The organism is Streptomyces sp. NBC_01214 (assembly GCF_026340975.1).
In the GTDB taxonomy this organism is placed as follows: Bacteria; Actinomycetota; Actinomycetes; order Streptomycetales; family Streptomycetaceae; genus Streptomyces.
The window spans coordinates 4,811,663-4,869,333 of record NZ_JAPEOS010000001.1 but is presented as its reverse complement, the minus strand read 5'-3'; the positions used below and the strand labels follow the sequence as shown (position 1 = coordinate 4,869,333).

Here is a 57,671-nt window from a genome sequence, read left to right as displayed (position 1 = left end):
TGCAGTACCGCTGAAGGGCAGGACTTCCGTCGCTTCTGGATGCGCGAAGCCCGCTTCCTCATGTAGGAACGAGAACGCCACTGCAGCCTCGGTCCGGAACTCTGCCTGCAGATCTATTGCCGGGCTCATGACCCGATCATCCGCCCGCCAGACCACCCCCGGTAGCCCCCGTCCTGGCATGGGTTCCGGTCACAGCACGTCTAGGTGCTTGGTCAGCGCATGGGAAACCGCCCTGGGCCCTTGCGTCTCCTGGCGGTTCGGCGGGCCATGAGAGTGACGGCTGTTGAGGCGATGTAGGTTTCCGGAGTGCTGGACGAGTCGTCCGTAGCGGCGTGCATATCTGCGGGCTCGCAGCATCCAGGACCAGGTCCGCTCGGCGACCCAACGGCGGGGCAGGACGATGAAGCTGGAGGAGCCCCCGGTCTGCTGACTGTCTTGATCGTCAGGTTCAGGTACTTCTTTGCTCAAGTCACAAGCTGGCCCGCGTAAGCGGAGTCGGCCCAGACGATGGTGATCTCGGGGTGCATGAGGCGGAGACGGAAGAGGACCTCCTTGGCCATCGACGGCATCGGGGAATGCGCGGCCGCGTGCACCTTCAGCAGCTCCAGAACGCGGGCACGGTCACCGAGATCGAGCGAGTTCACCCTCTGAGTTGGTGAGCTACTCGACCTTCCGGGCCGCCTCCACCGCCCGCACCCGCACCCGCACCTGCACCCGCACCCGCACCCGCACCCGGCGCACGGACCGTCACCAGTCGCTCCCCCGGAGCCCGTACGTCGTTCTCGGCCGCTGTCACGACGCCAGCCGCGCGGTCCGGCGGTTCTTGCGCGGCGGCCTGCGCCGCCTCCCGGCACTCCGCTTCCGCCCGGGTCTCGGCCGACTCCCCCGCGCCGCCTTCACACCCTCGGGTTGCGCCTGCCCCGGCTTTCGGTATTCACCGACGAGGCCAACGGGGCGATAGCTGTACGCGGTCGGCGCCAACCGGCGTAGCGTGGTGGGGTATGAGCGAGGTTGTGGAAGCCAAGGGTCCGAAGGTTCCGCCGAGTTTTCCTCCGAAGTCACCGCCGCCGCAGAAGAAGCCCGTGGAACCGCCGCGGCCGCAGCCGGCGGCGAAACCGAAGTCGCTCACCGGCGTGCCGCCGCGGCTGATCGTCACCAGCCGGCGGGCGAGGGTGCTGGCCTTCCACGCGGACCAGTGGGCGGCGAAGAAGGCCGCAGGACAAGCCGCGCTCGCCGTCGCCGAGTGGCACTACACGCTGCTGGACGAGCACGACTTCCTGAAAGCCGTTCACGGCCTGGTCCACACGGCCGTGTCAGCCGGCGGGAAACGCGTCAGCGTCCACCTCGCCGATCAGGACGCCAAGATCCTCGTCATGGTCCTCAACCATCAGACCGACGGACAGGACGGCGCCGGAGCCGTTCCGGCGGAGGTGGCGGTACTGCGCACCGTCGACGCCTGCGGCACCCACACCAGCCACGACGGCCACACCTGGTGGGCACTCCTCGACGCCGAACCCCGGCCGAAGAAGCACCTGGCCTAACTGTATTGACGCGGAGCGGCGTTCAGGCGTGCAGCATCCGGACCGATCGCTGACTGACCCCGAGTTCCTCCGCGACGTGCGGTGACGGCCCAGTCCTCCATGCCGTGGACGTGGTTGATGTTGCCCTCGGCGGGGTCGACGAGCCACCACTCGCCGGACGGGAGCACGCCGCCGGCCAGTTCGTCCTCGGCCCCCTGCGATCCCGGCCGGGCCTGCACAGCAGCGGTTCGCGCAGGACGTTCAGTACCGCGTCTTCATTGGCGTGGATCTTGCCCACGACCTCGTCCAAGCTCACGCCCGGGCGTGCAGGGTGTAGCGCTCGCGCAGCGTGGCGCCGGCGGCCCGCTTCGATGCGGGCACATCGGACAGGAGCGTAGCGCCGTACCGGCGTCGGAAGGCATGGCTGCGCCCCCGATCATTAACAACACGTGCATGTATGTCACTTATAGAGTTACTCTCATGCAACTGGATTTGAACCTGCTCACCGCCCTGGACGCCCTGCTGGAAGAGGGCAGCGTCGCCGGCGCCGCCGCCCGACTCCACGTCACCGCACCGGCGATGAGCCGCTCCCTGGGCCGCATCCGCAAGGCCACCGGTGACCAGATCCTCGTACGCACCGGCCGCAGCATGGTCCCCACCACCCGCGCGCTGGCCATGCGCGCCCAGGTCCACGCCCTCGTGCAGCAGGCCCACCAACTCCTGTCCGCGCAGCAGGAACTCGACCTGGCGGCTCTGGATCGGGTGTTCACCGTGCGCTGGCACGACGCCCTGACCGCCGCTTGCGGTACCGCTCTGATCACCGCCATCCACCGTCAGGCCCCCGGCGTCCAACTACGCCTGACCGCCGAACCCGGCACGGACACCCCCGAGCTGCGCCGCGGCGAGGTCGACCTCGAATCAAGCTCCAGTCCGCCGACGCTCCCCGACATCCGCCACCGCCTCGTCGGCAAGGACCGCCTGGTCGTTGCCGTCCGCCCGGGCCACCCGCTCACCGAAGGGCCGCTGAACCTCGAGCGCTACGCGGCCGCCGGACACCTCAGCGTCTCGCGGCGCGGACGCCTGCGCGACCAGATCGACGACGCCCTGACCACGCGAGGCCTCGAACGACGCGTCGTCGCCGCCGGACCCACCGCTGCCTTCGCACTGCAACTCGCCCTCGACACCGACCTGGTCGTCACGCTTCCCGACGCGGTCACCCGCGCGGCCCGGGACCAACTCGGCCTGGTCACCCTGCAACCACCGCTCCCGCTGCCCGACGTCCCCCTGTACCTGCTGTGGCACCAGCGCTACGACGACGACCGCGCCCACACCTGGCTGCGAGACCTCGCCGGCGAAACCGTCCAGGCCCTGTTCGCCCCTCCAGCTGCCCCTCAACAGCCCCTCACCCACCAGAAGTGACGGGTACGCCCGGGAGACGACCTGCTGCAGCTGACTCCGGAACTCGGCAACCAGACTTCTGAGTGCCACCCCCCGGGTGCCTGCATGAGCCGCATGTGGTCGTCCGAATCGCCTCCTCGCCCCTTTCCTGCTCTCACTCCGGGCCGGGGCGGGGCGGGCCGGGCCGGAACAGGGCGGGCCGGAACGGGGCGGGCCGGGCCGGAACGGCCGTACGACGACCCGCTCCGGCCGGCCGCGCGCCGCCCTCCTGCGGGAGAGCTGCTCGTGCGCGTGGCGGGGTGCGGCCGAGTACCCGGGCGCTGCCCGGGGCTCGGCGGGTTGCTCAGGCGCTGTGCTGAGCGAGGAAGGTGGTGATGAGCTCCTGCCATTCCTCGGGGCGTTCCACCATGGGCAGGTGGCCGGTGTGGATCTCCACGAGCTGGGCGCCGGGGATGGTGTCGGCGAGTTGGCGGTGCAAGCGGGTGGAAGTGAACCGGTCCTGGGTGGTGGAGATGACCAGGGTGGGTGCCTTGATGTGCGGCAGGTCGTCGCGGACGTCGGCCCGGGGGGCCAGCTCGGCGTGCTCGGGGGTGCCGTCGGCGACGCTGGCGGCAGTGAACCCGATCGCCTGCTGGAGCTGATCGGCCGGCATTGCCTCCAGTGCGTCGGTGCCCAGGGCCATCATGGTCAGGTACTCGGCCAACACTTCACGGTCGCCCGATTCGGCCAGCTTGCGCCAGATCGGCAGGGCGAGAGCGAGGTGGTTGTCCCGGTAGGGGAAGGTCGCGGTCAGCACGAGGGCGGTGACGCGCTCGGGGTGGCGGGCTGCCGCGCGGATGGCGACGGGCCCGCCGAGGGAGTAGCCGGACAGTGCGAAGGTGTCCAGGCCTTCGGTGACGGCGGCGGCGACGAGCTGGTCGGCCAGGTCGTCCAGCGACAAGGGCGTGGTGGAGCGCGGGGTGTCCCCGCTGCCGGGGTAGTCGATGCCGACGACGGTGTGGCGGGCGGCCAGGTCCTCCAGGATCGGTCCGTAGGTGCCGGCCACGCTGCTGCCGGCGCCGTGGGCGAGCGCGAGACCGGGGCCGGAGCCGAGGACGGTGCGGGCGAAGGTGGACTCGGGCAGGGTGCGTATGGACATGGGCATTCCCATCTGCGGGTGTGGGGATCGGGTCGTACGGTGCTCGGGCCGCCGGCAAAGCGTCTCCGGTGCCGGCGGCAGGGCCCGGCCGTCGGGGTTGAGCGTGTAGTCGGGGTTGAGCGTGTAGGTGTCGGGTCCGGGCAGGAGCCGGTCGTGGGTCAAACCGGGCAGGAGCCGGTCGTAGGTCAAGCCGGGCATCGGGCGGTCCGCTCTGCCGGCCGGCGACCGTAGTGGTGGCTGATGCGGCCCGAGGCGGTGCGCCTTCGGCGAAGCGAATGGATCGGCCCCGGGATGACCGACCACGGCCCCGGGGGCGCGGTCGGTCATCCTCGGGTCGCGCCCCGGGGCCACCTCGCCCGCGCGAGCAGCACGAGGCGGGCGCATGGGGGGTCAGGGCAGCAGGACGGCCTTGCCCCGATTGCGGTGGGCTTCCAGGTCGGCGTGCGCAGTGGCGGCCTCCTCGAGCGGGTAGGTCCGCCAGATGGGCAGGGTGAGCGTGCCGTCGGCGGCCAGCTCGACCAGCTGCGGAAGGGCGTCCTCGGCCTGGTCGGTGCTGCCGGCGCTGAAGCGGACGCCGTGCTGCGCGGCGGCCATGTCGGCAATGGTGATGACGCGTGCGCTGTCGCCGGTCAGGGCGACGGAGTCGGCGAGGACACCGGCGCCGGAGGCGTCGAGGACGAAGTCGACTCCCTGGGGCGCCGCGGTCCTCACCCGCTCCACCCAGCCGTCGCCGTAGCGGACGGCGGTGGCTCCGAGGGCAGTGACCCGCTCGATGTCGTGCTCACCAACCGTCGTGATGACGGTGATGCCGCGGGTGACGGCCAGCTGCGCCGCGATGACGCCGACGCTGCCGCCGGCACCGTGGACGAGCAGGGTCTGCCCCTTGCGCACGCCCAGCTGGGCGAGGACACGGAACGCGGTCCGGCCGACGGTCACCAGCGATGCCGCGACCTCCCAGGACAGCGCTGCGGGCTTGACGACCGGCCGCTCCAGCAGCGCGTACTCGCTGTAGCTGCCGCCCGCGGTGGCGCCGAGGACCTCGTCGCCCACGGCCGCGTCTACTCCCTCGCCGACCGCGTCCACGACGCCGGCCGCGTCCAGTCCGGGGACTACGGGGAAGTGCGCCGGGATGGCCCCGGCCATCAGGCCGGAGCGGATCTTCATGTCGAGTGGGTTCACGGAGGCAGCCCGCACTCGGATCCGGACCTGGCCCGGACCCGGCTCCGGCGCGGTGACCTGCGACAGCCGCAGCACCTCGGGCGTGCCGTACTCGGAGAAGGTGATCGCTTTGGACATCAGGAACTCCCAGGTAAGGGCCCCGCTGACGGAGCCGCCGCTCAAGCGGTGAGGGTGGGGTAGTCGGTGTAGCCGCGGTGGTCGCCGCCGTAGAAGGTGGCCTGGTCCGGGGCGTTGAACGGACCCCGGTCAGCGAGACGCCGGGGCAGGTCGGGGTTGGCGAGGAACAGCGCCCCGTACGACACCATGTCCGCGCTCCCGTCCTCGATCAGCTCGAGCGCGTCGAGGCCGGTGACGTCGGGGTGGGTGAACGGGTTGAGGACGAACGTGCCGGGCCATTCCTTGCGCAGCTGCGAGGTCAGTCCAGAGTCGGGGCCCTCCATCAGGTGCAGATAGGCGAGATCCAGACCCGCGAGCCGGTCCAGCAGGGCCCCGTAGACCTCGCCCGGATTGTCCTCAACGATGTCGTTGTAGCGGTTTCCGGGCGAGATCCGCAGACCGACCCGCCGGCCGCCGATCGCCTCGGCCACGGTCGTGACGACCTCTACGGCGAAGCGGATCCGACCTTCGACCGAGCCGCCCCAGCCGTCAGTGCGGTGGTTGGTGTTGTCCGCGAGGAACTGGTGGATCAGATAGCCGTTGGCGCCGTGGATCTCCACACCGTCGAATCCAGCCTCGACGGCGTGCTGCGCCGCGGTCGCGAAGTCGGCGATGGTCTGCCGGATCTCCGCCTCGCTCAGCTCCTTCGGCGTGACGAAGTCCTGCGGCCCCTGGTGGGTGTAGACCCGCCCCTGGGCGGCAACCGCCGAGGGCCCCACCGGCGTCAGCCCGTCGGGCAGCAGGCTGGGGTGACCGATCCGCCCGGTGTGCATCAGCTGCGCGAAGATCACCCCTCCCTCGCGGTGCACGGCGCTGGTCACCGTCCGCCACGCCCGTACCTGGCCCGGCGTGTGCAGGCCTGGGGTGTCGGGGTAGCCCTGGCCGACGGGCGAGGGCTGGACGCCCTCGGTGACGATCAGCCCGGCGCCGGCCCGCTGCGCGTAGTAGGTCGCCATCAGCTCGGTCGGTTCCGCGCCCGGGCCGTGGGCGCGGCTACGCGTCATCGGCGCCATCACGACTCGGTTCGCGAGGCGTGTGCCGCCCAGGACGATCGGATCGAAAGCAGTGGTCATGGTCGCTCCCTTGGCATGAGTGGTGCTTGGCACTCTGCGGGCCGGGCGCACCGTGGCCCGCGCCAGCCATTTACTGTCCGAACAAGTAAATTACCTGTCTGAACAGTAAACCCGCGTCCCGCGACCTGGCAAGCGAGGTGAGCAGCACCCTCCACCTGTCCCTATGCATCGCTCGACGGGCAGAACCACTCCTGATGAACCTCGATGAAGGTAGAGTTCTCCTGTCCAAACAGGAGAGCGGGGATGAGATGGCCGAGTCCACATCCGAGGCCGGGCAGGGTTCAGGAGCGACGGAAGGAAAAGCCACCGTGCCGGTCCCCGGTGCGGCCGCCGGCGGACCGATCAGTCATGCGATCTTCCGGCTGGCCCGGCTGCACCGCATGTTCGCGGGACAGCTACTGCGCCGCATCGGCCTGCACCCGGGCCAGGAGCTGGTCATGATGCACCTCTGGGAACTCGGCCCCCAGCGCCAGATCGACCTGGTACGCCTGATGGACTCCGACGCCGCCACGATGACCCGCACGGTCCGCCGCCTGGAACAGGCCGGCTTCGTCCGCCGCCGCCCCTCGCCCACCGACAAGCGCGCCTCACTCATCGAACCGACGGCGGCCAGCCACGCCCTGCGCCGGGAGGTGGAGCGGGTCTGGAGCCAGCTCGAGGAGATCTCGGCCACGGGCCTCTCGGACGACGAGCGTGCCGACGCCCTCGCCACCCTGGAACGCCTGGAACAGAACCTCGTACGCGCCGACGTCCAGCCCCCGGAGCCGAACACGGACCACTAGTAGGGCTTGGTCAGGTTGGGGCTGGCGTTGCGTGTCCTAAGGGCTCGGTGTGTCGTTCTAGACGTGTGACGCCGGAGGAAATTGCATCTGTACGTGGCGAGTTGGAGGACTTTGCGGCGGAGGTTTTCGAGCCGTTCGCGCGGAAGGATCAGCGTCGGTGGGGGCGGGTTTACCTGCGGGGCCTGCTCACGGACGGGCAGCGCAAGTCGGTCGAGCCGATGGCCGCCAGGCTGGGCGAGGACGGGAACCGTCAGGCCCTGGCCCACTTCATCACCACCAGCCCGTGGGATCCGGCGCATGTGCGGGCCCGGCTGGCCTGGAAGATGGAAAAGGCGATCCGGCCCACCGTGCTGGTCTTCGATGACACCGGCTTCCTCAAAGACGGCAATGCCTCGGCGTGTGTGTCGCGGCAGTACACCGGCACCGCGGGCAAGGTCACCAACTGCCAGGTGGGAGTCTCGCTGCACCTGGCCTCGGATCACGCCTCGGCGGCGGTCGACTGGCGGCTGTTCCAGCCCGAGACCTGGGACCCCGCCTCGCCGAAGGCAGACCCCGACAAGGTCGCCCGACGCACCGCCTGCCAGATCCCCGACGACATCGGGCACGTGGAGAAATGGCAGCTCGCACTCGACATGCTCGACGAGACCCGTTCCTGGGGCATCGAGGTGCCGGTGGCCATTGCGGACGCCGGTTACGGAGACGCGGCCGCCTTCCGGCACGGCCTGCAGGCCCGGAGCCTGAACTACGTCGTGGGAATCTCCACCACCCTCTCGGCCCAGCCCGGCCACGCGGTGCCCGTGGCTGACCCGTACTCCGGGATCGGGCGCCGGCCGGTGGCGAAGTACCCGGACAAGTCGCAGTCGGTGAAACAGCTGGTCATCGCGGCCGGCCGGAAAACAGCGAAGCCGGTGCAATGGCGTGAGGGCTCCCGGCCCGGCACCGGCCGCAGCGGCTTCAAGCGGATCTACTCGCGGTTCGTGACCCTGCGGATCCGGCCCGCCGGCCGCGAGGTCCGCCAGGCGGCCGACGGCCCGGAGCTGCCCGAGTGCTGGCTCCTGGCCGAATGGCCCGCCGACCAGGCCGAACCCGTCCAGTTCTGGCTGTCCGACCTGCCCGCCGACACCCCGCTGACCACCCTGGTCCGCCTGGCCAAGCTCCGCTGGCGCATCGAGCACGACTACCGCGAGATGAAACAGGCCCTGGGCCTGGCCCACTTCGAGGGCCGCACCTTCAACGGCTGGCACCACCACGTCACCCTCGTCTCCGTCGCGCACGCCTTCTGCACCTTGCAACGACTGGCCAGAGCCCCAAAAGACACGGCGCCGGCCTGAGCCTCTACCGCATCGTTCGCGAGCTACAGACCCTCCTCGCGACATGGACCGGCGTCTGCCCCACCTGCCACCGCGGCATACCCACACCAACACCAACCTGACCAAGCACTACTAGAAGCCGCGAGGTACAGCGCCGCTCAAGGTCCGGGGCGCCGGTGTCTGCACGCGCTTCGGCGGGCACGCGGCCTGGACAGACGAAGCGGCGCAACGAGTGGACCGGCGGCTCGGAGCCGGGGAACGGCTTCGGGCGTCCGTCCATGCCGAGGGGGTGCGTCCTGCGTCGTCACGTCCGGGCACAGGCGCGCAAGTGGATCGGGTGGCGGTAGATGCCGCCGCGGCCGACGGGCGCGGTCGACGGCACGGCCGACGGCACGGTCATCGCTGACCTCGGCGACCAGGGCGGGGTGGACGCTCCGCGGACGCGGTCGCCCTTGAGCTCCGCAAGGTCACCCCGGCGGAGTACGAACCCGCCGGGCACGCTTCGCCGGCCGGGGGCGCTGGTGAACCAACGGTGACGTTTCTGCACGAGTGGCGGCTCGCGCGTCTCTCCCCCCGTTACCTTTTCGCGGCTCAGCAATGGGGCCTCCGGCCTTCGGGGCCGGCATGACTTCCCCCTTGTTGCGGTTGATGATCCGGGGGGGCACCGGGCCCGGAGGCATCGACGGACCGCTGATGAGGGGCTTGAGCACCCGCTTCACCCAGGCCGGAAGGGCTCTCCGTAGCGTGGATGTGGCAGCTCGGTGCCGTGGCAGGCCGGACGACAGCGTGGGCGGCCCGCCCTATCCGCGATACCCACGACGTCCGTGATCGACCGAAACAGCAGCTCCTCCAGCCGGAGCACGATCTCTTCCAACGACCCGAGGTGTCAGCAGGCGCAGCCTCCAACCGCTACTCGCGGCGCAGGCTCCACGGAAGTGAGTCAGTACCGAGACTCGCTAACAAGCGCTGCCGAAGGAAGTGATCGAAGCCAGATGGACCGAGCTCGGTCGCATCGTGGACCGGCGCGCCGAGGTGGGTCTGGAACGGCTTCGTGTCGGCAGGCGGGACCGGAACGACCGGGCGCAGCTCGCCGCCTGCGCCGAGTTGGACGTTTACTGGGCGCAGCAGGACCACCAGCCGGGCAGAGAAGGGGCTCGTGGAAGCGCTCCTCGGCTCCATCGACCCGGTCCAGTTCCGAAACAACACCGTTGCCCCACCGACCCCGCTGGTCTGAGCATCCGCCAGCAATTGAAGGAGTATCTGTCATGGCCTACGAGGCCCTCACCGTATGTCTGCCTCCAACGGACGTGCAGCAAGTCCGTGCAGCGGTCACGCGTGCCATGGCGCCGTTCGACAGGATGTCGGAAGACGTGCCGTGGGAGCAGGCGGAATGGGACGTCTGGTCCCTCGGTACCGGCCGGGCTTCCTTCGCGGTGCGGCCGGGGGCGGAGTCCGACCCCCAGCTGATCCGCATCGTGGAGCCCCCGAGCCCTTCGGCGCGGGTGCCCCTGCCTCCGTCGCGGTGCGACGGGGGTCCGCGCCGGCTCCTGGACCTCGACACCAAGCGGGACGCGGTCGCCGGTCAGGCACACGCGGAGTGGAGGGTATGGAACGACTTCGCGCGAGCCTTCCCGCCGGGCCGCCCCTTGCACGAACTCCGCTGGGAGTACCACTCGGTCCACGGGCCGGGGCCGGACGATCGGTTCCGTGGAACGTACGAGCAGCAGGACGTCATTCGGGCCATTTCCGCGAATCCCGAAGTGGCTGCTGTCGTTGTCGGCAAGGGCGACCCGCTCCGCTGGTTCGCCGAGCCGGAGGACCTCTACGTCCGGCGACTGAGCTCGGAGGTGAACCCGTCGGACGCACTCCTCACGTTGGACGGCCGTTGGCTCGACATAGCCTCGGAGGTGTTCGACGAGGATACCGACGGAAGCGCATATTTCGCGTATGCCGATGACTACCTGCGCCGCGTTCCCGATGACTGCTACCTGGTGAGGGTGCGGTTCCACAACTAGCCCCGCCCCTTCGTGACGGCCCGTCGGTTCTCCGGCAGGCCGTTTCGGCTTGTACGTCCGCGGGGTGCCTGAGGGGGGGTGATGGTCGGATGGGGTTGAGTTCATCCGTGGTGTGGTTCAGGCGTTCCGGGAGGGAACGACAGGATCACGGCCGTCTCCGATGCGGACCTGGTGGAGGAGGGGTCAGCCGTACCCGTACCCGTACCTGTACCCGTACGTGACCCGACTGGCTCGAACGCTGCCGACGCCGGCACGACGGCATTACGTAGAACGCGCTGTCAGACGGCCTTGGGCGCGCGGGCGAGGCCGAAGGAATGCCCCCTCAGTGGAGGACCGTGGCCGAGGTGCTCCCGAGACCCTCTCCCGCTCCGAACCCGCAGGCCGCGCGGCCATGCCCGGCACCGCAGCCAGGCGGACCTCGCCAGTTCCCCGGCGACGTCCTGGATCGCTGCACGCCTCGAGACGAGCCTTCAGCGAATTCAGCAGGGACGACAGTTTCCGCCGCGGCCGCTCGGGCATATCGGCGAGCGCGCCCGTACGTCCACCCGGGGCCTGGATGGCGGGTCGGCGCATCGGCTGGCAGCCTGGAAGAGAAGCCGTAGCGGTAGGCCGAGCCACGTGCCGCCACTTGCGCGACGTGGCGCCTCCGCTGCTGGAAACCACTGTTCGTGTTCGCAGGAGGTGGACCTCCTTGAACAGGCACGCTTCTTTCGTCAGAACCGCACGGGGTCTCGCTGTGGCCGGAGTCCTGTCGGCCGCACTGGTACCGGTATCGGCCGCACCGGCGACAGCCGTCGCGTGCGACGCGGCGGCCGCTGCCCGAGCCCCGAACAGCAGCAACGACAGCGCCGTACGCAACGCACTGGTGTGCCTCATCAACAACCAGCGCACGCAGAGGGGCCTGCCCGCCCTCACCACGAACCAGGCGCTGACGACTGCGGCGCAGCAGCACTCCGCCGCCGCCGTGCAGCTGAAGTGGTGGGGACCGGGTAAGGATTCGCACCGCAACCCGCAGACCGGTTCGACACCGCAGAGCCGGATCAAAGCCGCGGGCTACTGCCCGAACCCCAGGTCATGGGCCGTCGCCGAGATCACGTACACCGGCTGGGGCGGCTCGGGGACCCCGAATGCCGCGGTCAACTGGTGGATGAACGTGAGCACGTGGGGCCACCGCCAGATCATCCTCGACCCGTCGATGCGAGAGATCGGGGCCTGGGCCCAGCCGGGGTCGGCTGACCCGGCCGGGGCCGGCGCGAGCCAGGCAGGAACGTACGTCGTGACCTTCGGGCGCTGCCAGCAGTGAACCGGTGGGGTCTAGAGCCACGGTTCGTACTGCCCCCTGACCCGGCAGGGACGGCTTGGGGCCACTCGCCGCCGGGAGTACGGCAGTTGCGGCTGCCCGCTCTGCCGGAACGACGCGCAACAGCAGCCGCCGCAGGGAGGCAGGAACGATGGTCCGGCCGGCATGGCATCAAGCTGATGCGCAGCTCGGACCGTGGAAGCGCACTCCCTTGTGCCGCCAATGCGGTCGGGGGTGCGCAGTGACGGTCGGCGGATTCTCTTCGAGCTGCGCGAGGCGGGCAGCCCCACGCCACCCGTACGGGCATGTTGCACGACCCTGCCTTCTGCAACCCTCCGGGTCCGTCGACTACTTCTGCTGCGCGGCGCAAAGGGCCGTGCTCAACACCGCCGTACCGGCCCGCAGGCTCAGGGGGACGGCCCGGCACGCTCGTGCCCGGGCCGGTCGACCCGCTAGCCACCCACCGCCAGCACGCCGGCGCCGGTGCTGCGGGGATGCCGTCGGGCAGGTTCGAGATCCAATACCTGACGGGCTCGTCGTGCCCTTCGGGCCATTGCGCGATCAGCCAGGACAACGGGATCGTGCCGTCGGCAGCGGGTTTGGGCCGCCGGCCCGCGAGGCGGACGCGCAGGAGCACGAAGTGCGAGCTCCGTCGGCAGCCAGGACGTCTTCTCCTGGGGCGTCTGGGTCTCTCTGAGCAGGGACGCTTTCGCCCGCGCTCTTGAGGTGTGGAACACGGAGAGCCGCGAGGCCGAGAAGCCGTACTTCGGCTGGCTCAGCACCGAGCTCGCGCTCCATCCCGAGAGCAAAACCAACCTGAAGACCAACGCCCACACTCGACCAGTTGGCCAGTGGCCCGTCATCGAACTGGAGCCCACAGACCACCCGCTCGCCTTCGAACAGCGCGCCGGCATCACGCAGGACCACGTGCGTGAGATCGCCACGGCGGTGCTCCACCCGGCCTGACTGGCAGTGGAGGTCAGGTTCACTGAGACTGGTCGAACTTCGCTGAGACGGGACACCAGATCCAGGCGCACCGGTTCAATCGGGTCCGTCCTCGGAGGCTGTCCCCGCAGCGTGCCGTCGGCGAAACCTGCGGGCGACCGCAGTGACACTAGCGACGACCAAGGATGCGGCAACGCTTCCCAGGAACTCTGGCGCCGCTGCAATGAGGAGGCTCACGGCCGGCTCCCGGGGCCCCGCACCGCCTGGACTTGGCGGCGTTCGAGCTCGGCAGCGATGCGGCGGACCTTGCGCCTGACGCGTTCTCCGGCGGCAGTGGGTTCATCCGCGCCTGCGTGCTGAGCAGCCTCGGTCCAAGTGGACACCTGCGGATGGGCCCATGCCATGGCAATGGTGCGCTCAGCCGGTAGCAGCGCTCGGATGAGGGAGGCGAGCCGGGCGTTGTCCGGATCGATGTCGGCCAGGGTGGCATTCACTGGGGATGGTGTCCCGGCCGCCAGGTCGTAGAGGGTTAGGCCGTCGCCCAGCGGGGTGTCGAGCAGCAGGACTCGGCCATGACGGGTGCGGCGGCGCCATACAGGTGTCAGGTGGCGGTGCGCAGTCTGGGCGTCGGCACGGAGTCGGACTACGGAGGTTTCGTCGAGGCGCATGCCTTCGTGCAGCGGCTGGACCCAATCGCCCAGCAGAGCAGTTGATACGGCTTCCGTCCAGCGGGTGCTGCGCCACAGCCCCAGCACGTCGGTGGCAAAGGATTCCAGCAGGTCGTCGAGCCCGGTCAGTGCTGCCTGTCGTGCTTCCAGTGCACGTACGGCCGGGGAGCGTTGCGCGATTTGGTCGCTCAGTGAGATCAAGGCGGCCCGCTGCTGTGGGCTCTCACACGGAGCGTAGGTTTGGGGACCACTTGTACCTACGCTGCCGTCCCGGTACAGCGTCACCGTTGGTGAGGCCATGGCTCCATTCGGGCCGTGGATGAACATTTGCGCGAGGTCTTCGCCTTCGTCAGGGTTCAGGATGCGTACCGTGATCAGCTGCTTCGACTCGGAGAGCTGCTTAAGGGCTCGACCCGGTTGGCGGACAGGCAGTGCCGGCCGGTCGGAAGGTCGGCGCTGCCCGTCAGGTGTGGGCGTGGCTGGCCCGTCGTTTGCCGAAGTGGGCTGGGTGTTCGCTGGCTGACACGGAGAAAGAGCGGGCCGCAGGCGCGCTGGTTGTCCGACAGCAGCGGACGGGGCGGCTGGCCAAACAACCGAGCTGGCGGACCAAACGCCTTTGAGTGGGAACTGAAGTTCGGTAGGCCAGCCCTCGTCCAGCCGCCCACCGTCCCTCGGGTCCCTGTCAGGCTTTGACGTGCGTGACGCCCAGGTTGCGGCCACCAAGAGTGCGAGCGAGTCGATCGCCTTCGTGTGCGCACTTCCCAGCTGCAGACGGTCTGGCCGACTGCGCCAGACGCGCGTTGCGAGGCGGCCTGGCCAGCTGCTGTCCAGTGACGAGGCAAGAGCCTGCGGCAGGTACGCCGCAGCACGGCCCACGAGATTGAGTGCTCGTCGACGGGCATCCCTGGGTGTGGACACGAAGTAACTCCCTCTAGACGTGTGAAAAGGCTTCCTCTTCCAGGGCGTGGCAGGGCGTCCGATCGGCAAAGAAGTTCACTGGCGCAAGTGTGGCGTGCATCACATGACAGATCGAGTCACCTGCGGCGTGGCTGTCTGCCTCGAGGGCCCCTCACGGCCACGACATCGTCCTGAATACGTCTGACGCAGGCGACGTGTTCACCGGCCTGAGTGAGAGGAGCGAGAGGGCGCTCCGCCGCTGGATCACGGCCCCGAGCTGGTCGCAGCGGCCTACGCCCACCCCTACGCCCACGAGGGCTGGCTGCACTGCGAGACGGCAGTGATCCTCGGTTTCCGGCAGCCGGCCTACGCGCTACTCACCCACCCTGCGGCGAACCTCGACCTCTCCAATCCAACGACGTCGGCATGACACCTACGCACGAGGGGGTCCATGTCGAAGCGCGGACGTCAGATGGGTCCTGCCACACGCTGCTTCGCCTCAGTCCGTACACCCAGACCTGGCTCGCTTCCCGCGACGCCGACCGCCTCAGCACCGAACTGGAGGCCAAGGCGGCCACCTCCCTACCCCTCCCCAGGTTCACGGTCACGACGACGTGCACGCCCTTCGACGTCAGCGACCGTGAGTGCTACAGCGACCCGTACGAACTCCTGAGGCATCGCCACCCGGAGAAATGGTTCAGCTGCTCTCGATCAACCCGGTTGGTCGAGAGCAGGGCGCACGAGTCGAGGTCGCTCTGGGGCGGAGTTTGCCATGCCGTCATGTGATCAGTCGGCCAAGTGAATGTCACTGCGACGCGGCATCTTCCTCTGGTCCGCGAGACGTTCCCATGTCTCTCTGACGAGCTCCTGAGACGGGACAATCGCGTAGTGCTGCGGGGTTGGCTGCGGGGATGGCTGGGTCAGGGCGGGTGTAGAGCTGGAAGGGAAGGCGGACCAGGGTGCTGAAGAACGCGGCCAGCCCCACCTGAGGGCGAACACGGCTTCGGCATCATCCTGGTCTATGCGTCGAGCGACGAGTGGCCGGGAGGAAGCCGCAGGCCGCTGTCGCGGCCCGGGCTGCGGATGGTTTCGCGGAGCAGCGGTGATGGTAGGTCACATCGCGGGGACATCGAGTCGATGGAGATTCGGGGGTGGGTCTGTTGACACGTTCTTGGCGCTGGTTCACGGCAGCCGGGGTGACGGTGCTGGCGTTCGCCACGCCGTCGGTGGTGTGCGGGCTGTGGGTGCTGCCGTCGGTGATACAGGACCCTGGTACGCGCTGGGCGGTAGCCTCCGCACTCGGCGCAGCCGTGGCCGCCCTCGCCGTCCTGTGGGGCCAGAGCTTCGCGGCCTCCCCCACGACCACGGCCGACCCGCCGCCACCGGCGACGGTCATCGCGTCCGGCAACCGGGCGGTCGCGGTCGAAGGCGACATCAAGGGGAACATCACGACGGGCAACCGGGGTGGGCCGGCCATGCCTCCTGCAGGCGGGCAGCCGCCCTCCGCGCCGGGCAACCCGGAGCCCGTGCCGCCAGGGTCCGTGGTGGCCTCGGGCGACCGGGCCGCCGCCCTCCGCGGCAAAATCAAGGGCGATGTCACCACCGGGGACCAGCCAGGCGGGCCAACGCCGTGAAGTGGCCGCTGGGCACAAACCCCGACCCGGCGCCGGCCGTGCAGGCGACCGGGCCTGGGTCGGGCGACACCATCGCCTCGGGTGACGGGGCCATCGCGATCAACACCCAGGGAGCGCCGTTCCTCGGCGTCGCCAGTACCGGCGCCAACGCCACGATCGTTCAGGTACCGCAGGGGGAGCTACGCCCGCCTGCGGAGGTCGACGCCCCGCCGGGGCTGGTGGGCCTGCCTGCCAGGCACGCCGCGTTCACCGGACGCACCCGCGAACTGGGCCTGCTGGACGCGACACTCGACGAAACAGGTGCTGCGGTGGTGCAGGCCCTGCACGGCCTCGGCGGCGTCGGCAAGAGCACACTCGCCGCGCACTGGGCCCGCACCCGCGCCGGCACGGACAATCCCATCTGGTGGATCGCCGCCGACAGCCCCGCCAGCCTCGACGCGGGCCTTGCGGCACTGGCCGCCGCCCTGCAGCCTGCCCTCGCCCAACTCCCGGCCGGGCAGCTCACCGAACGCGCCGTGCAGTGGCTCGCCACTCACTCCAGTTGGCTGCTGATCCTCGACAACGTCGACAACATCGGCGATATCGCTCCTCTGCTCGCCCGTGCTACCACCGGCCGGGTTCTGATCACCAGCCGCCGCTCCTCGGGCTGGCACGACACCGCCACCCAGATCCCTCTCGATGTCCTCGCCCCGCAGGAGTCTCTCGAGCTGCTGACCCACACTCTCACCCAAGGCGGCAGCCGCGCCTTCGGCCTGGACGGCGCCGCCGAGCTCTGCGACGAACTCGGTCACCTGCCACTCGCCGTCGAACAAGCCGGCGCCTACATCGCCGAATCCGGGATCACCGTCCGCGCCTACCTGCGCCTGCTCGCCGACCATCCCGCCGACATGTACCTCGAAGCGGGCGAGGGCCACGACAGCGAGCGCACCATCGCCCGGATCTGGCGCATCACCCTCGACCGCATCGCCGACACCCCCCTCGCCGGACAGATCCTGCGCACCCTCGCCTGGTACGCGCCCGCCGGCATCCCCCGCACCCTCCTGGACCCCCTCGACGCCCCCGTCGCCGTTCAACGCGCAACAAGGCGCCTCGCCGCTTACAGCATGATCACCACCAGCGACCACGGCCTGGCCGTCCACCGCCTCGTTCAAGCCGTCGCCCGCACACCGGACCCTCACGACCCTCACCGTCAGGACGACGACATCACCGCCGCCCTCCACCGCGCCACCGCCCTCCTTCGCAGTTCCATCCCGGCCCTGGAACCGTCCACCTGGCCCGTCTGGCGCTCCCTGCTCCCTCACATCGATGCCCTCACCAGCCGTACACCGCCCGACGCCGACACTCCGGACGCCGCCGTGGTGCTCAACGGGGCCGGGCTCTTTCTCAGCGGTCAGGGCCAGGACGGACGCGCCACCGCCTACCTGGAGCGCGCCCTCGACGCACGGGTGAGGATTCTGGGCGCCGACGACCACAAGGCACTCGCTTCTCGGAACAACCTCGCCGGAGCCTACGAATCAGCAGGTGACCTGAGTCGCGCCATCCCCCTCTACGAGCAGACCCTCAACGATTCGGTGCGGGTGCTGGGTGAGGACCACCGCGACACTCTCATCTGCCGCAACAACCTCGCCTCTGCCTACTACAAGGGCGACCTGGACCGGGCGATCCCGCTGTTCGAACGGACGCTGAACGATATGGCGCGGGTGCTGGGCGACGACCACATGGACACGCTCGCCTGCCGCAACAACCTCGCCGGCGCCTACGCATCGGCGGGGCGCATGGGTCTGGCTATCCCCCTGTACGAGCAGAACCTGAACAGCGCGGTGCGGACACTGGGCGAAGACGATCCTTCGACCGTCGCCTACCGTTACAACCTCGCCTCCACCCAGCACGCGGTGGGGAACCTAAATCCCGCCATGCAGCTGTTCGAGCGGACCCTGGACGACATGGAGCGACTTTGGGGCGAGGACAACCCCAACACGCTCATCTGCCGCGACATGCTCGCCTTCACCCATTACGCGGCGGACAACCTGGGGCTGGCCATCCGGCTGTTCCAGAGGAATCTAAGGGAACGCGAGCGGATGTGCGGCGATGACCACCTGGACACGCTTGCCTCCCGCAACAACCTCGCCAACGCTTACGAATCAGCGGGGGCCTTGGACCTCGCCGACTCCCTGTACGAGCGGACCCTGCGCGATGCGATGCGGACAGTGGGTGAAGAGCATCCGTTGAGAAAACAGTGGCAGCCAACCTGCACAGTCTTCGCCCGCACGGGCCCAGCGAGGAATAGCGGACGATCCTCAGGGACCCTGGCACGACCGTGTCGCATCCAGTGCCCCGTGCCTCGAAGCGTCCATTCCGAGTGACAGGTTCACGAGCTCATCGCTCAGCCTGATCCTCCGCACGCCACAACCATTGATGCGCCATGCGCAGCATGATCGGCCGGACAGCCCGTAGCTGAGCCCCGAGCAGCAGCGCCGGCTCGGCCGCCTTGGCGTCAAAAAGGCCCCACGCACCCGCAAGACAGCAACGAAGACGACCGCGGCGGGGCGGGGCAGGGCAGGGCAGGGCAGGGCAGGGCATACAAGCGGTACGGCCGTAGAGAAGGGCTCTAGCCTTCACGCAGTACACCGCGCGGGAAGGCGGAACGCCAGGGTGGGCCGTCGTCGAGCGGCTCCCCGGCGGCACCGAACACCTCATCGGTATCTGGATCAGCAACCGGAAAGCCCGCCGCGACGAGCTTGACGCGCCCACTTCTCCGTCCTCGCCGAACTCGGCGTCGACTGGCGCGGCCGTGACCGCCGACACACCCTGAACTCCGCAACTGGCCGTAGGACGCAAAGGCCGGGCCAGGGTCGGGTTCCGCAGCCGCTGTCAGGCAACAGAGGATCAGATGGGGCGGACCTGCTGCGCCTGGGGACCCTTGGGGCCCTGGCCAGTGGTGAACTCCACCCGCTGGTTCTCCTCAAGCGACCGGAACCCGGACGCATCGATCTCGGAGAAATGCACGAACACGTCCGGAGTACCGTCATCCGGCGAAATGAACCCGAACCCCTTCTCCGCGTTGAACCACTTCACAGTCCCCTGAGCCATGACACGCCTTTCCGATCCACCCCAGCCCGCGAACACCGCGGCCGGCAGCAACCCGTTACTCCCCCACCCCACACAGACAAAACACCACCAAAGAGTGAAAGAGGCGCGACCGAGCAAGACAACTCCTCTGCCTCCCGGCCCCGCCGCCCCACAACCAGGGTCCCCTCGACAGCCCAGACCACGGCATGGGGGACGGCGGTGTAGTCACGGAGGTGAGCGTCGCGTCGATGCGGCGGCCCACGAGGGGCCCTCCCGGAGACCCGCTTCCAGGAGGCGCGGGCTGTCAGGCGGTTCAGGTGCAGAGTGACGGTACGTGGGCCGTCACTCGCGCCGATGTCCTGCATGCGGGCGACCAGCAGGGCCACCGGGGTGAGCCGACCATGAACTGTTCCGACGGGTGGTGCCGCCGACCGTGGTCACACGACCACAGGCCGGTGTCCGTCAGCGGGCTGGCCTGACCGTGCTACACGGCTGCGGTCACCGTCGCAGCGCCCGCTGTACAGCAGCCGCACGGCGTTGCGGGCGTTGCGGGCCGCGGTGCCCAGGGTGCTGGAGCCGGTGACGACCCGGCATCCCACGTCCACGCCTTGGCTGACTACGTCGTCCTCCTTGGTTTTCGGGTCGGCGGCGGCCTGCGACAATGACGGCCGGGGCCTGCTGCTGGCGCAGGAGCGGCGGCGGACGTGGCCGCCGGGGCGGTCGAGGCCGAGGCGGTCTCCGCCCGGGCGGGGGCCTTGGCGACGGCCTGTTCCACGCCGACCCCGCTTGGTGGGCGTCGGTGAGGAGCCGGGCGACGTCGATCCCGGCGGCATCGAGGCGGCCCGTCGGGGCCGCCCTGTCCGGCCACGCCGGAGACGCCAGGATCGCATCGCGGACCAGGCCGCCCGGCATCGTCGTCTTCAGGAGTCCGGCCCACCGGTCGGTGCCCCCGCCTCGATGCGCGCCGCGTTCGCGGTGACGGCCTGATGGACCCCTGCGTTCATCCAGCCCATCTGCGGCAGGAACACCGCCAGGTCGACACCGGCCTGCTGCAACCCGACACCCTGGCGGGCCATCTGCGGTCAATCCGCAACCTGCATCAGCACGGCCAGAACGTCGTCACCGAGGTAGCCGCGCAGCTGGTCTGCCGACCAAGCCGCCGCCCTCGCCTCGGCTTCCTCACCGGCCTCCTCCTCTCGGCCGGTGAGGCGTTTCTGGGCGACGTAGCCACGCTGGAGGCTCTACGGGGGTCCGCGGCACGGTTCACGCCTCGGTCTGTCCTCCCGGCAGGGGCTTCACGATCGTGTGGGTGATGACCTGCCCCTTGATGGACTTCTTGTCGAGAGTCTGCTGGCCGGGCTCGGCGGCGATCTGCTGGGTGTCAGGCTCGTCGGATGCGGCCTCGGTGGGCTGGTCGTCGGACATGAGCGTTCTCCTTCTGCCGGTGGTGCTCGGATCGGGCGTAGCCGATCTACCCCACCGACCACCTGGAGTAATCAATCGAACATCGGCCAGGGTGGGCGGGGCGAGCCGGATCGTCCGTGGTCCACGGGTGGAGGCAGCCGTGGCCCGGCAGCGGTACTCGCAGCCCGGAAGTGCAGCCACCGCGTGGGGGACGATCCGCTCGAAATCCGACCGCTCCCCCACCAAGCCGGTCCCGTCGTCGCCGGTTTCGTCGCTCGCCTTCAGCAGGCGCAGCAACCGCCCCCGGTCCGCCCGCTCCCGGTCCGCACTCTCCCGCGCCGCCGCGACCTGGTCTCCGTAGGATCATGATCATGAATGAGTGGGGTGCTCTCGGCCTTGCGGACGAGAAGCTGACGCAGGAAGCGGCCGAAGTCGCTGTTTCCTGGGTCCTCGCGGGAGAGCTGACGCATGAGCAATCAGAGCAGCTCATCGTGGGCGACCACCTGGGCAGCCACACCTGGGTGGGGGAAGCGGACCGGCTCCACCGATGGGAACTCGACTGGGTAGGCCGACGCGGACCCACCCCCGGCTACCAACGCGTCTGCGCATCCCCACACCGCATCATCGCCCCCGGCCGCCCGACAGCCCCGTAGGACAGCAGAGCCCGGCCGGGCATCGGTCCATGACCACCGCCCGAAGCCGGGCGGGCGCCGGATGGACCCCGGACCCGGGGGTGGCGGGCACGGAGGGCGGGGTGGTGAAAGTGGCGTCGCCGAGGTTGCCTCGGGTGCCAGCGAGGCAGCAGGCATGAGGGCAAACGGCCGTTTTCGTACATGCCTACGGGCATCCGAGGGATCGTCAGGCACGTACGGCACGTACGGCACGTACGTAAGCGTTGTGGGTGCGCCACCCTGCGCCGGATCAACGAATTCCTGAGCGATCCCCCTGCCGAGTGACGTGTCGGCCGAGGGTCCCCTCCCGGCCCGTCGTGCTCACCGCGCCCGGGTCCAGTCGCCCGCCTCCGCGCCTCGGATCCTCCGGTTCAGTCGCGACACCGGACCGGGTGCGGTCTCGGTGGGGCGCACGAACGTCCGGGCGACCGCCCCAGCCCATGGTCAGGCCCTCGCGCGTCCCGCCGTATCGAATGTGGCGACCTGTCATAATCCGTCCCGTTCTGTCAGCCCGGTCGGGAGGATTGCTGTGACTATCTGTCAAACCGTGAGGGGAGTGGGCCCGCAGGAGGCCCTCCCGTCGTCGGTGCCGCCTGGTGTACGAGTGCGTCGCTCGTGGTGGGGTGGGTTGTTGCGGGCGCTGGTGGCAGGTCTCGTCCTAGTGGCCGGCCTGGCCCTGCCCATGGTGGCCCCGCAGGCGGCCCAGGCCGTGCCGCCCGGCACCTACGCCTACGTCACCAACTTCAACAATGACACGGTGTCGGTGATCAACACTGCGACGAACACGGTGGTGGTCACGGTTCCCGTCGGCGATGCGCCGTGGGAAGTGGCGCTGTCGCCGAACGGCACCCGCGCCTACGTCACCAACCGCACCGATGGCACGGTGTCCGTGATCAACACCGCGACCGACACGGTCGTCGCCACCATCCCCGTCGGCCTTGAGCCCCTGGGAGTGGCGGTTTCGCCGAACGGCACCCGCGCCTACGTCACCAACTTCAGCGGCAACACGGTGTCCGTGATCAACACGGCGACGAACACGGTCGTCGCCACCATCCCCGTCGGCGATGCGCCCATCGGGGTGGCGGTGTCGCCGAACGGCGCCCGCGCCTACGTCACCAATTCCGACGACGACACGGTGTCCGTGATCAAGACCGCCACCAACACCGTCGTCGCCACCATCCCCGTCGGCGGCTTCCCGTTCGGGGTGGCGGTGTCGCCGGACAGCGCCCGCGCCTACGTCACCAATTCCGACGACGACACGGTGTCCGTGATCGACAGGGCGACGAACACGGTCGTCGCCACCATCCCCGTCGGCGATGCGCCCCAGGGGGTGGCGGTGTCGCGGGACGGCACCCGCGCCTACGTCATCAACGCCGGCAGCGACACGGTGTCCGTGATCAACACGGCGACGAACACGGTCGTCGCCACCATCCCCGTCGGCGATGCGCCTCGAGAAGTGGCGCTGTCGCCGGACGGCACCCGCGCCTACGTCACCAACGCCAACGACGACACGGTGTCCGTGATCGACACCGCCACCAACACCGTCGTGACCACCGTCCCCGTCGGCGACCTCCCGTTCGGGGTGGCGGTCGGGGTCGTGCCCCAGCCGGCGCCGGCACTGACGCTGATCAAGTTCACCGCCGGCGGGACGTTCACCCAGGGCAGGCAGGGGACCTACACCCTCACCGTCACCAACACCGGCACCCTGCCCACCGACGGCAGCACCGTCACCCTCACCGACACCCTCCCCACCGGCCTGACCCCGGTCAGCTTCTCCGGCACCGGATGGACCTGCACCCTCACCCCGCTGTCCTGCACCCGCAGCGACATCCTCGCCCCCGGCGCCAGCTACCCGCCCCTCACCCTCACCGTTCAGATCACCCGCAACGCGCCGAAGCAGGTCACCAACACCGCCACCGTCACCGGCGGCGGCGCCACCGGCACCAGCACCGCCACCTCAACCACCACCGTCGACAGGAAGCAGCAGCCCAAGCCCCCGCACCACGACCACCCAGGCCACGACAAGCCGGGTCACGGGAAGCCCGACCACGGCAAGCCGGGCCACGACCGGCCCGACCACGGCCACCGCCCCGGCCCCGGCCCCCGGTAACCGCACACCGGCATGACGAATGCCCCGGCGCCGACCGCCCACCCTCGGACGACCGACGCCGGGGCATCCCGTGACCACGCAACCCCGCACCATGGCCCGCCGCCCCCGGGCCTGCCCGTCCGTCGCTACGAGTGCCAGCAGGCCGGGTCGGAGCTCCGCCCGCTGCCGCCCTATTCCAGGCCGATCCCGTCGCACGCGGCCTTGAGGGCCTCGGTGCAGATCTCCTCGACGGTGTAGACGTTGTCGAGGACCAGGGTGCTCCTGATGTTGTCGCGGGTCACGGACACGCCGAGGATGAGGACGGCGGGGACTCGCTTGGTGGTGGGGCTGCTGACCACCTGGTTGATGATTCCGTCGATCTTCTCGCCCTGGGCGAGGAGGACGGCGAGTTCGGCCGCGGCCTCGGCCTCGCGGGAGTAGGGCTTGTAGACGCTCATGAACTGCTCGCCCGCCACTATTCGCTGCACACCGGCGAGTTCGGCGTCCTGCCCGGTGACCGGCGGCAGGGGGGAGACGCCGGCGGCCTTGAGGGCGGAGATGATGCCGCCGGCCATGCCGTCGTTGGCGGAGTAGACGCCGACGATCTTGTCCTTGCCGAGCGCGGACATCGCCGCCGTCATGTTGGCGCTCGCGTTCTCCCGCTTCCACTCGGCAGTGTCGTACTCCTTGCCGATGTTCACCTTGCCGTCGAGGACGGCGCGGGCGCCGGCCTTGTAGCGGGCGGCGTTGGGATCGGTGAGGGCACCGTGCATCATGACTATCTTCCCGTTCCTGGCTCTGTCGCCCAGGGAATCCAGCAGGGTCTTGCCCTGGAGGCGGCCGATGTCCTCGTTGTCGAAGGAGACGTACGCATCGACCGGGCCCTCGGCCAGGCGGTCGTAGGCGACGACCGGGATGCCCGCCGCCTTGGCCTTCGCCACCGCGCCGGCGATCGCCTTGGAGTCCACCGCGTCGACGACCAGCACATCGACCTTGCTCTCGATCATCGCATCGGCCTGGGCGTTCTGCTTGGCCGCGTCCCCCATCGCGTTGGCATAGACCACCTTGCCCTTGCCGAGGGTCAGCAGGGCGACCTTCTTCTCCATCAGCGGCTTGTCGAACTTCTCGTACCGCGCGGTCTCGTTCTCGGGGAGCAGCAGGCCGATCCTGACACTGTTGCTACCGCTCGCCTTGCCCTCCTCGGTGGTGCCGCAGGCGGCGAGGGTGGCGACGAGCGCCAGCGCGGTCAGAGCAGTGGGGGTGCGCAGATACGGGTTCATGCGGGGGTACCTCCCTGACGTGGCCGATTCGTACGGCCGAGGTGGCGCGGAACACGGTTCCCTTTCCGCTGCGCCGGAGGGTACCGCCTGCGGGAGCGTAGCCGGCGCGGTGTCCACGCCGGCGCCGATGCCTTCGTTGGTGTGGGTCGGCCGCGACGCGGCTTCGCAGAGAGCGTCCAGTCGCCGAAGCCGTGGTGGACGAGGAAGGCGGGCCGGTGAAGGAGCTCGTTCTACCGGCTCCAAGGAGACCTTGGCGAGCGGCCCGGAGCGGGCTGGCGTAGCCAGTGGCGGGCGGACGGCTCGTAGGCAACGTCGGCGACGTCGGCGACGGCCGAGACCAGCTCTTGGACGGCCAGCTCGGCTCAGGTCACTGCACTGGGCGGGGCCCTTCGGAGCACCTCGCCGACCTGATGAGGAGGACGGCGAGGTGGAGTCCGGCGAGGGAGGGGGCGACGGTCACGTCGTAGCGGGTGGCCCGGCCGCGCACGGCCGCCGGGCAGGGTCAGCCGCTTGCGGTCGGCGGCCTGGGCTGCGGGCTGCGGGATGGGCTGCGGGCTGCGGGATCAGCGCCCGGATCCTGCACCGACCAGGTGGTGCAGGATCGCCCGGGACGAGTACGCCCTGTCGGCCAGACCACATCCGGCGTGCCCCTGGGACGGCCGAACCTCGGGGCACCCGTAAACAGGGCATGACCTGCTCGCATGCGGGCGCCTCACCGGCTTGGCCCGGCGTGGGTACAAACGCGAGCGGCCAGCAGCTGCCGTCGGCGGCGAAGTGGATCCCGGTGGTCGGCCCGCCGCGGGAGCGTCCGAGGGACGCGGAGCGACTTTGGTCTCGGCGTGCGATCCCTACGGACGATGGGCCGGGACCCGCCCTCCGTAGAGGCTGGGGGGCATGACCTCACCACTGATCGGCCGTCGGACCCTGCTGGCCGGTGTCGCGGCCGCTTCCACCCTCTGCACCACCGCCACGGCCCACGCCACCGCCACCGCCACCGGCAGCGCACGTGCCCGGACACCCGACGCGGACGACGCCGCAGCCACGGCATCCTCGCGGACACCCGCATCGCTCACCTACAAGGGAGTCAACTTCGACACGGACCGTGAGGTCTGGCGGACGGAGTACGTGCGCCGGGAGATCGCGGCCGTCAAGGAGCAGTTGCACGGCAACGCCGTTCTCCTGCTCGGCCACCGGCTCGACCGGCTCGTCGAGGCCGCGTCGATCGCCGCCGCGCACGGCCTGTTCGTCTGGTTCGAGCCGCGGCAGTTCGACCAGGACGCCGAGCAGACCCTCGCTTTCCTCGGCTCGGTGGCGCGCGCCGCGGAGTCGCTGCGCACCCGGTATCCCTGCGTGGGCCTCTCGGTCGGCACGGAGTTGACCATCTTCATGTCCGGCCTGGTGCCGGGAAAGGACTACGCGGAGCGCGGTCAGGCGTTGGGGCGCCCGGAGTCGGCCGGCTACCAGGAGCGGCTGAACGCCTTCCTGGGCCGGGCGGTGGGGACCGTCCGACCGCTGTTCCACGGGCCGGTCACCTACAGCTCCGGCGACTGGGAGCAGGTCGACTGGCACGGCTTCGACGTCGTCGGCGCCAACCTGTACCGCAACGGCGACAACACGACCAGTTACACCCGCGCGCTGCGCGCCCTGCAGCGACACGGCAAACCGGTCGTCATCACCGAGTTCGGCTGCTGCACCTTCACGGGGGCCGCGGAGCGGGGCGGTTCGGGCTTCACCGCGGTGGACTGGGAGCGGGAACCGCCCCTGGTGAAGGACGGCTACGTGCGCGACGAGCGCGAGCAGGCCGCCGAGGTCGGGGCGCTGCTGGACCTCTATGCGGCCGAGCGCGTGGACGGGGCGTTCGTCTACAACTTCATCGCGCCCGACTCCCCGTACTCCCCGCAACGCTGCCACGACCTGGACATCGCCAGCTTCGCGCTCGTCAGGACGTATCCGTCCGGAACACGGCGCGACTACGCCGAAACCGGGCAGTGGACACCCAAGCGGTCCTTCCGCGCGGTGGCCGACCGGTTCCGCTGACGCACCCCGTGGACAGCGTCTTGTCGATCACTTGTCGATCACTTGTCGAGCCAGGGGAGGGTGCTGGCGAGGGTGATCGCTGGCTGCCTGGTAGCGGGCGGGGGCTCGTCGTAGCGGGTGGCGATGTCTCACCCTTGCTCGAGACGGGGGACGCAGCTTTCGAAGGCGTTGCGGCGCGGGTAGACGGCGTTGTCGAAGTGGCAGGACCGTTCTGCCCGGCATCGGGCTCGGCCCGCGAGTTGCTCGACACGCCCCGGGATCAGGATCACGGCGTTGGTGCCGCGCCGGCGGAGGTAGGCGCGGAACCGGGCGCGGACGACGTCGTCGATCCGGACGACGTCGTCGATCCGGTCGGCGATCGCCTCGGCCAACCGTACGAAGGGCTGGCCCGGCCCCTTGCGACAAAAATGCCGTCGTTCAGGTCGGTGTACAGCACGTGGTGGTCCGAGTACGGGCTGGGGCGGACGTGGTGCGTGCCCGGGGTGATGCCGCGCAGGAACACGTAGTCGAACTTGCTGTCCCAGTCGGTGGTCGCCGTGCAGGTGTCCGTGTCAGCGTCGGTGGTCGAGGGATGGCAGCCGGGGTCCGTGTCCGGGGCCAGGGCCCACATCGGGGCGAGTTCGGGCGCGTGCGGCACGGCGTTGAAGTCGCCGAGGACGATCGCACGGTCGTAGCGGGCGACTTCCGCGGCAAGCACTTGAATCTGGCCCGCCCGCACCTCGCCCTGCCGGCGCTCGGCGAGGTGGGTGTTGAAGACGCGGACGGACCGGCCGCTCACCAGCGTGGTGACGGCCAGGTATCCGCGGTCCTCGGAGCCACCGTCGGGGTATTCGATGCTCACCCGGTCAGTGATCGGCGCCGCCGAGAGGATCGCCTGGCCGTAGCCGCCCGGCCGCCACGGCAGTCCCCCGCAGCGGTTCCAGTTCCGCAGGACCGTCCCGTACTCGACCCGGTAGACCAGCCCGTAGAGCTCCTCCAGGTACCTGCGGATCCGCTCGACGTTGCGTACGCACGCCTCCTGCAGGGCGATGACCTGCGGCGCGTAGGTGGCGATCTCCGTCGCCCGGCCGAAGTCGTTCCCGCTCCCGCACGGATTGCACATGTTCCACGTGCCGACCCGGTCGGATACGACCGCCCCGGTGGCGTCGGACGTCAGCGGCCTGGCAAGGGGGAGGCCACCGTTCGGTGCGCCGGCGCCCTGGAGCAGCAGCATGCCGACCGCGGTCATCACGGCCGCGGCCCATCGCGCGCCTCTGCTCAGCACGATCGCCTCCCGGAGTGGACGCACATCATCACATGGTGCCCCGGCCCGGTATCGAGGTGCTTCCCGGCCGGTCCGTCCGGCATCATCACGGCATGATCGGCAATCGGATCACCCATCGCACGGCGGACGGCGTCCGCGTACCCGGCACCTGGCGGCACGCGTTCATATGCAACGGCGGCTCCTACTTCCTCACCGACCTCTTCATCTATGCCGACGGTCTCGTCGACTGCTGGGAGCTGGTCACCCTCGACGAGTTCGAGCAGAAGCTCCGCTGCGGATGGGTGGCCACCAGTCTTCCGGACGGCGGGCGCGCCTCCGCGCACGACCTGGCCTCGTGGACGTTCGGTGAACCGTGTACCTGGCTGACGCCGGACCTGCTGCTCGCCGAAGTCCGCGACACCGTCGACGAGCTGAACGGCCGTCCCGATTCGACCGCCCGCTGCCTCGCCGCGGTGGACGTCTTCATGGCGGACCGTACGGAGGACAACCGGGCCGCCGCCCGGGCCGCCTACCTGGCCGTCCCCGAGACCGTGCGGCACTACGCGCTCGGCGACATGGACCGCAAGGACCGCCCCCTCAAGGTGCTGGTGGCGGGGCCCGGCGGCCGGACCCCGGACGAGCGCGGGGAAACGGTCACGCAGGAGGAGTACGCCGCAGCCGTCGCTTACTTCGAGGACCGCGCGCAGTGGCTCGCGAAGGCCCCTTCACGGGTGCCCGCCGACGGGCCGGTCGAGTCCTTCGCCCCTGCGGTCAAGATCTACCACTCGTATCCGCAGCGCGCGCTCGAGGATCCGGGCAAGCAGGCCCTGCGCAACGACTATCCCGCGCCGATCACCGTCGGCGACGTCACGTACGCGTCGGTGGCGCACGCGTACTGGGCCCGGTCCGTCGCCGAACCGGAGGCCCGTACCGCGGTCGTGGCGGCGGAGTCGGGCGCGAAGGCCCGTACGGTCGCGGCCGGGGTGCCGCGGCGCGAAGGCTGGGAGCAGGTCCGGACGGCGGTCATGGCCCGGCTGCTGCGGGCCAAGTACGAGCAGCACCCCGACCTCGCGGCGATCCTGCTCGCCACCGGTGACGCGACCCTGCTCTACGACGAGGCCGACTCGGGCTTCTGGGGTGAGAACGGGGGCCGGGGCCGCAACTGGACGGGGCGCCTCCTGGAACTCGTCCGTGCCGAACTGCTGGCCGGGCAGATCCTCGTCGACTGACGTCGGGCTACGCATCGGGGGTGCTCGGCGATGTGCTCGGCGGTGTCCTCGGCGGTGTGCGATGACGTACGGCGGGGTGATCCCGGCCGGACGGCCGTGTGTACGTGTGTACATGTGTGCATGTGTGACGGGTTGCGGATTGCCGTCCGCATCGGGACCGGACGATCCGGGACATCGCCCTGGTGACTCGAAGACATGGCTCGTGCAGCTGGCTTGGGTAAGCAGGCGGCGCGCTGGGGGGCGGTGGGCAGGCCCCGTGTGCGGACCGGTCCAGGCCTGCACCGCGCGCAGCCCGCCCCCGCCGACGGCCATGGACGAGCGGGGACCTCCTGGTGAACCGGCACCGCGTCCGTAGCCGAAGGACCCCGTGGACTCTGTGACAGGGCCTGTTCGGCTGCCGGTCGGAGGTCCTTTTCAAGCAGCCTGGTTGATGGTCTTGCCGTGCGACCTTCTATCGATCCATAGGACGGCGCTCGGGGCTGCGCCCGGCGTCGCGCCCCGGTCCTTACCAGTGCCAGGTGAGGGTTTCGCCCTCTGCCACCTCGGCCCAGCGCTCCGAGGCGCGGTCGAGCGCCGCGCAGGCCAGGGCGACCTGCCGGTCGTCGAGGGGGCTCCGGCCCACTCCCCTGCCCTCCGTGCTCAGCCCGGACCAGACGCGGTAGGCCCAGTTGACGCAGAGCTCGGCACGCATCACCGCGTCGCCGCCGCGCCGCAGGACCTTCAGGCCCGACCGGCGGTGGCGGGTCGGGGCCGTCGTTTCGAATCCCTCGAAGGTGGCCCCTCGCGCCGTCGCTCCCCAAAATCCGTCGGTGATCGCGAGCGCGCTCTCGACAGCTGCGTGCACGAGGTCGTGGGGCATGGTCGGACCGGTCGCCTGGGACATCAGACGCACGTCCGGGCCCCGCCGGTCCCGAACTTCGAGATCGTGCCGGTTGTCCGGAAGCTTCCGAAAGATGATCTCCATCGTTCCTGCTCTCAAGAAGTCGCCAGTCTTGGCCGGTGGGTACCGCGCGGTCGGATCGTAGACACAGAGCCCCACGTCCGCACTCGGCTTTTCCCGTGCGGGCCCTTCGCGAGATGCCGGACACCCAGGGGGCCCAGCCCACAGGAGGCCGCCCGCTGCACGCGCCTGCTGACGGCTCAGGGCGCGATGGACGTTTCGGCCCGAACGCCTGGAGATCCGTCCGGCCGCAACCACCCGCGTCCGGTTCGTGCCCGCATCGCCGCGACGGGCAGACGGGGATCAGCTGTGGGGTTGCGGCGTGCGGGGCTTCCAGGTAGGCGGTCCGGTCTGTTGCGGTGCAGCAGGGCCATGGTGTGGCGGTCACGACGCGAAGGCCGAGGAGGGGGGGCCAGTACGGCTGGAGGAAGGTCTTGGGCTAGTTGGGTGAGTGCGGTGTTGCGGGCAGCGCGGATGGGATTGCCGTGTGCGTTGAGCCGGCGCGCGGGCACGGTGGCGCAAAGGCGCTGGCCGGGGCCGGTGGAGCGCGCGAGCGGAGAGGTGCCGGGCAGGTGGGCGGAGAGGCCTCCGTCCGCGTCCTACGGTGTCCACTCGCACGGGTGCGTTCCGGTGAACAGGCTGGCGGGGAGCGTCATTCGAACCGTGCGGTGTTCCCGGCTCCGGGGCACCTGACGGGCTGAGGCTGACGTCAGATGCCGTCGCGGCGCCACTGGTACCGCCACGCCACGTCGAGGTAGGCCATCTCCTCGTCACGGTAGCCGGGCCGCGGCGGGCCCAGACGGTCTGCTCCTTCCGCGCACCGCTCGTCGTCGTGAAGGGCAAGACCGTACACGGCAGCAAGCTGGACCCGGCGCTCCGGGTGGTGGAGGAGAGCCGCCATGGCGTCAGTCAGGGCGGGATCGCCGTTCCTGGTCTCGCCGGCTTTGCAGCAGGCCGCGATCCGTACGTCTGTATCGGGGTCGGTCATGAGCGCCAGAAGTGCCTCACGAGCTTCGTCGGACAGGTACGTGGACTCCAAGCGCGTGCCGAGCCCGTTGGCCACCGCGCGCCGGACACCGGCATCGAGGTGGCCGGCGTGAGCCAGGAGGGCCGCCTCGGCGCGCGGTCCGGCGTACGAATCAAGGCCGTGCAGCACCTCTGTGAGGACGGCGATGTCCGTCTCCTCGGCCGACCAGTCGGTGAGGGCGTCCACGGCGAGGACCGCGAGCTCGTCCTCGAGGCTGTCGGAGAAGAGTTCGATCAGCCGCATCAGCTCGGCACCGAACAACCGGTGGGACGGGTTCGTATGAGCGCGAAGGGCCGTGGCGGCCGTCCAGGTCTCATGGTCACGTCGATGAGCCAGCAGAACGGTGGCCCGTGCCCACGCGGTGTGGTCGTGGTCGTGGTCCAACGCCCGTGCTATCAGCTCCTCGCACGAGGAGCTGATGCCGAGCAGCTCCTCGAGGTGTGTGAGGATCGCCCCGTGCCCGTCCCGTACGGTCATTCCGCCGAGAGTGAGCTCGCCGACTGTGTAGTACTCGTCGTCCTGGACCCTGGTACCGACGAGCTCGTCCTGGGAGCCGGTGCGGCGCCGCAGTTCGGCTTCGGCCCCCGCCTCGTGCCAGCTTCGCGCGAGATCCCGCATCTCCAGCAGCTCGGACGCGGGGTACCTATCCCGGATGCCGTGGTCCAGGAGCGCCTCGACCAGCGCGGGCGAGCCCGAATCGACCGCCTCGCGCAGGGACAGCAGTTCGTCCGGCGCGCACTGGCCGGCATCGGCACCGCGGTTGAGCAGCAGTTCGGCGATGCCCCCGCGGAACGCCTGGACAGCCACGCCGAACGCCGTTGTCCGCTCGTCGTAGTCCCCGTCCTCTTCCAGAAGCCTCTTCACCACGAACACGTCCCCCGCACGAACAGCGGCGATCAGAGGAGGTTCCACCGAATCGCTGACACGTCCACCCAGCTCCATGACTTCGCTCCCCCGCCGTGTTCCCGCAGCTCAGTCTAGGTCTGCCCATCCAGCCCGCCTGCGCGTTCCCGTGCTGGAGCTCAGGATCAGCACCTGAGCAGCACCCTCAGTTCGGCCCTGAATCGCTCCGGCGTCGGCATCGGCGGTCCTGCGAAGCAGCTGCTCGCGCGGCTGGCCGTCCAACTCCCCGAGGAACTCACCGGGCTCCTCGCCGAACTCGTCCGCCGGCTCGACGGCCTGGCGGCCAAGGAGCCGCTGCTCACCCTGAAGCCCTCGCCGACCTGCAGTACGTCTGGCCCGAGTTGTCTCCTATGCAAGGTCAAGGTACGTACGTTGGGCCGGGGGACGCCAAACGAACGCATCTGCGATCTCGGAACGCAGAGGGTGGGCCTGCCAGTGGCTGGTGATGTCCTGCCAGCGCTCGATCACGGCGTCGCGGTCGCTTCCCTCCCTCATCCGGTCGTAGGCGAGGTCGAACGCGTAGACGCGACCGCCGTCCGACAGAACGACACCGGTCTCCGCTTCCGGACCGTCAGGGAAGAGATGGACGAGGACGGCGCTGGAGATGGTCAGCCCGCGCTCGGCGAGCAGCTGTCGTAGACGTATCCAGAGGCTGAACTGGCTCGCCCGCATCAGCCGAGTGCACTTGACATACATCAACGATCGTCGGCTGCCCGGCGAGCGATCGTAGAGCAAAGAGGCCAGGGGGCCCCAAGCCTCGTACAGCTCGGCCGGGATGAGCAGGTCACGGTGCGCCTGTCCGCTGGCGGATTCGGGTGCGAAGGCCGGGGAGTCCCCGAGGGACGCAGACTCTGCCCGGGGGCGGGACTGTCGGCTGTGATGAGACGACTCGTGTCGAAGTCGGCCAGGGGTGTTACGAGGCATGGGCCTTTCGGATGATCATGCCTCGCATCTTGCCATGCCCACATCCCATTACCGCCCCACCCCCGACCCGCGGCCGTCCCCGTCCGACCGGCCGCGTCATGCCCGACCCGCACCGGCCGGGCCGCGCTGGGCAACGGCGGAACCGCCGAGCAGGCCGGCCGCAGCGAGCCGCCGCCGAAGACCAAGCGGTCACGGCGGGGCCGGGTGCTGGTGCTGGTCCTTCCCCCGTCCGATCTCACCACCAGCGTGGGCGGTGCGGGAACAGCAGGGCACTTCATCGCATCCGCTCAGGCCGCCGGGAGCCGAATCCGGCTGACGGTCAGACGGGGCCACCGCCCCACGTGCCCTCAGTGGCCGGGGTGAGTACCGGCCGCCTCTCCGCCAAGGCGGCGGCCGCGTCCTCGTCGTCAAGGGCGGCCTCGCAGACCAGTCGTCGCTTCCCCCGTGGAAGGTCCCGCCCCCAGCCGGCCGGCGGGCGTACTCCGTCTTCCTCGGCGCGCGGCGCCTGGCCCGTCTGGGATGGTGTCGCTGACAGCGCCGCGCCGGCCGCCCGGTGTGTCCCTCGACCGCGGCAGGCTCCGGCGCTGTTGAATCGAAGCATGACCAAGCGCGACGACTCGGCTCTGTTCGGCAACCGATTCCTGACGGTGCCCGCTCCCTCGGAGACCTTCCCCGAGGAAGGCATGGCCGCGACGGACGCGATGAGGCTCGTGGATGTGGATCTCGCCATGGAGGGCGACCCGCAGCGCAACCTCGCCACGTTCGTCACCACGTGGATGGAGCCGGAGGCCAAACGGCTGATCGCCGAGAACCTTCACCGCAATTTCATCGACCATGCGGAGTACCCCATTTCCGCCGAGATCGAGCAGCGCTGCGTGCGCATGCTCGCGGACCTCTTCCACGCGCCCGGCAGGACGACCGGATGTCGGACCCAGGGCTCATCCGAGGCGATCATGCTCGGCGCGCTGTCATTGAAGTGGAAGTGGCGCGAGCGCCGCCAGGCAGCCGGCCTTTCGATCGACCGGCCCAACCTGGTTTTCGGGGGTGACGTCCACGTCGTGTGGGAGAAGTTCTGCCGCTACTTCGACGTCGAGCCGCGGATCGTGCCGCTTGCCGAGGACAAGTACACGATCGGCCCGGAGGACGTGGAGCCCCACCTCGACGAGAACACGATCGGCGTCGTCGCCGTCCTCGGCACCACGTTCACCGGCCACAAGGACGATGTCGTCGGGATCGACGAGCTCCTGCGGGACGTTCGCAAGAAGCGGGACCTCGACATTCCGATCCATGTCGACGGCGCCAGCGGCGCATTCGTTTGGCCCTTCCTCTACCCCGACTCGAAATGGGACTTCCAGCTTGAGCAGGTCCGTTCGATCAACGTGTCGGGACACAAGTACGGGCTGGTCTACCCCGGCATCGGATGGCTGGTCTTCCGCGAAGAGGCCGACCTCGCCAAGGACCTCGTCTTCTACGAGAACTACCTGGGCAAGACCGACGCGACGTTCACGCTGAACTTCTCCACCGGTGCATCGATGGTGCTCGCGCAGTACTACAACTTTGTGCGGCTCGGTCGCCAGGGCTACACCTACGTCATGAAGGCGATGCAGGAGAACGCCCGCACGCTGGCGGACAACCTGCGCAACAGCGGCCGCTTCGAAGTGATCGGGAGCGACCTTGAACAGCTGCCGCTGGTCGCTTTCCGTCTCGCCGGCAAGCACGCCTACGACGAGTCCGACATCGCCTGGCAGCTCTCGGCCGAGCGAGGCTGGATGGTGCCGGCATACACCCTCCCACCCAACGCCGAACGGGTGAAGATCCTGCGCGCCCTGGTCAAGGAGACCCTGAGTCGCGAACAGATCGACCGCCTGACCCAGGACATCGCCGACGCATGTCGCACGCTGGACGACAAGGGAGCGACCCACAGCATCGAGCGGACCCAGGTCAAGCGCGGCACCGGCTACTGACGCACTGTGGCGGAGCGGTCTCCGAGATGCTGATCGCTCCCGCCTCGTGCAGCCCCGGAACCGGCGAAGTGCTGGCCGGCGATGCGGAGGGGTCAGCCGATGCGGACGGTGATCTCGGGGAGGGGGATGTCGGAGAGGTTCAGCTGGATCCCGGTCAGGTTCAGGGAGCTCTGCGAGTCGGTCAAGGCGGAGGTGGTGGACGGTGCCTGAGTCTTTCCGCGCGTGCTGACCAGCAGGTACCAGCCCCCGCGCTTGTAGCTGCGGGAGGCATCGGGGCGGTCGCCCTGCGGGTTCGGGTTCAGCGTCCAGCCCTGGCGCTCCAGGTCGGTGCAGATCGCGTTCATCTCCGACGGTGCGGTGGCCTTCTCACGTACGGCCGTCCAGCCCGTCCTTTTCGAGTTGGCGTCGGCCGCGACGCTCGGGTGGCCCTGCGCCGGGTCGAGGCCCGCGGCGGCGACCGCGGTCCGGATCACCTCGTCCACGGCATCCCGGGTGAGGGGCGGTGCCGTGGACTCCGGTGTGGGCGCCGCCGTGGACGGGGACGGCGTGGGTGCGGGCGCGCCCAGGTGGATGCGCCCGTCGTCCTCTATCTGGATGTGGTCCGGCAGGGCCACGGCGGCCAGACTCACGATCAAGGTCGCGGCCAGCCCGAACCACACCCTCTTCAACAACGCGTTCAACGCGAGACTCCCCCTGAGTGATCATTCAGAGGGAGTTTCACACATACTGCTCGCCGCCCGACAGCCCTTTCGGGGCGGGGCAACCACGAAGCGGCGGGGTGCTACCCCTGCTTCCCCCGGATCCACTCCTGGCTCAGCCCGCGGGCAGCTTCCAGCAGCGGGGAAGCAAGGCCAGATCAGCGACGGCACGGCTGAAGACATCGACGTCGTGGCTGGCGTGATCGGTGTCGCACCAGCAGGCCACGTTCACCGCCGCGTCGACCGCGAGCCGGCCCGGGTCTGTCCACACGACCTGGAGCAGGAACTCCATCTGGTCGCTCCCGTCGGCATGCGCAACGACGTCCAGGCCGACGATGACCGGTGTCCCTGGCTGAGGTCCGGGGAAAACCGCGTGTTCCGGAGACCATTCCCATTCCGCCCCGGCTGCGTTGGCGCGAGCCGCCGTCGATCATCGGGGCTCTCCGGCTCGCCGGCCAGGTGTTTCTGCCCCGAGGTTTCCTCTTCTCCCTCACAAGGCGGCGCTTTGACGGCCGCCAACCTGAGCACGTTCGTCCGTACCTTGCTGAGCACCTCAATGAGTAGGCGGGCGGACAGGGGTGCGCGGATCGCGTCGGGGACAGGTGTCGGAAGTGCCGGAGGTGTGCCGCGCACGCACGAGGCACCCCACTCCAGAGACCCCCGGCCGGGGCCGCAGTAGCACGCTCCGCGGGCCGAAGCCTCGCCGTGCGCGCCGCGCTTTCACCAGGTGCTCGGCGCGCGGTCGTGGTCAGTCGGCCACGACCTCGATCAGGGAATACGGGGCGGCGTCCGCGAGCGGGGTGACCGACGTGACGCGCAGGGCCGCCCGGCGGCACACCTCCTCGAAGTCCGCGCGGGTGCGTTCCCTACCGCCGACGTTCACCATCATGTTGAGGTCGCTCAGGTAGGTGCCCTCGTCTTCCGTGCTGACGAATTCGGGAAGCACGGGCTCCACGATCAGGACCACGCCACCAGGTGGCAGCACTTGACGGCAGTGGCGCAGGATCGTGACCGCCTGGGCGTCCGTCCAGTCGTGCAGGATGCTCTTCACGAGGTACACGTCCGAGCCCTGCGGGACCGATTGGAAGAAGTCCCCGGCAATGAGGGAGCAGCGGTCCTCCAGCCCGTGCCGTGCCAGTGTCTGCGCAGCCCCTGCGAGGCCGTCGGCAGTATCGAAGAGCACGCCTGCGAGACCCGGGTGCGTTTCGAGGACGGCGGCCAGCAGGGTGCCGTTGCCTCCACCGACGTCCGTGACGGAGGCGAACCGGCTGAAGTCGAAGGCTCGCGGCAGGACGGCGGCGGTCTCGGAGACGACCTGGCTCATTGCCGCGTTGAAGTCCGTGGAGAGTTCGGGGTGGCGGGCGAGATGGCTGAAGAAGTCCGTGCCGAAGACGGAATCGAACGCGATCTCTCCCGTACGGACGCTGGTCTCCAGGTGCTCCCAGGCGCGCACGATCGCCGGATCGGTGAACATGCGGACGAACGACGCGAGGGAGTCGGGGTGACCGGGGCCGAGGAGCGCGCCCGCCGGGGTCACCGAGAACGTGTCGGGAGTGTCTTCCACGAGCAGGCCGAGGGCGGTCAGGGCGCGCAGCAGGCGGGTCATGGGCTGGTGCGCGGTTCCGGCTCCGACGGCCACCTCGGCGGCTGTGCGCGGTCCGTCGCCGATCAGTTCCACGACGTCCAGGCGGACCGCCGCGCGCAGGGTGTGCGCGGCCATGCTCCCGAACGCGAGCCGGACGACGAGCTCCCGGCCTGCCGCCGTCTGTGCTGCTCGGACCTCGGTGTTCTTCACGGGCTTTGTTTCCTTCCTTCGGGTCGACCGATCACCGATCGGTCTGGATGCGGACGAGTCAGGGCTCGGTGGACGCGGTCAGGCCGGCCAGTGCACCGGGCGTGCACCCGGCGAGGGCCTGGACGTCGCGGTGAAGATGAGGCTGGTCGGCATATCCGCAGGCCACGGCAACGTCGCCGGCGCGCTCGCCGGCGAGGAGCGCCCGAGCGGCGTGGTCGAAGCGGACCAGCATGGCGGCGCGCTTGGGGGTCAGGCCGACCTGGGCGCTGAACCTGGCCCAGAGCCGCTTGCGGCTCCATCCGCAGGACGCGGCGAGGTCGCCGACCCGTACTCGGCCGCGCCCTGCCACGATGGCGTCCCAGGCGGCGGCGACTTCGGCCGCCATGGGCGGGGCTCCGGCGGCCCTGCGCCTGAGGAATCCGTCCGTGAGGGCGAGGCGTTCCTGCCAGGATGCGGTGTCGGCCAACTGCTCGCGCAGGAGCCGAGCGTGCCGCCCCCAGAGGTCCTCGAGTCCGGTGATGGAGCCGTCCAGTTCGCGTGGGGACACGCCCAGCATGGCGTAGGCGGTCCGGGGCGACAGCGCCACCTCGACGCATTCGACGCCCTGCCCGCGGATGCGGGCCGGACGTGGTGACAGGGAGGCAACGAGTCCTCTCAGTGGCTGGTGGCCGGAGGCGCTCTCCACCGTGATCGGGTCGGCTCCGAGCCCGATGACGACGATCACGGCGGGCTGCGGCAGCACCCGCATGTCCAGCCTGCTGCCCGTACGGTCCCGGAACCCGGCCATCCGTACTCCGTCGAGAGAGGCCATGCCCAGGGGGCGGGCGATCTCCCAGCGGTTGTGAGCAGTGCGCTCCGGGGGCGCGTCCCCCGCGTCGTCTCTGGGCATGCCCCCAGGCTCGCTGGAGTCGGGGGCTCTTGTCTTGGACGAAAATTCCGCGGCCGTTCCGCGGTCCTGCCGTGTACGGGGCGGGGGGGGGCAGGGCGGGGTGCGGATGGGGAGCTGCCGCTCGGCATGCACGTCCCGTGCTCCGGGTGGGCGGGGTCTGTTGCGGGTGGGCGGGGGCGGCTTCGGCCGGGGTCGGGTTGCCGAGGCGCCTGCCTCGGCGGACTTCCGGTACCCCTGGGGTGCCCCGGGCGGCGGGATCATCGGTGCCGAGGGACTCGTCGGTCACTGCCGGGCCGACTCGGCACGGTGTGCCGGGGGGCAGGCTCGTCGTGCTGATTTCCCGCCGCGGCGACGGGCCCGTACGAGCCCGCGCCGAGAGAGGCGGCTGAGCCCCCGAGCCCGGGGAAGGGGGTGCCCGGGCTCGGGGTGCGGGGCCTGCCGGCGTCGGCCTACTTGAAGGTGACGTCCGAGCAGGAGTAGAAGGCCTCCTCGCTCTGGAAGGAGCCGTCGGGCCGCTTCAGCCCGTGCCAGATCGTGTAGATCAGGTGCTTGCCCTTCTTTTCGGGGAGCACCGTCTTGAACGTGAACGCCTTCGCGCCGAGGAAGCCCGAGGCTGCCGCGGTGGCCGCGGTGTTGTCGGCACTGAGGAAGGGGGTGTCTTCCAGGTCGGACCACTTCAGCGGCTTCTTCGGGTCGTAGCCGTCCTTGGTGACGTACATCTCCATGCGGTACGGGTTGTGCAGCGCGCTGATGTCGTAGCGGAGGTCGTACTCGGCGCCGCCGGGCAGTGTCGTCGAGGGGAAGTCGTCCCGCGGCAGGTCCAGGCCGGAGAACTGTGCGTTGCCGGCGCTGCACAGCTTGCCGTCGGGTATGCGGGCGCGGTGCTGCGGGGAGGAGGTCGGGGTGCTGTGGTCGATGGCGCGGCCCTGGACGATCGACTTCCAGTCGCCGGGGATGCCGGGGCTCTGGGCGAGGGCCAGCCGGCAGGCCTCGCTCGCCTTCGGGTTCTTGGTGCAGGCCACGCTGCGACTGACCGGGTCGGCGGTGGAGCCGTGTGCGGAGGCGGGCGCCGAGCCGAGGGTGGTCACGGCGAGGGGGAGGGCCACGAGCGCGGTGAGGCGCAGGAGGACGGCGCGGTGGGCCGGGGGTCGTGCCGGGGCGGGGGAAGTCGTGGCGGTGGGGCGGGTCGTACTCATGAGGGGGATGCTCCTGGTCATGGGGTCGGTCTTGCGCGTGGGGCTGCAGGCGAGCGGTCAGCTGCCCGTCTTCACGGTCAGCTCGCGGGAGAACGCGCCCCACGTGCCGTCGCCGAGGCGCGCCCGGATCTTCACGGTGTACGTGGAGCCGGGGTGGGCGCCGACGAGCACCTCGCGGGAGCCCTTCGTCGTGGGGATCGGCAGCACCGGGTCGCCCGTGCCCCACATGAAGGTCTGGGCGGGCTTGCCGTTCAGGTAGACCTGGTAGGTGGTGATCTGGCCGACGCCCTGCGGGACGGCCCAGGTGAGGTTCAGGTAGTGCTGGGTGACACCGCCGTCCTGCTTGGTGGCGGTGGTGGCGGCGAAGTCGCCGGGGGCGGCGGTGCCGCCGTTGCCGTCGGGGGCCGCGGTGGTCGTCACCTGTGCTTCGCGGGTCGGGTCGGACTCCTTGCCGGAGGCGTCGACAGCGGTGACCTTGAAGCGGTAGGCGGTGCTCGCGGTCAGGCCGGAGACGGTGGCCGAGGTGGCCTTGGCGTCCGCCTCCTGGACCTTCGCGCCGTTGCGGTAGATCCGGTAGCCGGTGACGGCGACGTCGTCGGTCGCCGCGCGCCAGCGCAGGGCGGCCTGGTACGGGCCGGAGGCCGTCGCCTCCAGGTCCGCGGGGATGACCGGCTTCGCCTTGTCCTGGCCGGGCGCCGCGAGGGTGGTGAGCACGATGTCCTTGCTGAAGCCGGTGGTGCGGCCGTCGGCGCGGACGGCGCGGACCTTGAACGCGTAGCGGGTGGCGGGGGCCAGGCGCTCGATGTCGGTCATCGTGTCCTTGACGGTCTTGACCTGCTTGCCGTCCTGGAAGACTTCGTAGCGCACGACTTCGGCGCCGCCGGCGGGCGGCTTCCACATCAGGTGGACGGCGGTGTCGTCCTTGACGAAGGAGCCGCTGTCGGCGGGGACGGCCGTGTTCGTGCCGGTGTCGCTTCCGTTGCCCGACGCGCCGTTCACCTTGCATCCGGTGATCTTGGGCATGCCCTTGCCGGCGGGGTTGATCCCGACCTTGACGGTCCGGTTGCCCTTGGCGGCCACGTCGGCGCGGTCGGCGATCGGCTTGATGGTGACGTGCTTGCCGGCCTGGCGGAGTTCGTACGCCCAGGGGTTGTCGAGGGTGACTTGCCCCTGCGACACGTCGAACTCGGCGGTCCAGTCCCGTACGGGCCGGTCTCCCTTGTTGGCCAGGGAGACCTCGCCGGACGCCCACCACACGGTGGCCTGGTCCGCGACGCGGCAGGCGGCGCTGAAGCCGTCCTTTTCCTCTCCCGCGTTGGCGGCCACGGGGATGACGACGGAGCAGACCCCGACGATCGCGGCCGCGCAGGCCAGGGCAATTCGCTTTCGGGACATCAGAAACCTCTTGGTAAAGCCGATCCGCCGGTGCAGCGGCAGCATCGAAAGTGTCTTGGTCAACACCCGTGACCCTAAGCACGGTTTGCGGCCGGAACGGGCCTCTGAGGGGCTGCGGGCTCGCTGTTATCTGTCCCTTAAGGTCCGGATAGGACGCCCTTGATCCCCTGCCCCCGCCCTTCGACGCTGCGGACACTGAAGATCACGCTCCGTTCCCGCCCCATACGGACGCGCTCAGACGGACGAGACGGGGTTGGACCCACGTCGAGCGAGGTGAGGCCGGGGCCCACCGAGGGGAATCTGATCTGGCGCTCCCGATCGCCGATCACGGGCGGCATGGAACACGTCGGGCCTGTAAGCGTCCTTGCTCTCCGTCCAGTCCTTCCGCATCCGCGGGCGTTCATGAAGGGGGCGGGCGTACGTCCTTTGATCGACGGCCGGGACGTGCTGGAGGAGATGCATCCCGACGGCGATTCAAGCTGCTACCAGGAGACGTGGCTCGGTTCGTCGGAGACGTGGCCGCTGTGGGCCGCTCGCGCACCTCGCCGTGTCGAGTTGTCTAACAACGACTGCGAAACCGGTTGCTGTGGAGGGGTGTTCGTCACCATCCGGCGTCGTGACGATCACGTCGAGTGGGTGAGCTGGGAGAACACCAACGACATCCGGGTGCCCGTCCCTCCCGAGGTCCGCTTCGACGCCGCGCAGTACGACGCCGAACCGGCTCGGCTCGTAGTTGACCACAGCTGGGAGGAGCCCGTGGACACGGCGGCCCGTCTCCTGGCCCACCGGATCGCCGCAACCGACTGGTACGAGCGGTGGGACTGCCAGCCGTTCGTGCACGGCATCCGCGTTCAAGAGCGGGGAGAGTCTGCGGAAGTAGTCATGCCCTTCGTCACCGGCCAGTTCGGCGAAGGCGGTGCGTACCGCTGGCACATCATGTCCGTGTCCGTGCAGGAGCCCGTCGAGGAACAGGTACGGCGCTTCGTCGAGCAGATCACCGCCACCGACCCCCGCGAGAGTGCCAAGGGTCTCTGACGGCGCTCCGGGAGCCTCGCGCATCAGGTGGTACTGGTGGGCAGAGTCCGGACGGGGCCCTGCGTGCCGTGTGCGTGCGTGCGCCCACTGCGCCGGCGTCGGCACCGCCCGCTCTGCCGACGTCGGCCGGAACCGGATCTGGTGAACAAAGCCGGACAGGGGACCGCCTGTTGAGGGCAGCAGTGTGGGCCGTCGCCCGGTCGGGGCGACGGCCCGTGCTCGCGTGCCGGTCAGTGGCTGGTGGCCGTGTGGTCCGGCTGCGGGTGGGTCATGTCACGCAGGTTCCGCGGCGCGATGCGCGGCCTGCGCGTGGTCGTGGTGGTGGGGGTGGTGGTTAGCGGCGGCCCCAGGTTTCGGTGTCGACGGTGCGGCCGCGGTCGTCGCGCAGGGTGGCGGTGTCGGCGCGGTTGCCCCAGATGTACTCGCGGCGGTCCTGGAAGAGGTCGGTGCGGGTGTCGCGGCCGTTGCCGGTGTGGATGCGGATGGTGGCACGGGAGGCGAGGCGGACGTTGTCGAAGCGGTAGCGGTTGCCGTCGCTGTCGCGCAGGGTCCAGCCGCGGAGGTTGATGGCGTTGCGGGTGGTGTTGGTGATCTCCACCCACTCGTTGTTCAGGGAGCGGTTCGAGTGGTCGTCGCGTCCGGGGCTGTCGGCCTGGACCCGGCTGATCTCCACCCGCGGCCGCTGGTGGTGACGGTCCCCGTCCGCGGCGGACGCCGGCAGCGCGGCGGCAGAGACGATGGCGCCGGCGGCCAGGACCGTGGCGGCAATACGACGTACGGAGGAAGAAGCAGAAGACATGGGTGACGCTCCCTCAAGAACAGTGCCCCACCAGCCGAAACAGGATGGTAAAGGCAGTTGCGGGGGTGGCTCGGGGTGAGCCGTGGCCACACTCTCGACCCGACACGGACCCCACCGCAGCCCCCACCGACGCCGGTTACCGGACACGGACATATCCGTCACACTCGCCTGCACACCGCACGCACTTCTCCCGAACGTGCCCCTGACATTCACTGACCGCTACACCCACCCGCCCCACGCACGGCGCCCACGGCGCGGCGTGCTCCGGCGCACTACCGGGCGCACTTCTCCCCCGCCTCACCCGCCCGGGCTAGTTGATCAAGTAACAACCGTTCTGCGGAATTCTTCGCACTAACGTGTGTAATTCGCGCACATATCGCACCTTGCGGCAGGTCGACACCGTCCCACACGAAGAGATCTCCGACCCAACTGCGCAACCACGGCTCACCGCCCGCGACCGGGGCAACTGGCGAGCCTGCGGGCCCGAGAGGCGCAGAGCATCCCGACAAGGTCGATCATGATCAGTCGTCGGCCGACTCCATCCGGCCCACCGGAGAGCAGGCTCCCCGGGCCGTCGACCAGCGGCCCGCACGCACCGTCGGGCGAAGCCTCTGGACGGCACGCCAGATTCGGGCATTTCTCCCCATATATGACCTGCTCGCATGTTAAGGATATAAGCGCAAAGATCCACTAAGCAGGAGGTATGTAACGATGCGTACGACTCTTCTTCGTGTGGCGACCGCACTGGGCACCGCAGCAATGCTGGCCGCCGTCGGCGCCGGCGCGGCCAGCGCCGACGGCCTGGGCAGCTCAGGCATCGGCAACCACGGCGTAGGGAACGCCGGTGTCTTCAACGACGGCGTAGGAAACGCCGGCGCCTTCAACAACGGTGTAGGAAACGCCGGCATCGCCAACTGGGGGCTGGGCAACGCAGGCATCGCAAACACGGGCATCGGCAGCCACGGCATCGGCAACTCAGGCGTCGGCACCTCCGGCATCGGCAACTGAGACGGCCCGCGGCACCCGCACGACCGAGTGACACGACGCGCCCAGCCGCCGGCTGGGCGCATCGCGCCGGACAGCCGGCTCACGAAGACGGCGCACCGCGCGAGCAGGCAGTGAGCCAGCGGGCAGCGGGCGCCACGGTCTGCTGCCGGTGCACGGGCGCGGCGTGGGTCCTGCTCGCGTTCCTCCTCCCTGCCGGTGAGAATGTGTGGGCGGGGCGGCCGACCCGGGGGCGCCGGATCGATAGCAGGGGGAGGGCTCATGCAGGCGGAGCCGGCGAAGAGCGATCATGACCGCGAGGCGCGACTGCAGCACATGGGTGCCGAGGCCCGGCTGTGCCGGAAGAACGCGAGGGCAGTCGGTGTGCCGGAGGACTCGGCGCAGGAGACCGCCTACCGCGCGAAGCGACAGCGCACGGTCGCAGCCGTTCGGAAGTGCTGGCTGGAGGAGGGGGCCGTAGTCCCGGTACTGCGGCGCCTGACCGCTGAACTCGGCCCGTACGAAGACCCTGCCGAGACCGGTGCTTTCGCCGTGGTCACCCACATGTCCGAGGCCTTCTGCATCCGGCTGGTCTTCGCCGCGAAGTTCTCACGGTGGCACGCCATCGGCGGCGACCTGTCCGATGAAGAGGCGGAGAAACGGTTCGAGGGCTTCATCACCTGCCCCCAGCACCCCGACCCGGACGGCCGGACCCGCCCATGTGAAACCGGGCAATAGCCGCCCCCAAGTACCCCCCAGTACCCCTCAGTACTCCCAGTACTCCCAGCACCCCCTGCACAGCGACCACGCCGCACTGGGCGTCGCAGCGGGCGAAGCCGACGACCGCACCCGGCGGAACGGCCTTCCAGATACGAAGGCCGCGTCCCGGGGCGCGCCGTAGGTTCCCTTCGCGGTCATGGTGACTCCGCTTTCTCCGAGGGAGGGTCGACGGGGGTGGTGCGGTGGGCCGGCCCGATGGTCGCGGCCGGTTCGGGTAGGCCCCGGAAGGCGAGCCAGCTCAGGGCGGGCATCGCGATGAGCGGGATGAGGGCGGTACGCAGGCTGGTGGCGTCGGCGAGGAGTCCGATGGCCGGTGCGGCGATGCCGCCGACGCTGACGGTGAGGCCGAGCGTGATGCCGCCGGCCGTTCCGACGTGGTTGGGCAGGTAGTCCTGGGCGAGGGTGACCTGGAGCGAGAAGGGCACGTAGAGGCCGGCGGAGGCGAGGGCGACGAAGGGGTAACCGAGCGGGCCGGGAGCCAGGGCGACGCCCGCGACGGCAAGGACGGTCAGGAGGTAGGAGCGCCGGATGACCGTGACCCGGTCCCATCGTTCGGCGAGCCGGCCGCCCAGGACGGTGCCGATGGCTCCGCCGAGGTAGAGGACCACGAGGGCCGCAGTGCCGGCGGTCGGCCCCCACCCGGTGCTCTGGGCCATGTGGAGGGAGATGAAGGTGCTGAGTCCTATGAAGACCACGGAGCGGCAGATCACGCCGAGGGTGAGGCGGAGGAAGGACCGGCGGTCGTCCGCGGGGGTGGGGGCCAGGGTGCGGTGCGCCGTGCCGGGAGTGATGTCCTGTCCTTGTTGGACGATCCGCAGGGCGGGCAGGCACAGCACGCTGCCGGCGAGCGCGGGCAGCAGGAGCAGCGGGGACATCGTCAGGCCGCCGAAGCCGACGACGAGGGCGACCAGTGCGGGCGAGAACGCGAAGCCGAGGTTGCCGCCGAGGGAGAACCAGCTCATGGCGGTGTGGCTGCCCCTGGAAGCCGTACGTGCGATGCGGGCGGATTCGGGGTGGTAGGCGGCGACGCCGATGCCCGACACCGCTACGAAGAGCAGGGTCAGGGCGTAGGAGTCGCCGAGGCCGCTGAGTGCGATGCCGAGGCCGCCGACGAGCGTGCTGACGGGGAGCAGCCAGGGCAGGGGCTTGCGGTCGGTGAGGGCACCGAAGAGGGGTTGGGCCACGGAGGAGAGCAGGGAGGCGGCGAGCACGATGCCGGAGGCGGCAGCGTAGGTGTAGGCCCGTTCGGCGACGAAGAAGGGGATGAGGGCTGCGACGGCGCCCTGGTAGACGTCGACGCAGGCGTGTCCGACGGCGAGGAGGGTGATGGCGCGGTTGCGGGGTGGGCGGGTGGAAGTGCGGAGGTTCTGGGGTGTGTTCGTGGGCACCGTGCCATCGTCACAACCCCACCTCGTGTCGCACTTCCAATAAACTGCCAATCAATGCGTGAAATCCGCCATGAGCCGATCGCCCCGACCCGGGTCCAGTGGATGGCCTCCGGAGCGGACATCGACCCGCACCAGCACGACGACCACCAGATCGTCTACGCGGCCCGGGGCGTCCTCACCGTGACCACCGGACTCGGCACGTGGGTGGCTCCGGCCAACCGGGCCATCTGGGTGCCGGCCGGCACGGTCCACGGGCACCGCGCGCACGGCACGACCGACCTGCACCTGATCGGCCTCCCGGCTTCCCGCAAGGTACTGGCATCGGACCGGCCCATGGTCCTCAACGTGGACGGGTTGCTGCGGGAGTTGATCCTGGCCTACACGCGGGAACCGGAGTCACGGGGACCCGAGCGCGGGCGCCTGCTCGACGTCCTCCTCGATCGGCTGGTCCTCTCACCGCAGCAACCCCTGCACCTGGCCTCCCCGACCGAGCCACGACTGCGCCGGCTCTGCGAGATCCTGACCGCCGACCCCGCCGATGGCCGGACCCTGGACGCGCTGGGGCGGGAGGTGGGGGCGAGCGCGCGTACGCTGACCCGCCTGTTCGCCTCCGACATGGGCATGTCCTTCTCGCAGTGGCGCACCCAACTGCGCCTGCACCAGGCCCTGATCCTGCTCGCGGAGGGGCAGACGGTGACGGCCGTGGCGCATCGGTGCGGCTGGTCCACGACCGGGGCGTTCATCGACGCGTTCCGCAACGTCTTCGGCCACACGCCGGGCAGGCACCGCTCCGCGGTTTGACCCGGCCGGTTCGGGCGGGGTACTCGGCTATCGCCACCGCCGCGTGCTGGCGGTCGTCCACGGCGTCGTGGCGGGCGACAGCAAGGCCTCGGCGTCCGCGCCGACCGGGACCGGAGCCGCCGCGAGCAGGACGGGACGGCCTGCGTACGAGAGGGAGCAGTGGGTGGGGACCGCTGGATCGACGGCCTCGGGGCGGTCGGTCGCGCCCCGGGGGGCCGGGCTCCGCACGGAAGCGACAGGCTCGGGCGGCAAGTCCAACCGGCGTCCGGGCATGGGGCTTTCGAGGAACCGGCGCCAGAGCAACGGGTAGCCGAGCAACGGGTAGCCGGGCAACGGGTGGCCGCCGCGTAGGGTGAGCGGAACCAGCACGCCTCCCGCCACCCTCCCAGGAGAGAACTGCCCTCATGCGCATGGTCTTCGCCAGTCAGGTGATCGAGTGGCGTGGACCTGCGCCCTTCTACTTCGTCCCCGTGCCGGAAGAGCCGTCCGCCGACGTACGACAGGTGGCTTCGGCGGCCACCTACGGCTGGGGAGTGGTCCCCGTCGAGGCCAGCATCGGCGAAGTCACCTTCGAGACGTCGCTCTTCCCGAGGGAGGGCGGGTACTTGCTGCCCGTCAAGAACGCTGTCCGAACGCCGCTCGGGCTGGTGGCGGGGGACGACGTGACGGTGGAGATGACGGTGCGCCTACCGGGCTGAGCGCTGCCGGTCCCGCCGCTGCGCGGACCGCGCCGAACCCTCCCCGCGGCGTGTCCGTTTCCCGCGCGGGGCCGGGATCCGGCCCCGCGCGGGTGTGTTCCCGGCTCTGGACGAGATCGTCCGCGCAGGCGGACAGCAGCGCAGACCCGCGCGGCCCGGGTCCTCCTGGCCGCGAGGGTCTGCAACGAGCCCTGCCCATCGGGGCGCGGGCGGCCGAGTTCACCACCTGGCTCACCGGGACGCGGGATCCCCCACCCGCATGTTCGGTCTCGCACGGGCCGCGGCCCACAGGCCCTGGACCCTTCAGCCAAGAGCTCGGTCCTGTCGTCAAAGCGGCGTCGGCCGAGCCGGCGGCGTCCGGCGCCATGGGGTCTCCCCAGGCCCCCAGGCCCGCAGGGCCGAGGGGAAGCATCGCAGGGCAGAAGAGCGCCCGTGTACGGGACGTACTCGGGCGCCCCGACAACAGCCTGGGGTCCCCCCGGACGGAGTCGGGGGGATCAGGTGCGGTGCCGGGCGTCGCAGGCCCGACAGGACCTTGACGACAGGGCCCAGGGCGAAGCCCTTCAGCAGGTGTGCCGGGGCCCGAGATGGCGGTCGGGATGTAAGCGACACGGCCTTTCGCCGTCCGTGTCAGCAACGGGTGAGCATTCATCGCCAGTGGCCACCTCCAGGGCGCTGGGCCTGCGCCACTGACGCTCAGATGACGAGGACCAGCTGACACTCCCCCGCAGACCAGCGGGTGTGCCGCCCGGGCGGGGGTTCATCGCCCCACGAGGGCGAGCTGTCGGTTCATTTCGGCGAGGAAGCGCACCACCACGTGGAGTTCTTCGCTGGTGAAGTGCTTGCGGGCGTCGTCCGTGCCGTGAGCCAGTGGGCGGAAGTACTCCCGGGCGACCTGCTTGGCTGCTTCGGCGTAGTGCAGGTGGACCACCCGGCGGTCGTCGACTGCCCGGACGCGGCGGATATGGCCGGCCTTCTCCAGTCGGTCCAGGCATGCGGTCATGGCGCCGGATGTGAGGTTCATCTGTTTGCGGAGCCGACCCGGAGTCATGGGGCCGGCCTCTTCGCCGTCGGCCGCGTCCAGAACGGCGATGAGGGCCTGGACGTCAGTGAGGTGAAGGCCCTGGGAGTGGGCGAACTCCTGCGCGATGCGATTGAACTCTGCGTTCATCCGGCGCAGCAAGACGGCGAAGGACTGCAACCCGATCGGGTCGTCGGCCGGAAGTGAGGGCAAGGGGCTGTCGGTGTCGCGCATGATCAGAGCATATAGTCTCTCGATGATTGACATTCTTTATGAATGACCTAACTGCAGGAGCGAGGGGCTCACCTTGAAGAACACACCGCGCTGGGCCCGCTGGATCGTGCCGCTCGCGCTGTTGATCGTGTGGCTCGGCATCGGCGGGACGCTGGGACCGTACGCGGGGAAGCTGGGCGAGGTCGCCACCAACGACCAGGCGGCATTCCTGCCGCGCAACGCCGAGTCCACACAGGTCCTAGAAGCCCGCAAGGCGTTCGAAACGTCACCCTCCATCCCCGCCGTCATCATCTGGACGGCGGACGGCAACCGTGTCAGCGCCGGACAGCAGGAGGCCGCCACGCAGGCGGTCGGCGGTCTCGCCGGCAGGCACGGCATCGCCGCTCCGCCCTCTCCGGCCTTCGTTTCCGGCGACAGCCGGGCACTCCAGGCCGTCGTACCGCTGGCCACCAACCTGGGCGAGGAGATCCCGGCAGTCCTGGAGGAGGTACGGCAGGCGGCGCAGCGGGTACCCGGGACCACCGTCCAGATCGCCGGTCCCGCAGCCAGCCAGGCGGACCTGTCCGACGCGTTCGCCGGCATCGACGGACTGCTGCTCGGCGTGGCCCTGGGGGCGGTGCTACTGATCCTGCTCCTGGTCTACCGCAGCGTCCTACTGCCCCTGGTGATCATCATCAGTTCGGTGTTCGCCCTCGGTCTGGCCTGCGCCGTGGTCTACGCCCTGGCCGACCGCGGCGCGGTCCGTGTGGACGGCCAGGTCCAGGGAATCTTGTCCATCCTGGTCATCGGGGCCGCGACCGACTACGCCCTGCTCCTGGCAGCTCGCTTCCGGGAGGAACTCGCCCGGCAGGGCGACCGCGCGAAGGCTGCGGTGGCTGCCGTGCGCCGGTCTGCCGGGGCCATCACCGCTAGCGCGGCAACCGTGGCCCTGGGCCTTCTGGCGCTGCTGGCGAGCGACCTCACGAACAACCGTGCACTGGGACCGGTGGGCGCGATCGGCATCGTCTGCTCGGTGATCGCCACTCTCACCTTCCTGCCTGCCGCTCTGGTGCTGCTGGGCCGGGCCGCCTACTGGCCCGCCACCCCCAAGCCCGCCGATGCCACCGTCGAGGGCCACGGCGTGTGGCGGCGTATCGCCGAGCTGATCGACCACGCGCCGCGGCGCGTGTGGGTATCCACCACGCTGCTGCTCGCGGTACTTGCCGGGTTCTCTTCCATGTTGTCGTCCAAGGGCGTGCCGCTGGACGAGATCTTCGTCAACGACGCCCCTTCGGTCAGTGCCCAGCAAACCCTGGCCCGGCACTTCCCCGGTGGATCCGGCAATCCCGCCGTCGTCATCACCAATGCCGGCCGCGTTGCGGAAGTACGAGCTGCTGCCGAGTCCACAGAAGGTGTAGCCGCCGTCACCACGGTCACCGCGGGCGGCCGACCGGGCATGGGGGATCCCCTCGTCGTGGACGGCCGGGTGCGCTTGGACGCCACGCTCAAGGCTGCCGCCGACAGCGATGCCGCGAAGGAGACAGTCCAGCGGCTGCGCGACCGCCTGCACGCGGTTCCCGGGGCCAAGGCACTGGTCGGCGGCTACACCGCCCAGCAGTACGACACCCAGCAGACCTCCGCCCGCGACCGCGCCGTGATCGTCCCGGTCGTCCTGGGCATCATCTTGCTGATCCTGATCGCGCTCCTGCGCTCCGTACTCGTGCCCGTCCTGCTCGTCGCGACCGTCGCCCTCAACTTCCTCGCGACACTGGGGGTGTCCGCCCTCGTCTTCGAACACCTGCTGGGCTTCAGCGGAACAGACGCCTCCGTCCCGCTCTACGGGTTCGTGTTCCTGGTCGCCCTCGGCGTCGACTACAACATCTTCCTCATGTCCCGTGTCCGCGAGGAAGCACTTACCCTGGGCACCCGCCAGGGCGTCCTGCGCGGACTCACCACCACGGGAGGCGTAATCACCTCCGCCGGGGTCGTCCTCGCCGCGACGTTCGCCGCACTGATGGTGATCCCCCTCGCCTTCCTCGTCCAGATCGCTTTCATCGTCGCCTTCGGCGTCCTCCTCGACACCCTCGTCGTGCGCTCACTGCTGGTACCGGCCCTGGTCATCGACATTGGCCCGCGCGCCTGGTGGCCGAGCGCACTCGCCCGACCCGCCGGGCCCGGCGGGCCGAACGACGCATCAGCACAACGGCAAAGCCGACTCTGACTCTCGGATCTCGGATCTCGGATCTCGCAGTGTGCCGTGACCGGATCGAAGGCCCTCCCACCCACCGCTCGGGAGGACCGTGGAGGACCCATATCGTCGTCTCCGTCACGGCGCCCGGCGGCACTGCCCACAGCCCGGGCAGCCCCTACCCCGTGCTCGCCACCGGGAGGGCGTCAGTCGAGGATGTGCCCCATGCCGGGGGCGCGCAGGAAGTTGGCGTACTCGGTCTCCCGTGAGGTGTTGGCGCGTGAGGTGAACCGGATGCTGGAGGCCGGCTGGCTCTGGTCCATCGCGTACGCCTCCCGCCGGGCCGCCGGCCGCGCCTGGCGGTCGGCATGAGAACGGCACGGCCTTTCGCCACCCATGTCACCGGCAGGTGAGCAGTCACCGTCGGCGGCCACCCCCAGGTCGCTGGGCCTGCGCGATTTGACACTCAGGTGACGAGGTCCCGTTGACATTCCCATGCAGACCAACAGCCGCGCGCGTCCCGGCACAATGGGCGGGACCCTTTGTCGGGTTCCCGGTCCTGTGACGCACGGGAGGGGCACCTGCCGTGGGGAGCGATCTTCCGATATTCACGAAGGGGGCGTCGTGGGCGCTGGTTGGGCCGGGCTGTTAATCGCCATGGTCGGTGTGGCGGGCACACTGGGGGCCGCGCTGCTGACGCAGAACCGTGCGGACCGCACCAAGCGGATGGAGTTACAGGCCGCCACTGAACAACGGCGGGAAGAACGTGCTCATGCCGAGGAGTTGCTCCGCGCAGAGCAGACCAGACAATGGCAGCGCGAGAGCCTCGAACGACGCCGCGCGTGTTACATCACGCTGAACACCGCGGCGCGCCAGTACCTGACGGCAATGACCAACTATGCCTTTGCGCTTCAACGCGGCGAGGAGGTCGCCGCCTCCCGGGGAAACCTGGAGGCGGCCAGGCTGACCTACCGGGACAGCTACGCGGAGTCTCAGATGATCGTTCCGGATGCTGTGTTGCGTGCGTCCGGCACGGCCAAGTCCCATTTGAACGCTGCGTACGGCAAGCTCAAGAAGTACGGCGCGGAACCCTCCGCGTATGCGGATGAACTCAGCGCCCTGGAAAACGAGCTCCACCGGGGGGTCTGGCCCCACCTGGGATCGCTGAAGCGGTCCATGCGCTCTGATCTGGGCATCGACGACTAGGCCGTCCCCTTCGGATCACCTCGCCGACAGATGAAGATGGCGGCGAGGCGGATCTTCGTGGTCAGTCCACCGCGGGAGGCCGGGCCAGCACGTGCCCTCGGCCTCCGTCCCGGGATGCCGACGACCACCACGGTTCCCCCGGTCCGGCGGGCATCGCGGACAGCCAGTCGCGCCGCCCACCGTCCCGGTCGAACGGCTCGGAGCGGACGTCCCCGAGGCACGTGCAGTGGGTCCCGGGGAGCGCATCCACGGCCATGGCCGTCCTGAGCTGCGCCGACTCTGCCGGATCGGCGAGATCCCCTTGCCGGAGGTGCCCCTTTGAAGCGTCCGAGTGGGGTCACGAGGCTTCGTACGCCGTGAAGGGGGGTGGTGGGGGTACGTAGTCGCTCAGGTTGGCGCCGATGAGTAGGCCCTTGTACTCGAAGATCTTGTGTGCGGCAACGGTGTCGTGGAAGCTGCGGACGTCGCGCTCCTTGCCGGTGGCGGCGTCGAGGACGTGCAGTTCCTCGTGTGCGATCGCCGATGTCGCGCTGGTCCGGACGATCACCGTGACCTTGCCGTTCTGGAGGCTCAGGCCGATACCCGGGGAGTCGTCGAGGCCGGTCTTCCAGACCTGCTGGCCGGTGGCCAGGTCGAAGGCGACCGCGCGGTGGCGGGTGCCGCCCTTCTTGTAGTAGCCGGACAGGGCGTAGAGCCGGGTGCCATCCGTCGTCGTGCCGAGCGGTCTTTTGGCGTCGAGTGTGCCGTACGCGCCGTTGTAGTCGATGGGCGGATTGGGGCGGCCGTCCTTGTCGAAGGAGTGGAAGGCCCCGTGCTCGGAGTTCGAAGAGGTCGAGGCGGCCACGACCAGCGGGTCGGCCGAGAGGACGGAGGTGCCCGCGCTGTGGCTGACCGGCTCGCGATCGCCGAACGGGGTGGACCACAGCAGCGCGCCGGTGGACGGGTCGAAGGCGGCCGCATGCAGTTCGGCGCCTACGGGGGTGCCGTCGCTCCACGGTTTGTCGGGGTCGCCGCATGCCAGGAGCGCGGCGACGTGCCGTTGGGCCGGCGCGGCTTTGCCCGGAACGCAGTTCTTGGGAACGGCCGCCGTCCAGCGGGGCGCGCCGGTGCGTATGTCGACGGCACGTAGCCCCTGGTCGGCGAGCACGGCGAGACCGCCTCCCGCGGCCACCGGGTTGGGCTCGAAGCGGGGCTTGTCGTCGTCGGTGGGGATCGGGGCGCGCCACATCTCGCGGCCGTTCTTCAGGTCGATGGCGGCGACGGTGGTGCAGAGCTCGCGCTGGGACGAGGCGGGGCGGGTGTCGTCGTCGCGTGTGACGAGGAGAACGGAGCTGTCGACGTCGGCTTCGGCGAGACAGATCTCGGAGCGGCCGGGCGGCCGGTACTGCCAGGTCCGCTCGCCGGTACCGGCGTCGTAGCCGGTCACCGCGTCGGAGCGGCTCCGCACCAGGGTGTCGCCAGCCAGCCAGGCACCGTTGCCCTGCTTGGAGGCGTTGCCGTCCGCCGGGGTCTCCCAGGCGATGTCCATGGAGTCGCCCGGGAAGCGGCCCGTGATGGCCAGGCACCCGGCGGTGATAGAGCCGATCAGGGCCACGGCGGCGCCGCCCGCGACCAGCATGCGGCCGATCCCTCCTCTGCGGTGAGACACGTCGACGTCCGTACGCGTGGCCATGTTCGCTACCCCCTGGTGCGACGCCGCCGGCTGGCAGATGAGGCGTCGCGCGTTCCCCCGGCGGTGATGATCATAGGTATTCGGCCATCCGGGCAGAAGGGATGTCCATCTCTCGGTACGGGCGCTGGGACGATCTCACGACGACGGCATCCGGTGGGTGGGGCGGTGACCCGGCTTCGCAGGGCTCTCTCGGCGGGTGCGCCGGCCGGTCCTGGTCCGCTCTGTCTGCCGGTCCGATCGCCCGATCGCTCCCGCAACGGTGCGGCAGCTGGCGGTTGCCAGCACCACAGCCCCGGCCGGCGGGCTCAGGGGCAGGCCCGCGGTCCCTTACCGGGATCGGTCGGCCCATCAGCGGCACGCGACCAGCACGTCCCCGCCGTTACGGCGGCGCGGTGTCTGTCCGTCAACACCGCTACTTCCCGGTCCAGTTGATGTGATTCAGCTGCGGGGCGTCGGGCGCGGTGGCGTGATCAGTCGAGCGGCGTGCCCTTCCAGTTGCCGGGAGTGAGAGGGGTAGGCATCAGGCAGGCGAATGCTCCGTGCGCGAGCACCTGGAACACCAGCGGCTCGGCCACCGCGCTCGCGCTCGCAGCGGGCAGGGCGAAGAGCGCCATCGGGAAGGCAATGAGCCACCGGAAACGGACCAGATCCATCCGTGTGTGCGCCGCGGCTGCGCCGATGGCGAGTGCTACCGAAGGGATGCCAGTGAACGCCATCATGCCCAGGGCGATGCCCATGGTCTGCCCGAAGGGGTCGTCGCTCGGCGCGGTGAACGCGACGGCCACCCACGCGGCCATGTGCAGGCATATGTAGGTCAGGATGCACCGCACAGCTCTGGTTCCTGTTGACGGTGGCTCGTTGCGCTCAGTGGGCGTAGTCGGGTCGGCCTCGGCCGTACTCATCTGGTTTCCTCTCCTGCCAGGTATGGTCACCCGCAGCCGTTGCCGGTGTTGACGCCGTTTCCGTTGCTCCCGTACTCATGCCTGCTCTCACCCCAGAACGGTGCGGCGTCCATAGCCGTTTCACTGTCCATCCGGTCCTTGACCGCGCCCCTCGGTGACGGGTGAGGCGGGTTGCACGGCTTCTCTAGTCTGCTGTCAGCTGTGTGTCGGGGGGAGTTGACGTGGGGAACATCCTGCCCGTGGCCATCGGGGCTTGTCTCGGCCTCACGGGGGTCGTGTTCGGGTCTTGGTTCACTGCGCGGCGACAGGAGCGCATGCGGCTGCGCGAGCAGAAGCTGAAAGCCGGGGTCGGCTTCAACACAGCAGTGGCCCAGCTCATCGACTACCTTCGGGAAACACGGCTGAGCAACGATGACGCCGGGGCCAATGAACTGGTGGGCCGGATGCAGGAAGCCCGGTCAGCCCTCTACCTGCTGTGCGCCGACGAGACCGTCGATCTCGCCGACGCTCTCGCGCGCCGGGTGTGGAGTTCCCGGCCCAGCGAGGGCAGGGACGATCGCAGGGCTGAGCACGGGGAAACTGAGGATCTCCTACGCCGATTCCCCCATCAGCTCCGGCAAGAGATCGCCAGGACGTAGTCCCAGCGTGCCCCGACGTGGTTGCCCAGGTCCTGGCGGTCGGCGGGCAGCCGGGTGCTGAACGGCGCCCGCACCCGGACCGGCATCCGTCGGCACGTCGCCCGGTGCGGCTCGTGACGATGACCGGCTGAGCTCCGCCCCACCGCACCGCGTGCGGTGCCGGGGGGACGACAGCGACGGGGCGAGATCCCGCACGGGGGGCATGCGCCCTGATCTGAGGCCGGTTTCGGATGCCCGGGCAGCCGGACGGGTCGGCACGCGCTCGTGGTCCTCGCTAGCGGGCCCCCGCGGGCCCCCGCGATCCGTGCCGGCGCGGGCCTCGAGCAGGTCCAGCACGCCCGTCGCCGCCAGCGGCCGGAACTGACGCTCATGCTGAAGGTTCGTCCGGACGCCCGCCGAGGTTCCATGCTGGCCTCATGTGGCCCGGCAGCCCGGTGCGCTGACGGACCGCAAGCGAGGTACGGAGAGGGCATCACGAGTGTTTCTCCGCCCCCAGCTCAGCTCTTGCTCAACGAATCGATCTCCGTGTAGCGCGGGTGGCGGAGCGGCAACACGTTCGAGCCGCCAGGCCAACTGGATTGACTCTAGGTGGACTTGACCGGTCGGCTCACTGAGAAACATGCTCTGGGCGCCCTCGGCAACCCGGCCGCCCCCGGCAGCAACCTCAGCGAGGATTTTCCCGCTCTCTGTTCGGGCTCTCACCTCATCGCTCTCGACGCCCGCTCGGGCGAGCGCACAGGTCTGGGGCGCCCTCCCCCACTCGAGCTGACTCCGTCAGGCCGATCCGGACCAGCGGGTTCAGCGGCTCAGGCACCTGGCCGGCCTGGTTCGGGGGTGCTTGCTTACCGCCGCGTGCCGACGGGAACCGGTTCGCCCGCCGGGGCATCTGGACCGGGTTCAGAGGGCCCTCGCGGCCCACCGCAACGCCCCGCCGACCGAGACCGGACGACTGCGTCCGGCGCGGTGTGTCGTGGACGACGGCCGGCCTGGGCGGCGGGCCGCGGACGTCTCAGGGGGGGCGGCCGCACCACCGCTGCCCGCTACGGGATCTGCTCGCTAGTCGCCGGTTTCGGAATATTTGATTCCGGGGATGGTGTCCCCACATCACCGTAATTGTCCTGCATCATGACGGCGTCCGACACGACAGCTGAGGGAGACCATGGGTGGGAAGAAGGGCAGACGTCGGACGGCCACGTCGGCCGCTCTCGTCGGAGCGGCCGCCCTCGTCCTGGCGGCTCCGCCTTCGGTCGACGCCGAGCCCCGGACCGGAACCGCGCCGGTGTTCGCGACCGTGGCCGCGCGGCAGGACGCCCCTGTCACGCCGCCTCCGCCCCGACTCCCCCGCGACTTCCGCGGCAAGGGCAAGTGGATCGTCCGCGACCTGGACATCACGGTGCCGTTCACCTGGGAGGGCAAGGACGGCGACAGCCAGATGACCGCGGGAGGCCCGCAGTACCCGATCTGGTTCACCAACCTGATCTACCGCGACACGCTCTACACACTGACGTACAAGTGGCCCGGCTTGAACGAGCATCCCTGCTCACGCATCCCCGGCTTCAACCTGGAGGCGCTGAACCAGGGGTTCGAGGGCGCCCGGTTCGTCGGGCCGGAGACCCTGCGGCGCACCCCGCAGCGACACGTGAACCACTGGAGGGTGGGCGCGGTCTTCCCGAAGCTGCCTCCCGGGAAGTACCCGCGCCTGCCGCTCGCACTGGGCGACATCTACGTCGACGAGCACGACCGAGGCACCTTCTGGCAGGTGCTGCAGTTCGGCGTCCAGAACCTCTACGACCCCGAGCTGGACGAGTGGCTGGTCATGGACACCTTCGAGCACCGCCCCGGGACCGTGACGCTTCCCCAGCGGTGCGAGCCGCCCCGGTAGAGGAGACGGCGGCTCAGGCCAACAGCGCCGTCAGGGGCTCGGCAGCCGCGTCGCGCCGTAGCGCAGCAGCCAGCGAGATGCGGCGCGTCCGTCCTCGCTTCGCAGAAGCCGCGCGTAGCCTGGCGACAGCCACAGCCACAGCCACAGCCATCCGAGTCGGGCAAGAAGTGTGAGGGCGTTCATGGCCGAGGCGCAGCGCGACCGGCACGACGTGGTGGTCGTTGGTGCGGGAGCCGCTGGACTGGCATGCGCTGCGGACCTCGCTGCGGCCGGCCTGCGGGTGCGTCTGCTGGAGGCCGAGGACACGGCCGGCGGCCGTATCCGCACTGACCGGATCGCGGGCTTCACCATCGACCACGGTTTCCAGGTGTTCAACACCAGCTACCCACAGGTCAGGCGCCGCCTCGACCTGCCCGCTCTCTTCTTGCGGCCGTTCACGCCCGGTGTGCTGGTCCACGGGGACGGCGGGAGGCTTCGGGTCGCCGATCCCACGCGGCGCCCACGCGACGGCATCGGTCTCCTCACCGGCGGGCGGGTCAAGCCGCGCGACCTGCTCGCCTTCGGCGCCCTGTCGGCACACGCCATGCTCGCACCCGCCTCCCGCGTGCGGGCCCGGCCCGACGTCACCACCCGCACGGCCCTGGCCGACGCGGGCTTCTCCGAAGACTTCGTCGAAACGTTCTTCCGGCCCTTCCT

49 protein-coding genes and 3 pseudogenes (2 of these 52 running past the window's edge) are annotated in these 57,671 nt (G+C 69.9%); 25 read left to right on the top strand and 27 right to left on the bottom strand.

Translation table 11 applies throughout. From position 1 onward, the window contains the following. From OG594_RS22725 to OG594_RS22715, 3 genes and pseudogenes are all read right to left on the bottom strand, one after another. On the bottom strand, positions 1-129 hold the 5' portion of the coding sequence (locus OG594_RS22725; protein ID WP_266601849.1) for a hypothetical protein. Its footprint begins 312 nt before the window's first position; the window shows 129 of its 441 coding nt (coding positions 1-129); the start codon lies at positions 127-129; its stop codon lies off the left edge, out of view. A gap of 210 nt (positions 130-339) precedes the next feature. Further along, positions 340-429, bottom strand: a pseudogene (locus tag OG594_RS22720) (IS5/IS1182 family transposase); the annotation flags it as partial. Between the two features lie 35 nt (positions 430-464). After that, positions 465-644, bottom strand: a complete 180-nt coding sequence (locus OG594_RS22715) for a hypothetical protein (protein WP_266601847.1) — start codon at positions 642-644, stop codon at positions 465-467. A gap of 357 nt (positions 645-1,001) precedes the next feature. Between OG594_RS22715 and OG594_RS22710 the strand changes: the two genes are divergently transcribed. Next, the gene (locus OG594_RS22710; protein ID WP_266601845.1) at positions 1,002-1,541 is read left to right on the top strand and encodes a hypothetical protein; all 540 of its coding nucleotides are present in this window, start codon (positions 1,002-1,004) and stop codon (positions 1,539-1,541) included. Positions 1,542-2,000: 459 nt separating this feature from the next. Beyond that, positions 2,001-2,939 (top strand): LysR family transcriptional regulator, encoded by a 939-nt coding sequence (locus tag OG594_RS22705; RefSeq protein ID WP_266601843.1) that lies wholly within the window; start codon positions 2,001-2,003, stop codon positions 2,937-2,939. Between the two features lie 322 nt (positions 2,940-3,261). On the opposite strand, the gene OG594_RS22700 is transcribed toward OG594_RS22705, so the two are convergent. The 3 genes from OG594_RS22700 to OG594_RS22690 form a co-directional block, all read right to left on the bottom strand. Continuing rightward, the gene (locus tag OG594_RS22700) at positions 3,262-4,254 is read right to left on the bottom strand and encodes an alpha/beta hydrolase (protein WP_323185275.1); all 993 of its coding nucleotides are present in this window, start codon (positions 4,252-4,254) and stop codon (positions 3,262-3,264) included. Positions 4,255-4,446: 192 nt separating this feature from the next. Then, positions 4,447-5,352, bottom strand: a complete 906-nt coding sequence (locus OG594_RS22695) for an NADP-dependent oxidoreductase (RefSeq protein WP_266601841.1) — start codon at positions 5,350-5,352, stop codon at positions 4,447-4,449. A 41-nt stretch (positions 5,353-5,393) separates the two neighbouring features. Further along, a complete protein-coding gene (locus OG594_RS22690) occupies positions 5,394-6,464 on the bottom strand; it encodes an alkene reductase (protein WP_266601839.1) in 1,071 nt (356 codons plus the stop codon). A gap of 248 nt (positions 6,465-6,712) precedes the next feature. On the opposite strand from OG594_RS22690, the gene OG594_RS22685 reads away from it, so the two are divergent. The 5 genes from OG594_RS22685 (at position 6,713) to OG594_RS22665 (ending at position 12,837) form a co-directional block, all read left to right on the top strand. Beyond that, a complete protein-coding gene (locus OG594_RS22685; RefSeq protein WP_266601837.1) occupies positions 6,713-7,246 on the top strand; it encodes a MarR family winged helix-turn-helix transcriptional regulator in 534 nt (177 codons plus the stop codon). 65 nt (positions 7,247-7,311) lie between these two features. Continuing rightward, on the top strand, positions 7,312-8,577 hold the full coding sequence (locus OG594_RS22680; protein ID WP_266601835.1) for an IS701 family transposase: 1,266 nt from the start codon (positions 7,312-7,314) through the stop codon (positions 8,575-8,577). A 1,244-nt stretch (positions 8,578-9,821) separates the two neighbouring features. Beyond that, positions 9,822-10,571, top strand: a complete 750-nt coding sequence (locus OG594_RS22675) for a hypothetical protein (RefSeq protein ID WP_266601833.1) — start codon at positions 9,822-9,824, stop codon at positions 10,569-10,571. 736 nt (positions 10,572-11,307) lie between these two features. Next, positions 11,308-11,874, top strand: coding sequence for a CAP domain-containing protein (locus OG594_RS22670; RefSeq protein ID WP_266601831.1), 567 nt, complete (start codon positions 11,308-11,310; stop codon positions 11,872-11,874). A gap of 690 nt (positions 11,875-12,564) precedes the next feature. Next, positions 12,565-12,837 carry a DUF2199 domain-containing protein gene (locus OG594_RS22665; RefSeq protein ID WP_266603126.1) on the top strand — a complete coding sequence of 91 codons (273 nt, stop codon included), beginning with the start codon at positions 12,565-12,567 and terminating at the stop codon, positions 12,835-12,837. A 212-nt stretch (positions 12,838-13,049) separates the two neighbouring features. On the opposite strand, the gene OG594_RS22660 is transcribed toward OG594_RS22665, so the two are convergent. Next, positions 13,050-13,685 (bottom strand): hypothetical protein, encoded by a 636-nt coding sequence (locus tag OG594_RS22660; RefSeq protein WP_266601829.1) that lies wholly within the window; start codon positions 13,683-13,685, stop codon positions 13,050-13,052. A 1,856-nt stretch (positions 13,686-15,541) separates the two neighbouring features. On the opposite strand from OG594_RS22660, the gene OG594_RS22655 reads away from it, so the two are divergent. Both OG594_RS22655 and fxsT read left to right on the top strand, forming a co-directional pair. Beyond that, positions 15,542-16,015 (top strand): hypothetical protein, encoded by a 474-nt coding sequence (locus OG594_RS22655; protein WP_266601827.1) that lies wholly within the window; start codon positions 15,542-15,544, stop codon positions 16,013-16,015. Continuing rightward, on the top strand, positions 16,012-18,378 hold the full coding sequence (fxsT, locus tag OG594_RS22650) for an FxSxx-COOH system tetratricopeptide repeat protein (RefSeq protein ID WP_266601825.1): 2,367 nt from the start codon (positions 16,012-16,014) through the stop codon (positions 18,376-18,378). The genes OG594_RS22655 and fxsT overlap by 4 nt, the downstream gene beginning before the upstream one ends. Before the next feature lie 523 nt (positions 18,379-18,901). Here fxsT and OG594_RS22645 read toward each other — a convergent pair. The 3 genes from OG594_RS22645 to OG594_RS22635 all read right to left on the bottom strand — a co-directional run bounded on the left by OG594_RS22645 (position 18,902) and on the right by OG594_RS22635 (position 20,509). After that, positions 18,902-19,105 (bottom strand): cold-shock protein, encoded by a 204-nt coding sequence (locus OG594_RS22645; RefSeq protein ID WP_030832902.1) that lies wholly within the window; start codon positions 19,103-19,105, stop codon positions 18,902-18,904. Between the two features lie 899 nt (positions 19,106-20,004). Beyond that, the gene (locus tag OG594_RS22640; RefSeq protein WP_266601823.1) at positions 20,005-20,160 is read right to left on the bottom strand and encodes a hypothetical protein; all 156 of its coding nucleotides are present in this window, start codon (positions 20,158-20,160) and stop codon (positions 20,005-20,007) included. 187 nt (positions 20,161-20,347) lie between these two features. Then, complete coding sequence (locus OG594_RS22635; protein ID WP_266601821.1) at positions 20,348-20,509, bottom strand: hypothetical protein; 162 nt, start codon at positions 20,507-20,509, stop codon at positions 20,348-20,350. 350 nt (positions 20,510-20,859) lie between these two features. Between OG594_RS22635 and OG594_RS22630 the strand changes: the two genes are divergently transcribed. Next, positions 20,860-21,141, top strand: coding sequence for a hypothetical protein (locus tag OG594_RS22630; RefSeq protein WP_266601819.1), 282 nt, complete (start codon positions 20,860-20,862; stop codon positions 21,139-21,141). A gap of 661 nt (positions 21,142-21,802) precedes the next feature. Continuing rightward, complete coding sequence (locus tag OG594_RS22625) at positions 21,803-23,269, top strand: beta-propeller fold lactonase family protein (protein ID WP_266601817.1); 1,467 nt, start codon at positions 21,803-21,805, stop codon at positions 23,267-23,269. Positions 23,270-23,439: 170 nt separating this feature from the next. Here OG594_RS22625 and OG594_RS22620 read toward each other — a convergent pair whose 3' ends face one another. Continuing rightward, positions 23,440-24,528, bottom strand: coding sequence for a substrate-binding domain-containing protein (locus tag OG594_RS22620; RefSeq protein WP_266601815.1), 1,089 nt, complete (start codon positions 24,526-24,528; stop codon positions 23,440-23,442). Positions 24,529-25,115: 587 nt separating this feature from the next. Then, positions 25,116-25,344, bottom strand: a pseudogene (locus tag OG594_RS22615) (IS5/IS1182 family transposase); the annotation flags it as partial. Positions 25,345-25,422: 78 nt separating this feature from the next. On the opposite strand from OG594_RS22615, the gene OG594_RS22610 reads away from it, so the two are divergent. Next, positions 25,423-26,565, top strand: coding sequence for an abortive infection protein (locus OG594_RS22610; protein ID WP_266601813.1), 1,143 nt, complete (start codon positions 25,423-25,425; stop codon positions 26,563-26,565). A gap of 265 nt (positions 26,566-26,830) precedes the next feature. On the opposite strand, the gene OG594_RS22605 is transcribed toward OG594_RS22610, so the two are convergent. Beyond that, on the bottom strand, positions 26,831-27,793 hold the full coding sequence (locus OG594_RS22605) for an endonuclease/exonuclease/phosphatase family protein (protein WP_266603123.1): 963 nt from the start codon (positions 27,791-27,793) through the stop codon (positions 26,831-26,833). 128 nt (positions 27,794-27,921) lie between these two features. On the opposite strand from OG594_RS22605, the gene OG594_RS22600 reads away from it, so the two are divergent. Continuing rightward, positions 27,922-29,037: an NADAR family protein gene (locus tag OG594_RS22600; protein WP_266601811.1), complete on the top strand. Its 1,116-nt coding sequence runs from the start codon at positions 27,922-27,924 to the stop codon at positions 29,035-29,037. Between the two features lie 505 nt (positions 29,038-29,542). Here the strand turns inward: OG594_RS22600 and OG594_RS22595 are convergent. From OG594_RS22595 to OG594_RS22585, 3 genes are all read right to left on the bottom strand, one after another. Next, positions 29,543-30,001, bottom strand: a complete 459-nt coding sequence (locus OG594_RS22595) for a hypothetical protein (RefSeq protein WP_266601808.1) — start codon at positions 29,999-30,001, stop codon at positions 29,543-29,545. Positions 30,002-30,686: 685 nt separating this feature from the next. Continuing rightward, entirely contained in the window at positions 30,687-31,871 is a 1,185-nt protein-coding gene (locus OG594_RS22590; protein ID WP_266601806.1) for a HEAT repeat domain-containing protein, read from the bottom strand. A 384-nt stretch (positions 31,872-32,255) separates the two neighbouring features. Beyond that, on the bottom strand, positions 32,256-32,579 hold the full coding sequence (locus OG594_RS22585) for a hypothetical protein (RefSeq protein ID WP_266601804.1): 324 nt from the start codon (positions 32,577-32,579) through the stop codon (positions 32,256-32,258). Positions 32,580-33,190: 611 nt separating this feature from the next. Here OG594_RS22585 and OG594_RS22580 point away from each other — a divergent pair. Beyond that, a complete protein-coding gene (locus OG594_RS22580; RefSeq protein WP_266601802.1) occupies positions 33,191-34,795 on the top strand; it encodes a glutamate decarboxylase in 1,605 nt (534 codons plus the stop codon). Positions 34,796-34,887: 92 nt separating this feature from the next. Here the strand turns inward: OG594_RS22580 and OG594_RS22575 are convergent, their stop codons facing one another. The 6 genes from OG594_RS22575 to OG594_RS22550 form a co-directional block, all read right to left on the bottom strand. Then, positions 34,888-35,475 carry a hypothetical protein gene (locus tag OG594_RS22575; RefSeq protein ID WP_266601800.1) on the bottom strand — a complete coding sequence of 196 codons (588 nt, stop codon included), beginning with the start codon at positions 35,473-35,475 and terminating at the stop codon, positions 34,888-34,890. A 133-nt stretch (positions 35,476-35,608) separates the two neighbouring features. Next, on the bottom strand, positions 35,609-35,785 hold the full coding sequence (locus OG594_RS22570; protein ID WP_266601798.1) for a hypothetical protein: 177 nt from the start codon (positions 35,783-35,785) through the stop codon (positions 35,609-35,611). A 456-nt stretch (positions 35,786-36,241) separates the two neighbouring features. Continuing rightward, positions 36,242-37,288 carry a methyltransferase gene (locus tag OG594_RS22565; protein WP_266601796.1) on the bottom strand — a complete coding sequence of 349 codons (1,047 nt, stop codon included), beginning with the start codon at positions 37,286-37,288 and terminating at the stop codon, positions 36,242-36,244. A 58-nt stretch (positions 37,289-37,346) separates the two neighbouring features. Then, positions 37,347-38,177, bottom strand: coding sequence for a helix-turn-helix transcriptional regulator (locus tag OG594_RS22560; RefSeq protein WP_266601794.1), 831 nt, complete (start codon positions 38,175-38,177; stop codon positions 37,347-37,349). Positions 38,178-38,626: 449 nt separating this feature from the next. Further along, positions 38,627-39,373, bottom strand: a complete 747-nt coding sequence (locus tag OG594_RS22555; RefSeq protein ID WP_266601792.1) for a lytic polysaccharide monooxygenase — start codon at positions 39,371-39,373, stop codon at positions 38,627-38,629. 57 nt (positions 39,374-39,430) lie between these two features. Then, a complete protein-coding gene (locus tag OG594_RS22550) occupies positions 39,431-40,768 on the bottom strand; it encodes a fibronectin type III domain-containing protein (protein WP_266601790.1) in 1,338 nt (445 codons plus the stop codon). A gap of 594 nt (positions 40,769-41,362) precedes the next feature. Here OG594_RS22550 and OG594_RS22545 point away from each other — a divergent pair. After that, positions 41,363-41,803 (top strand): hypothetical protein, encoded by a 441-nt coding sequence (locus tag OG594_RS22545; RefSeq protein WP_266601789.1) that lies wholly within the window; start codon positions 41,363-41,365, stop codon positions 41,801-41,803. A 334-nt stretch (positions 41,804-42,137) separates the two neighbouring features. Here the strand turns inward: OG594_RS22545 and OG594_RS22540 are convergent, their stop codons facing one another. Next, positions 42,138-42,602 (bottom strand): lamin tail domain-containing protein, encoded by a 465-nt coding sequence (locus tag OG594_RS22540; RefSeq protein ID WP_323185272.1) that lies wholly within the window; start codon positions 42,600-42,602, stop codon positions 42,138-42,140. Positions 42,603-43,334: 732 nt separating this feature from the next. Here OG594_RS22540 and OG594_RS22535 point away from each other — a divergent pair. Both OG594_RS22535 and OG594_RS22530 read left to right on the top strand, forming a co-directional pair. Beyond that, positions 43,335-43,610 carry a hypothetical protein gene (locus OG594_RS22535; protein ID WP_266601787.1) on the top strand — a complete coding sequence of 92 codons (276 nt, stop codon included), beginning with the start codon at positions 43,335-43,337 and terminating at the stop codon, positions 43,608-43,610. Between the two features lie 258 nt (positions 43,611-43,868). Then, the gene (locus OG594_RS22530) at positions 43,869-44,324 is read left to right on the top strand and encodes a hypothetical protein (protein WP_266601785.1); all 456 of its coding nucleotides are present in this window, start codon (positions 43,869-43,871) and stop codon (positions 44,322-44,324) included. 176 nt (positions 44,325-44,500) lie between these two features. Here OG594_RS22530 and OG594_RS22525 read toward each other — a convergent pair whose 3' ends face one another. Then, positions 44,501-45,754 (bottom strand): MFS transporter, encoded by a 1,254-nt coding sequence (locus OG594_RS22525; protein WP_266601783.1) that lies wholly within the window; start codon positions 45,752-45,754, stop codon positions 44,501-44,503. 54 nt (positions 45,755-45,808) lie between these two features. Here OG594_RS22525 and OG594_RS22520 point away from each other — a divergent pair, with 54 nt between their 5' ends. Both OG594_RS22520 and OG594_RS22515 read left to right on the top strand, forming a co-directional pair. Then, positions 45,809-46,555, top strand: a complete 747-nt coding sequence (locus OG594_RS22520; protein WP_266601781.1) for a helix-turn-helix domain-containing protein — start codon at positions 45,809-45,811, stop codon at positions 46,553-46,555. 404 nt (positions 46,556-46,959) lie between these two features. Next, the gene (locus OG594_RS22515; RefSeq protein WP_266601779.1) at positions 46,960-47,253 is read left to right on the top strand and encodes a DUF1905 domain-containing protein; all 294 of its coding nucleotides are present in this window, start codon (positions 46,960-46,962) and stop codon (positions 47,251-47,253) included. Positions 47,254-48,013: 760 nt separating this feature from the next. Here OG594_RS22515 and OG594_RS22510 read toward each other — a convergent pair. Then, positions 48,014-48,508, bottom strand: a complete 495-nt coding sequence (locus tag OG594_RS22510; RefSeq protein ID WP_266601777.1) for a MarR family winged helix-turn-helix transcriptional regulator — start codon at positions 48,506-48,508, stop codon at positions 48,014-48,016. A gap of 73 nt (positions 48,509-48,581) precedes the next feature. Here OG594_RS22510 and OG594_RS22505 point away from each other — a divergent pair, with 73 nt between their 5' ends. Together OG594_RS22505 and OG594_RS22500 are read left to right on the top strand one after the other, a co-directional pair. Then, on the top strand, positions 48,582-50,708 hold the full coding sequence (locus OG594_RS22505) for an MMPL family transporter (protein ID WP_266601775.1): 2,127 nt from the start codon (positions 48,582-48,584) through the stop codon (positions 50,706-50,708). A 591-nt stretch (positions 50,709-51,299) separates the two neighbouring features. Next, positions 51,300-51,881, top strand: coding sequence for a hypothetical protein (locus tag OG594_RS22500; protein ID WP_266601773.1), 582 nt, complete (start codon positions 51,300-51,302; stop codon positions 51,879-51,881). Positions 51,882-52,218: 337 nt separating this feature from the next. Here the strand turns inward: OG594_RS22500 and OG594_RS22495 are convergent, their stop codons facing one another. Continuing rightward, positions 52,219-53,553 (bottom strand): PQQ-binding-like beta-propeller repeat protein, encoded by a 1,335-nt coding sequence (locus tag OG594_RS22495; protein WP_266601765.1) that lies wholly within the window; start codon positions 53,551-53,553, stop codon positions 52,219-52,221. 470 nt (positions 53,554-54,023) lie between these two features. Next, complete coding sequence (locus OG594_RS22490) at positions 54,024-54,455, bottom strand: hypothetical protein (RefSeq protein WP_266601763.1); 432 nt, start codon at positions 54,453-54,455, stop codon at positions 54,024-54,026. Positions 54,456-54,676: 221 nt separating this feature from the next. Here OG594_RS22490 and OG594_RS22485 point away from each other — a divergent pair, with 221 nt between their 5' ends. The 4 genes and pseudogenes from OG594_RS22485 to OG594_RS22470 form a co-directional block, all read left to right on the top strand. After that, positions 54,677-55,093 carry a hypothetical protein gene (locus OG594_RS22485; RefSeq protein ID WP_266601761.1) on the top strand — a complete coding sequence of 139 codons (417 nt, stop codon included), beginning with the start codon at positions 54,677-54,679 and terminating at the stop codon, positions 55,091-55,093. A gap of 886 nt (positions 55,094-55,979) precedes the next feature. After that, positions 55,980-56,099, top strand: a pseudogene (locus OG594_RS22480) (IS481 family transposase); the annotation flags it as partial. A 153-nt stretch (positions 56,100-56,252) separates the two neighbouring features. Continuing rightward, positions 56,253-56,975 (top strand): hypothetical protein, encoded by a 723-nt coding sequence (locus OG594_RS22475; protein ID WP_266601759.1) that lies wholly within the window; start codon positions 56,253-56,255, stop codon positions 56,973-56,975. Positions 56,976-57,156: 181 nt separating this feature from the next. After that, positions 57,157-57,671: the 5' end (the start) of an FAD-dependent oxidoreductase gene (locus OG594_RS22470; RefSeq protein ID WP_266601757.1), read on the top strand. Its footprint extends 739 nt past the window's final position; 515 of the gene's 1,254 nt are visible here — the first part of the coding sequence; it begins with the start codon at positions 57,157-57,159; its stop codon lies off the right edge, out of view.

Excerpts from the sequence above, each read along its gene's own strand:
- OG594_RS22620 (WP_266601815.1), bottom strand. The coding sequence starts at position 24,528 with ATGAACCCGTATCTGCGCACCCCCACTGCTCTGACCGCGCTGGCGCTC.
- OG594_RS22705 (WP_266601843.1), top strand. The coding sequence starts at position 2,001 with ATGCAACTGGATTTGAACCTGCTCACCGCCCTGGACGCCCTGCTGGAA.
- OG594_RS22685 (WP_266601837.1), top strand. The coding sequence starts at position 6,713 with ATGGCCGAGTCCACATCCGAGGCCGGGCAGGGTTCAGGAGCGACGGAA.
- OG594_RS22695 (WP_266601841.1), bottom strand. The coding sequence starts at position 5,352 with ATGTCCAAAGCGATCACCTTCTCCGAGTACGGCACGCCCGAGGTGCTG.
- OG594_RS22550 (WP_266601790.1), bottom strand. The coding sequence starts at position 40,768 with ATGTCCCGAAAGCGAATTGCCCTGGCCTGCGCGGCCGCGATCGTCGGG.
- OG594_RS22495 (WP_266601765.1), bottom strand. The coding sequence starts at position 53,553 with ATGGCCACGCGTACGGACGTCGACGTGTCTCACCGCAGAGGAGGGATC.
- OG594_RS22595 (WP_266601808.1), bottom strand. The coding sequence starts at position 30,001 with ATGGAGATCATCTTTCGGAAGCTTCCGGACAACCGGCACGATCTCGAA.
- OG594_RS22475 (WP_266601759.1), top strand. The coding sequence starts at position 56,253 with ATGGGTGGGAAGAAGGGCAGACGTCGGACGGCCACGTCGGCCGCTCTC.
- OG594_RS22555 (WP_266601792.1), bottom strand. The coding sequence starts at position 39,373 with ATGAGTACGACCCGCCCCACCGCCACGACTTCCCCCGCCCCGGCACGA.
- OG594_RS22520 (WP_266601781.1), top strand. The coding sequence starts at position 45,809 with ATGCGTGAAATCCGCCATGAGCCGATCGCCCCGACCCGGGTCCAGTGG.
- OG594_RS22530 (WP_266601785.1), top strand. The coding sequence starts at position 43,869 with ATGCAGGCGGAGCCGGCGAAGAGCGATCATGACCGCGAGGCGCGACTG.
- OG594_RS22700 (WP_323185275.1), bottom strand. The coding sequence starts at position 4,254 with ATGCCCGGCTTGACCTACGACCGGCTCCTGCCCGGTTTGACCCACGAC.
- OG594_RS22635 (WP_266601821.1), bottom strand. The coding sequence starts at position 20,509 with ATGTCCGACGACCAGCCCACCGAGGCCGCATCCGACGAGCCTGACACC.
- OG594_RS22585 (WP_266601804.1), bottom strand. The coding sequence starts at position 32,579 with ATGCGGGCGAGCCAGTTCAGCCTCTGGATACGTCTACGACAGCTGCTC.
- OG594_RS22540 (WP_323185272.1), bottom strand. The coding sequence starts at position 42,602 with ATGTCTTCTGCTTCTTCCTCCGTACGTCGTATTGCCGCCACGGTCCTG.
- OG594_RS22510 (WP_266601777.1), bottom strand. The coding sequence starts at position 48,508 with ATGCGCGACACCGACAGCCCCTTGCCCTCACTTCCGGCCGACGACCCG.
- OG594_RS22640 (WP_266601823.1), bottom strand. The coding sequence starts at position 20,160 with ATGGCCCGCCAGGGTGTCGGGTTGCAGCAGGCCGGTGTCGACCTGGCG.
- OG594_RS22490 (WP_266601763.1), bottom strand. The coding sequence starts at position 54,455 with ATGAGTACGGCCGAGGCCGACCCGACTACGCCCACTGAGCGCAACGAG.
- OG594_RS22690 (WP_266601839.1), bottom strand. The coding sequence starts at position 6,464 with ATGACCACTGCTTTCGATCCGATCGTCCTGGGCGGCACACGCCTCGCG.
- OG594_RS22610 (WP_266601813.1), top strand. The coding sequence starts at position 25,423 with ATGACCTCACCACTGATCGGCCGTCGGACCCTGCTGGCCGGTGTCGCG.
- OG594_RS22515 (WP_266601779.1), top strand. The coding sequence starts at position 46,960 with ATGCGCATGGTCTTCGCCAGTCAGGTGATCGAGTGGCGTGGACCTGCG.
- OG594_RS22630 (WP_266601819.1), top strand. The coding sequence starts at position 20,860 with ATGAATGAGTGGGGTGCTCTCGGCCTTGCGGACGAGAAGCTGACGCAG.
- OG594_RS22570 (WP_266601798.1), bottom strand. The coding sequence starts at position 35,785 with ATGGAGTTCCTGCTCCAGGTCGTGTGGACAGACCCGGGCCGGCTCGCG.
- OG594_RS22645 (WP_030832902.1), bottom strand. The coding sequence starts at position 19,105 with ATGGCTCAGGGGACTGTGAAGTGGTTCAACGCGGAGAAGGGGTTCGGG.
- OG594_RS22710 (WP_266601845.1), top strand. The coding sequence starts at position 1,002 with ATGAGCGAGGTTGTGGAAGCCAAGGGTCCGAAGGTTCCGCCGAGTTTT.
- OG594_RS22605 (WP_266603123.1), bottom strand. The coding sequence starts at position 27,793 with ATGACCGCGGTCGGCATGCTGCTGCTCCAGGGCGCCGGCGCACCGAAC.
- OG594_RS22560 (WP_266601794.1), bottom strand. The coding sequence starts at position 38,177 with ATGCCCAGAGACGACGCGGGGGACGCGCCCCCGGAGCGCACTGCTCAC.
- OG594_RS22675 (WP_266601833.1), top strand. The coding sequence starts at position 9,822 with ATGGCCTACGAGGCCCTCACCGTATGTCTGCCTCCAACGGACGTGCAG.
- OG594_RS22600 (WP_266601811.1), top strand. The coding sequence starts at position 27,922 with ATGATCGGCAATCGGATCACCCATCGCACGGCGGACGGCGTCCGCGTA.